This is a genomic window from Gilliamella sp. Pra-s60 (genome assembly GCF_009795755.1).
GTDB lineage: Bacteria > Pseudomonadota > Gammaproteobacteria > Enterobacterales > Orbaceae > Gilliamella.
This window is the reverse complement of the sequence record NZ_WTFA01000002.1, coordinates 57672-115342: the sequence shown is the minus strand read 5'-3', so window position 1 is coordinate 115342 and position 57671 is coordinate 57672. Positions and strand designations below refer to the sequence as shown.

Below are 57671 nucleotides of genomic sequence, written 5' to 3'. Positions count from 1 at the left end.
CTTGAACGCATTAAGCAATATACTATGCTTTTAAAGCGATTACAGCAAACCAATATAACAGGTTTTAGTTACTGGTATGAAAGTAGCTATAACTCCTTTATCTTTGCTTTAACACCGCTGTCTGTGGCTGATAAATTTACAGAATTACTTACTGAACGTAAAGGTAGTTGGATTTTTACGTCTGCAACGTTATCGGTTGATAATCAATTAGATTATTTTACTAAACGTTTAGGGCTAACTAATGCTGATTCGCTAATATTAGAAAGCCCATTTGATTATATTAATCAGACGATTTTGTGTGTTCCACGTTATATTCCATCACCAAACGAACAAGGCAACGCTGAAAAATTAGCCAATATTTTATTGCCCGTTATTGAAGCTAATAATGGACGTTGTTTCTTTTTGTGTACCTCATACGCAATGATGAATGCACTGGCTAAACAGTTTCGAGAATTAACCAAATTACCCGTACTCGTGCAAGGCGAAACCAGTAAAGTTAAATTGCTTGAACAGTTTATTCATACTGGCAATGCGTTACTTATTGCTACCAGCAGCTTTTGGGAAGGGATTGATGTTAGAGGTGATACACTCTCATGTGTTATTATAGATAAATTGCCGTTTACCTCGCCTGATGATCCGTTAATTAAAGCTCGTATGGAAGATTGTCAAATGCAGGGAGGGGATGCATTTAATGATGTACAATTGCCGGAAGCTGTTATCACCTTAAAACAAGGTGTAGGGCGATTGATTCGTCATCACAATGATCGTGGTGCAGTTATTATTTGTGATAATCGTTTAGTAATGCGACCCTATGGTGCAACATTTATTAATAGCTTACCGTCGTCACCAAGAACACGGGATATAAAGAAAGTTATAAGCTTTTTAACAACTAAAAGCTAAATGATAATAGATAAAATATTTTGGAAAAAACATGAGTACTATTTTAGCCATTGATACCTCAACAGAAGCTTGTTCGGCAGCTTTACTCTACCGTAACGAAATCACTCACGATTTTATTGTATCGGCACGTGATCATACGAAACAAATATTACCGATGGTTGACAGACTTCTTAAACAATCAGACTGTTCACTTACGCAAGTTGATGCAATCGCTTTTGGACAAGGTCCGGGTAGTTTTACAGGGGTTAGAATTGGTATTGGCGTGGCTCAAGGTTTAGCATTAGGTATTGATAAACCCATGATAGGTGTATCAACATTAATGACTTTGGCGCAGGGTGTTTATCGAACAACACAAGCAACAAGTGTTATTGCCACAATTGATGCTAGAATGAATGAGGTTTATTTAGGTCAATATCATTATGTTAACGAACAATGGCAAGCGGTTATTGCTGAGTGTGTTATTAGGCCTGAAAAAGTAATCGAAACGGTGAAGCATATTAGTCAAGATGATTATTGTGCAGGTACGGGTTGGCAAACTTATCCTGATATGATTAATGGAGTAAAACAAAGCGACATCTTATTACCTCATGCCCAAGATCTTGTTGTTCTTGCTAAGAATAAATGGCAAAAGAATGAACTTGTGAATGTTGAAGATGTTGAGCCAACTTATTTACGTAATGAAGTGACTTGGAAAAAGTTACCAGGAAGATAAAATAAAAAAGCCACTTAAAGGTGGCTTTTAGCAAAAAATTGCGTGTTATTTATTCTTTAAAAAGTCCTAAATGCGCTTTTGCATAGGCTTCAAAATCAGTACAGCCACCGATTGGCTTTTCATCAATAAAGATTTGTGGTACCGTCTCAACAGGTTTACCTACGCTTTTAGAAAGATCTTCTTTAGTAATACCTTCAGCATTTATATCCACATAACGATAAGAAAAATCATCACGCTCTTGAGATAGTTTTTCGGCTAACTCTTTAGCACGAACACAATAAGGACAACCTTGACGTCCAAAAATTACAGTATACATTTGTCACCTCGAATAAGTTATTTTTACTATATCATTACTATACGTTACTTTTAATTAAAAAAAAGTTGTTAAATATAGTTAATTAAATAGATTATATCTATTGATGATACACTTTAAAAGCTAATCAGGCTTTATATATCAAAACTTGCAATTGGTTGCTTATTTTTTCACAATTTAGATTGACTATTAAAAGCATCACACACCATAAAAGGCAACTTATTGATCCTTTTTAACTCAATAAAAGAGAATTTATTGGTATAAAAAATGTTCAGGAAAGGTGTTGATTTTATTGAAGTTTTTTTGATGGTTTTAGTAGGTATTTATAAAGCTTAATCGGTCTTTTACAAAGATTAAATAAATAGTATAGGTTAATTCTGATTTATGTATTTTTTCAATTAGAGCATACGTTCAACTTTATTATATTTATTTCCTGATAGACGTTATAATCATCATTAATTAAATAGCTGGATATGAATATGTTAAAAAGATTATTATTGATTACTTTATTACTGCCTATCATTGCATTTGCTGCAAAAAAAGAGTGTGCGGTTAAACCTAGCTATGATATTACCATCAATAAAGAAAGCGTGCATATTTTTAATAAAAAAGATGATTTAACTATCATGCAAAATGGTAATGTGGTTTTAAATAACAGATCAATTTCACCCAACCCATCATTACAAAAAAAACTAGTCTATTTTCAACAAGATTTACGCCAACAATTACCACTGTTAGAGCAGCAGTCGTTAAATTTATTGTTAGAAGTTAAAATAACTTTTGAACAGGCAATAAAAAATCACCTTAGCAATGATAGTGAACTAAAAAGTGAATTAAACAAATTATATAAACGTTTAGTTAAGTTGCTACATGGCTCAATTAGTACCGAAAATGGCAATACGCAGTTTTCTTACCAAAACTTCAATAATCTAAAAAAAGATGGAGAAGATATTGGTCAACACATTTTTTATAATGTCGTGGGTGGCAGTATTTTACATTTGAATTTTTTCAAAAATTTAAGCGCAATCAAGACTATTTCTAAAAATGAGTGGAAAGCGCAAAAACCGAAATTAAAGGCGTTTGATGCTCATATTTGTTCGGTTATTACCGATATCGATGGGCAATATGAGCAAATATTAACGCAACTTAAACAATCCATTCACAAGTAAATAGACATTAATAAAAACTTTTGCGAAAATGACGCCTTTACTATGATAGCTAAACGGAAACTTATGCTTATGAGTGCACAAATAATTGATGGTAAGGCGTTATCGCAACAAATTCGTAATGACATTGCCAGCAAAGTCAACAAGCGTGTTGAAAGTGGCTTATCTGTTCCTGGACTTGCTGTTATACAAGTAGGTTCAGATCCTGCATCAAAAATCTATGTCAAAAATAAGCAAAAGGCGTGCGACGATGTTGGTTTTGTTTCTTTTGCTTATGATTTCCCATCGGCTACTACCGATGAGTTGTTAGCATTAATTGATGAACTCAATCAACGTCCAGATGTGCATGGTATTTTAGTGCAACTCCCTTTGCCTGATAATATTGACAAAACCAAGGTTCTTGAACATATTGAACCAAGTAAAGACGTTGATGGTTTTCATCCTTACAATATTGGGCACTTATTACAACGTGACCCTATTTTGCGACCATGTACACCATATGGTGTAGTTAAAATGCTTGAATCAACAGGTATTAATCTATCAGGTTTAAATGCCACAGTGGTTGGGGCATCTAGCATTGTTGGTCGTCCTATGGCGTTAGAGCTATTATTATTAGGCTGCACAACCACCATTACTCATAGCCGTACGGTTGATTTAGCAAAACATGTTAGCAATGCCGATATTGTTGTTGCAGGAGTCGGTATTCCTAACTATGTTAAAGGGGAATGGATTAAACCTGGGGCAATTGTTATTGATGTTGGTATTAATCGCTTGCCTGATGGTAAACTTGTTGGTGATGTTGAGTTTGATGTTGCCGTTAATCGAGCTGGTTGGATAACCCCAGTTCCTGGTGGTGTTGGTCCTATGACTGTTGCTATGTTGATGAGTAACACGCTTGAAGCTTGTGAAAAGTTTAGCAAGTAACTAAAATTAATGTAGTTAAAATTAATGTAATCTCATTGTTTGGAATTTATCTATTTACGTTAAATTAAAGAAGAGAGTAAGGAATTTTTTATGATTATATTTCACACTAATCTAGGTGATATTAAAATCGAAACTTTTGATGACAAAGCGCCAGAAACAGTTAAAAATTTTGTTGAATATTGCAAAGACGGTTTTTATAACAATACTATCTTTCATCGTGTTATTAATAATTTCATGATTCAAGGCGGCGGTTTTGAACCCGGTATGAAGCAGAAAAAAACCAAATCTCCTATTAAAAATGAAGCTGATAACGGTTTAAAGAATGATCGCGGTACTTTAGCCATGGCTCGTACATCTGATCCACATTCTGCAACAGCTCAATTTTTTATCAATGTAGTAGATAATGATTATCTTAACTTCCGTTCTGCTGATGTTAATGGTTATGGCTATTGCGTTTTTGCACAAGTTGTAGACGGTCTTGATGTGGTTGATAAAATTAAAGCCGTTAAAACAGGACGCAGTGGTATGCATTCAGATGTCCCTATGGAAGATATTGTTATTACGAGTGTAACGGTTGAATAATCCTGTTCGTTATTTTATCGCTGATATTCATCTAGCCGATAATGAGCCTGCTTTTGGTTATAGTGATATAACCGCAGGCTTTTTGTCTTTTCTAAATGCACTACCTGACAATTGTGAGCTTTACATTTTAGGCGATCTATTTGATTACTGGGTTGGTGATGATATAAAAACAAATTTACATTACCAGGTTGCACAAGCGCTACAATCTTTATCAAAACGTAATATCAAAAAATATTTTGTTCATGGTAATCGTGATTTTTTGTTGAGCAAAAAGTATGCTCAGCAGTGTGATATGACCTTATTACCAGAGGTTAATTGTTTACCTAATCAAGAAACAAATGTTGTTTTTTTACATGGCGATTTACTGTGCACTGATGATCTTCAATATCAAAAATTCCGAAAAGTGATGCATAATAAATGGTTACAAAAACTATTTTTATTTTTGCCACTGTTTATTCGACTTAAAATTGCCACTAAGTTAAGGAAAAAAAGTAGTCAGCATAATCAAATTAAATCTGAATCTATTATGGATGTAAATCAACAAGCGGTAGTTGATATGTTGATGGCGCATAATGCCGATATTATGATTCATGGCCATACACACAAACCAGCAACTCACCACTTTCAAATAAATGGTCGCCCAGTAACTCGCCTAGTCCTTGGCGCATGGCATGATGGGGTGACATATGTTAAACAAGCGCAAAATAGCGATCTTTTCGAACTTTATAACCACTCTTTTAAATAATTACTTTGCAAAATTTGGCTGGTTTTACCAAACTCAATAGGCTTTCCTTGCTCTAAAATGACGACATTGTTAGCAATTTGTTTAACTTCATTAATATTATGCGTAACATAAATAATAGGTATATTTAATTCGTTAGCTAATTTATTAATATAGGTTAATAGTTCTTTCTTTCTTGGCATATCAAGTGCAGAAAGTGGTTCGTCCATCAATAGCAGTAAAGGATCTGTTAATAGTGCTCGACCAATTGCTACGCGATGTTTTTCACCACCTGATAGCATAGCTGGATAACGATTTAATAGTGGGCGAATATTAAGCACATTTACGATTTCGTCAAACCTTGACGATTCGATATTTTTAGCTCCATAAGTCAAATTTTTAGTCACTGTATAATGGGGAAAGAGTAATGCATCTTGAAAAACGGTACCAATTTGGCGGTTTTCTGGCGCAACAAAAAGGTGTTTATCACAATCAACTAGTGGCCTGTTATTTAGTTCGATATAACCGTGGTCTGGTTTAATTAATCCATTAATAAGATTGATTAGGGTTGATTTACCCGATCCCGAAACACCTAAAATAGCAGTAATACCTTGACAATCAATATTATGATTGAATTGGAACGAAAACGAAGCAAGCTGTTTGCTAACCTGTATCTTTAACATAATTTATTGTCCAGCAAGTTTATTTTTATGCCACCGATTTAATAATTCAGATAAAAATAGTGCAATTAGCGATAACATGATAGAAATAATACAAAGCCGTAATGCACCTTGTTCGCCATCGGGAATTTGTAACATTGTGTACATGGCAAGCGGTAGCGTACGGGTTTCACCTTGAATATTTGATACAAACGTAATTGTGGCACCAAATTCCCCTAAGCAACGAGCAAAACCTAGCACTATTCCCATTAAAACCCCCGGAAAGGCTAAGGGTAACGTGATTGTCATAAATACTCGCCATCGACAAGCACCAAGGGTTCTAGCCACATTTTCAAGACGTATATCAATTGACTCAATGGCTAAACGAATTGAGCGTACCGTGAGTGGAAAGGCGACCACAGCCGAAGCTAAAGCAGCACCTTGCCAATTAAAACCAAAGCTGATATTTAAGTAGTGATTTAACCACTCACCAATTACACCGTGTCGCCCCATGGTGATTAGTAATAAATAGCCTAAAACTACTGGTGGTAAAACAAGAGGAAGATGTACAATACTGTCAAATAGCGATTTACCCCAAAATTGACAGCGTGCTAATATCCAAGCTGTTAAAATACCAATGGGTAAACTAAACCCAATTGCAGCAAAGGCTATTTTTAAACTAAGTAGCAAGGTTTGCCATTCAAATTCGTTTAATAACATAATTGTTTTAATGACATAGTTGTATTGTATTATTTCACCAGCGTAAACTACTTAATTATAAAACCATATTTTTCAAAAATAGCTTTTGCTTGCGGTGAATTTAAATATTGATAAAAATCGTTCGCTTTTAAGTTTAATAACGTGATTGGGTATTCAATCGATTTGAATGTATTTGCAGGAAACGTTCCAACAATTTTTACTTTATCACTTACTTTGGCATCAGTACTGTAGACAATACCAAGCGCTGCTTCGTTACGTTCTACTAACATCAAAGCATCACGCACATTACTTGCTGGGGCAAATTGCGGTGATAATTTGTCGAATACGCCTAAGTTGGTGAGTGATTCTTTTGCATAGAGCCCAGCAGGCACATGATCAGGATCACCAATAGCAATCCTTTCACCTTTAGGTAGAATCGCCTGCCAATTGGTATTGCTATTAATTAAAACGTTACCTACTTGCGAATTTTTGGGTGCAATAAGAACTAATGCATTTTTCAATAGATCTTGTTTGTTTTTAACAATATTATGCTCAATTAAGTAAGTCATCCATTTTTGATCGGCTGACATAAAAATATCTACGGGGGCCCCTTGTTCAATTTGTTTAGCTAATATTGATGAGGATGCAAATGAAAACACAATGTCGGCATCTTTATGTTCCCTTTTATAACTTGTTGCGATATCTTGCATTGCATTTGTTAATGATGCGGCGGCAAATACTGTGATTTTTTCAACTGCCACTTTTTCAACTGCCGATGCTGAATATGTCATCGCCATTATGACGATAGTAGTGATAATTCCAATAATTTTTTTCATTCTTTTCCTCACAATCAAAAGTCGTTATTAATTTGAGTCGTCAATGATATTTATTTGTTTTTAAAAGTATATTTTTATTTTTTAGCAGAATGCTTAATTATCGTTATATAAAATAATACATATCGATGTTAGCAAAATTTATCCACAAAGTACAATTAAACTGATGAGGTAGAATGATCAATAAGATTTTTAACAAGTTTTGAAGAATGCTAAAAAGCGTCTACAATGATTAATCGTCTTTGTTCTAATTGGATAGTGGTCATTTGTGGTGCTAAATTATGTTTTCTCCTGAAATTTTATTAACGTTAAATATACATCAGCAGTTATTTACTGATCCAAGGCGCATTGCGTTGTTAAAAGCAATCGATCAAACAGGCTCATTAAGTCAGGCTGCTAAGCAAGTGGGTATTAGCTATAAAACGGCATGGGATGCTACCAATGAAATTAACAAACTAGCACCTAACCCTTTTTTAATTACCGAAATTGGCGGTAAAAAAGGAGGAGGGACTAAGTTAAGTGATTACGCCATTAGGTTTATACAACTTTATGAGTTATTAACTCAGTTACAACAACATGCTTTTAATATTCTTAGGGATGATAAAGTACCATTAGACGATATATTAAAAGCAACAGCTAAATTATCATTGCAAACCAGTGCTCGCAATCAATTATATGGTAGCGTTAAACAAATAGAAAGCAATGGTGTTGCAGGCTTTGTAACGGTTCAACTAGATGATAGCCAAACCCAATTAAAGGTCTATATTACTCAACCAAGTGTGCAACGATTAAAATTAAGCCCAGATAAAACTGTTATTTTATTAATCAAGGCACCATTGATTGAATTAAATGATACCCATGAAAATCGTTTATTGATGAAAGTTGAAAATATAACAACTGATGGTGATTGGAGTGATATTACCTTTTCATTACCTTCTGGAATCATGATTTACGCCAGCAGAGAAACTCGTGAAATTGAACAATGCGCATTAACCGAAGGTAAGCAAATTACACTTTCTATTGATCCGCAAAATATTATTATCGCTACTTTAGTTTAGTATTTTATTAAGATGAGGTATTCATGTTACAAATAGAAAATGCGGTTTATAAAATCAGTGACTATAAGGTTTTTAGTATTGAAAAACTAGAAGTTTATCAAGGTGGCAATTTAGCGTGCATTGGTCGCAATGGTAGCGGTAAATCTATGTTAGTTAAAGCATTATCTGGCGAGCTTACACTATTGTCAGGTAGGGTAGACAATCAATTTAAATCAACCGCTTATATTTCATTTGAGCAGTTACAGAAACTAATTGATGATGAGTGGAAGCGGAATAATACTGATATGCTAAGTGAAGGTGAAAATGATATAGGATTAACCACTGAGCAAATCATTCAAGAAAACAGTTTTAATCAAGTGCTTTGTCAACAATTAGCAAACCAATTTGGTATCGGTCATTTATTAACTAGACGATTTAAATATCTTTCAACAGGTGAAACACGCAAAACCTTAATCTGTCGAGTTTTGATGCAACAACCCGATTTGCTGATATTAGATGAGCCCTTTGATGGCTTAGATGTTGCATCGCGTGAAAATTTAGCCGAAGTTCTTGCTGATCTTGCTAAGCAAGATATCACGGTTATTCTTGTTTTAAATCGTTTTAATGAAATTCCTAGCTTTATCAAAAATATTGGTATATTAGCGGATTGTCAACTATTGAAAATTGATACAAAAGACACAATATTGAATGATATAACAGTCAAGCAATTGGTCAATTTGGAAAATATACCCAATACGCCATTACCTGAAGCCGATGAACCACCAATTCAATTAACTGATGAATTAGATCGTATCATATTAAATAATGGTTATGTTCATTACGATGATAAAGCCATTATTAATGGGTTAACTTGGCAAGTCAAAGCCAAGCAAAATTGGCAAATTGTCGGGCCTAATGGTGCAGGTAAATCGACGTTATTAAGTTTAATAACCGGTGATCATCCGCAAGGATATTGCAATGATCTTATTTTATTTGGTCGTAAACGTGGATCAGGTGAAACAATTTGGGATATTAAACGCCATATTGGTTATGTCAGTAGCAGTTTACATTTAGATTATCGCGTTAATGCGAGCGTTAAAACCGTGTTATTGTCTGGTTATTTTGATTCGATTGGTGTATATCAAACCACCAGCGATAAACAAACTAAATTGGCTGATGAATGGTTAAAGTTGTTAGGTTTACAAGCACAGGCTGATAAACCTTTTCAATCACTTTCTTGGGGACAACAACGTTTAGTATTGATAGCTAGAGCTTTGGTTAAACATCCAACATTGCTTATTTTAGATGAACCTTTACAAGGCCTCGATCATCTTAATCGGGAATTAGTAAAATGTTGGATAGATCGCTTAATTAGTGAAGGTCATACGCAGTTGTTATTTGTGTCTCATCATGCAGAAGATGCGCCAAAATGTATCACTCACCGATTAACTTTTGTTCTAGACTTTGATGATAGCTATCAATATCAATTTGAACAGTTAAGCTAAGCAATTAGTTATACCTATTGAAAGTGATATTAAAAATAGGAATAACAATCCAAAAAAAAGGGATTTTTTTTTGAAAATTTGTCTTGATAATTGAAAAAAGTTTATAAAAAAGGTACTTATGAAGTTATCCCCGTTGCCTGTGGATAACTCTGTTAATAGTTTATTGAAAAAAACGCTAACCTCAGTAACTATCAGGATTTTTCTTGATTTGATTGCAAGTTAACCGTTAAGTTATTTTTTATTTTTTATCAATGAGTTAGTATAAATCAAGTCATTGGTAAATTGTTTTTTTTATAAATAAAAAAGCAATTTGAATGAAAAATATAAAATATTAAAAGGTCAAGTCCTTTTGGGGATAATTTTTATTAATAGGTAAAATATTGGTTGCGATGTGATGAAAAAATTTAAATTATGTTCCGAATTCAAACCTGCTGGTGATCAGCCTGAAGCAATAAGAAAAATTAATCAAAATCTTCAAGACGGGATTGCACACCAAACATTATTGGGCGTAACAGGATCTGGTAAAACCTTTACCATGGCCAATGTCATTGCTGCGTATAATCGTCCAACAATTATTTTAGCTCACAATAAAACATTGGCAGCTCAATTATATGGTGAAATGAAAGCCTTTTTCCCAGAAAATGCGGTTGAGTATTTTGTATCTTATTACGATTACTATCAACCCGAATCTTATGTTCCTTCAACCGATACATTTATTGAAAAAGATGCATCAATTAATGAACATATAGAGCAGATGCGTCTTTCTGCCACTAAATCGCTATTAGAACGACGTGATGTTGTAATCGTTGCTTCGGTATCAGCAATTTATGGTTTAGGTGCGCCAGAAACCTATATGTCGATGATATTGCACTTAACGAAAGGTACCATAACTGATCAGCGTTCAATTTTGACTCGTTTGGCCGAATTGCAATACACTCGTAACGAAATAGGCTTTAGTCGTGGCACGTTTCGTGTTAGAGGCGATGTGATTGATATCTTTCCGGCTGATTCAGATGAACTTGCCGTGCGTGTAGAGTTATTTGATGATGAAGTCGATCGAATTGTTATGTTTGATCCGCTCACAGGTAATGGCATAAATGAAGTATCACGGATAACTATTTATCCCAAAACACACTATGTTACGCCAAGAAATATAATGGAAAACGCGATTGCCCAAATTAAGCAGGAACTTAAAGAACGTCAAAAAGTATTATTAGATAATAATCGTTTGTTAGAAGAACAACGCTTAACTCAACGAACACTATTTGATATTGAAATGATGACTGAGCTAGGTTACTGCTCAGGAATCGAAAACTATTCACGTTTTTTGGCACAGCGTAATCCAGGCGATCCGCCAGCCACATTATTTGATTATTTACCTGCTGATGGATTATTATTCATTGATGAATCACATGTGACAATTCCGCAACTTGGCGCAATGTATAACGGTGACCGTTCACGCAAGCTTAATCTTGTTGAATATGGCTTCCGTTTACCATCAGCATTAGATAATCGACCATTAAAATTTGCTGAATTTGAAAATATTATGCCACAAACCATTTACGTGTCAGCAACTCCTGCTAAATATGAAATTGAAAAATCGGGTGGCGAAATTATAGATCAAATAGTTAGGCCTACAGGGCTATTAGATCCTATTATTGAAGTACGACCTGTTGCGACTCAGGTTGATGATTTGTTATCCGAAATCAAAATTCGCACTAAGAATAATGAGCGCGTTTTAGTAACTACATTAACTAAACGTATGGCAGAAAACTTAACAGATTATTTGTCAGAACATGATGTCAATATCAAATATTTGCATTCAGATATTAATACGGTTGAACGAATGGAAATTATTCGAGATTTACGTTTAGGTAAAGTTGATGTGCTAGTAGGCATTAACTTATTGCGAGAAGGTCTTGATATACCTGAAGTGTCGTTAGTTGCTATATTGGATGCTGATCGTGAAGGTTTTTTACGCTCAGAGAGTGCACTTATTCAAACCGTTGGTCGTGCAGCTCGAAATGTGCATGGTAAAGCGATATTATATGCCGATAAAATTACGCCTGCTATGCAAAAAACGATTGATGAGACAGCTCGCCGTCGTCAAAAACAGGAAGATTTTAATACTGCACATGGCATTACACCAAAATCGGTACGCAAAGAAATCAAGGACATACTAGAGGCTGGTTTAAGTACTAGAAAATCAACGGCTAAAATACAAGCATTTGAACATGGTAAACAGTATCAGTATGTCTCAGCTAAAGAGGTTCAGGCAAAAGTGAAAGAACTTGAAGCAATGATGTATGAAGCAGCTCAGAATCTTGAATTTGAAAAAGCTGGTGTACTACGCGATGAAATAAAAAAATTGCGTGCTGATTTTATTAAAGTGTCTTAATTAACCATCTGATAAGGAAAATATGATGACAATAACACGAATTGATCCAGAAGAACGTTGGTCCGAAGCCGTAATTCATAATAACGTTATTTATTACACAAGTATTCCTACTAATCTTGAAAATGATGCTTATATCCAAACTAAAAGTGCTTTAGCCGAAATTGATAAAATGTTAGCTAGAGCTAACAGCGATAAATCACATATATTGGATGCAACATTATTTTTAGTTAATAAAAATGACTTTGTCGCAATGAATAAAGCATGGGACGAATGGGTAGCCAAGGGAAGCGCTCCTGTACGTTGCACTGTACAAGCGGGATTAATGAAAAAGGAATATTTAATCGAAATTAAAATTGTGGCAGCAGTAAAAAATTAATATTGTGATTACTGCCAATACTATTTGCTATTCGGTGGCATCAATTTAAGTTCTTGTAAACAAATGGGTGTATTTACCTATTCTTGAGCTAAAACATAAGGCGTTTTCCCTAAAATCGCTTTATGCACTTTAACGGTATTATAAAAGTGAGTAAATCGCTAGGTTTTAGTTGTCAGTCTTTTGCGTCACTAAATATTTGCTGATTCTACAACTTTCCATCTGCTAGTGATAGACATTGAGTATGTCATGCAGTTGTTGGTTAACATCAGTAAATATAATCTCTTGCTCTTTGGGTAAATGAAATTCGACATCGAACATTAATGGAGAGCGATAACATAAAGCAAGCTGCGTTGATAGTGGGACGAAAATTGAGTTAATTATACACAATAAGCATCGATACAGCTTATGTGCATTATGCCTATGTTTAAATGTAACCAGAAATCGTTTCTATTATCAACGGCAATTGACCTAGCAATAGCAAGATATTCAACTTAGTGAAATTGTGGGTGAAATTTTTAATAAAAATTATCGTGCTTATAGTACAAGGCGTCTGTAAGTAGAGCTTAGAAAATGAGCAATTACTGTATTTCGATACCGAATATGTCAAATAATGGTGACAATGGTCACTTATTGAATGCAAAAGAGATCGATGACCTTATCTTTGGGGAACTAAAAAGTGTGGACATACCAATTAATTATTAATTGATAAAACCATCACTATCCCCATTAATTAAATTTTAGTGTATACTTCGCATACATCTTATTTTAATTATTCATATATTTGCCATGCATACTCAACCTAGAATTGCCATTGTAATGGGCTCCAAAAGCGATTGGACTACTATGCAACACGCAGCCGATATCCTTGATGCGTTAACAATTCCTTATCATGTCGAAATCGTTTCAGCTCACCGTACTCCTGATAAATTATTTCGTTTTGCTGAAAATGCCGCTCAGCAAGGGTTTAATGTGATTATTGCTGGTGCTGGAGGTGCTGCTCATTTACCTGGTATGTTAGCCGCCAAAACGCTTGTTCCTGTGTTGGGTGTTCCGGTGCAAAGTGCCGCATTAAGTGGTGTTGATAGCCTTTATTCTATTGTTCAAATGCCTAAAGGTATTCCTGTTGGTACCTTAGCTATAGGTAAAGCTGGTGCGGCTAATGCGGCATTACTTGCTGCACAAATTCTTGCTTTACACGATAAAGATATTTATCAGCGTTTATCAATATGGCGATTAACTCAAACTGATGAAGTGTTAAATCACCCAGATCCAAGAGTGGATGCATAATATGAAAACTCAATCTGTTTGTGTATTAGGTAATGGTCAACTAGGGCGAATGCTTAAACAAGCGGGAGAACCACTAGGCATTAAAGTCTATCCTGTTGGCTTAGATGCTGATCCTGCTACTATTCCATATCAACAGTCAGTGATCACAGCGGAAATTGAACGATGGTCAGATACCCCTTTTACACAAGTTTTAGCTAAACATCCTCATTTTATTAATCGAGATGTCTTTCCAATTATTGCCGATCGTTTAACCCAAAAAGAGTTGCTTGACGAACTGGGTTTACCGACAGCGAAATGGTTTTCGCTTGATCACCCTCAAGATTGGTCAAGGTTATTTACTGAACTTGGCGATCGATTAATTGTTAAACGTCGAACTGGTGGTTATGATGGACGAGGGCAATGGCGTATAGCCATTAATGACCTAATTACTGTGCCAGATGATATTTATCAGAACGCTATTGTTGAGCAGGCTATCCCATTTGAAAAAGAAATGTCATTAGTGGGAGCGCGTAATGCAAAAGGTGAAACGGTATTTTACCCACTTACCAACAATTTGCACCAAGATGGCATTTTAAAAATGAGCGTTTCACTACCAAACGAATCACCTTTATTACAAGCAAAAGCTGAAAAAATGCTATCTTCCATTATGCATAAATTAAATTATATTGGTGTAATGGCGATGGAATGCTTTATTGTGGGGGATAAATTACTGATTAACGAACTGGCTCCGCGAGTACATAATAGCGGTCATTGGACACAAAATGGTGCTTCAATAAGCCAATTTGAGCTACATCTTCGTGCAATCCTTGGTTTACCACTTCCTAAGCCCGTTGTATTTGCACCGTCGGTTATGGTTAACCTGATTGGAACAGAATTAAATCTTAATTGGTTATCTATCGATTTGGTGCATCTACATTGGTATGAAAAAGAAGTAAGAGTAGGGCGTAAAGTAGGGCATTTAAACTTGACTCATAACCAATCTAGTAAATTATTAAAAGAATTAGACGCTCTAAAACCGCTATTACCTAATGATTATCAAAACAGCATTGAATGGGCGAAACAAAAATTATAACAATTTAGCGAGTTGAGCCAATCAGAGTGATAAAATTAGAGATAGGACCATGATCAACTTTAACCAAAAAATCAATTATCAACGCTATGCTAGCAAAAAACGTGAAGTACTGTCTGACGAGTACTCAATAGTACGTTGTTTTGAAAGTGATCGTGGACGTATCATAAATTCAGCTGCTATTCGTCGTCTACAACAAAAAACACAAGTCTTTCCATTAGAACGCAACTCAGTAGTCAGAACGCGACTTACTCACTCTATGGAAGTGCAGCAAGTAGGTCGTTACATTGTTAAAGAAATTGTTAACCGCCTTGGTAAAACAGGACAATTAAAAAAATACGGGCTTGATAATTGTGTAATGGCGATCGAAAGCCTTGTTGAAATGGCCTGTTTAATGCACGATATTGGTAATCCTCCATTTGGTCATTTTGGTGAAGCAGCTATTAATCAATGGTTTCATTTACGATTAGGGCTTGAAAATGACACCATTTATCCAGCATTAAAGGTGCATACTAATGATGATGATGAAATTAAAAAACTTAAAACCGAAATCCGCCAAGATCTCGCAAATTTTGAAGGTAATGCTCAAGCAATTCGTTTAGTTCATTCCATATTACGTCTTAATTTAACTTATTCACAAATTGCCTCAATTCTTAAATACTCTAAACCAGCTTATTGGTCTGATTCGATACCGCCTGAATTTTCTTATTTAATGAAAAAGCCAGGTTATTATTTATCAGAAGAACCATTTGTAAAAGCGTTATCTAAACAACTTGATATCAAACAGTTTCATCGTTATCCGTTAACCTATATTATGGAGGCGGCTGATGATATTTCATATTGTATTGCAGATCTTGAAGATGCCGTTGAAAAGAAAATTTTAACTGTAAAACAGCTTTACACCTATCTTGCTGAAGCATGGGGACCTTTTAAAAAAGGTGATTTGTTTGATCTAGTTGTCAATCGCCCTTACGAAAATTTAAAACAGAATGAATTTAATGCTATTGGCATTGATCAATTTTTTATGTACTTACGTGTCAATGCTATTAGTAAACTAGTACCACATGCCGCTGAACGTTTTATTGAAAATATAGACGCAATTTATCATGGTTCGTTTAACCATGCCTTACTTGAAGATCATAGTACAGAATATAAATTGCTTAATATTTTTAAAGCAGTCGGCTTTGAACATGTATTTAATCATGAATCGGTCGAAAATATTGAACTTCAAGGATATCGAATTATTAGCGGATTGCTTGATATTTATAGTCCGTTGCTTACTATGCCTACTGATGATTTTTTAAAATTAGTTGATAACGAATATCACAAGCATTATCCCATTGAAACGCGTTTATATCATAAATTATCTTCAAAACATTGTGCAGCTTATAAGCAAGCAATTAGTAAATTAAATTCAAATGAAGCCAATTTTGCTTGTATGGAATTTTATTATCGGTGTCGATTATTGCAAGATTATATTAGTGGCATGACAGACCATTTTGCCTATGATGAATATCGTAAATTAATGGTAACGTTCTAATCCTTATTATGTACTAATTACTCATAATTATTGGGCACCAATAATACACACATGGCACCATATAAGTGCATAGTAAAATAAAAATATATCAAAGTATATTTTGCTTATTTATACATTTAATTGCTTAAGCTAAGTCACTAAGCCTAAGTTTTTATAACGGCTATCTTTTCTATTTGTTATAAATTCCACTTAAATTACTCAATTTCATTCAAGCCATCTATTTTGGCACGTTCTTTGCATGATTAATTTTGTATCTCATATTTATTAGGAGCAATTAATGAAATTAGTCACTGTAGTTATAAAACCTTTCAAATTAGAAGAAGTTCGAGAGGCCTTATCTAATGTCGGCATTACAGGATTAACCGTTACTGAAGTTAAAGGGTTTGGTCGACAAAAAGGTCATGCCGAGTTATATCGTGGTGCTGAATATAATGTTAATTTTCTGCCTAAAGTTAAAATTGATTTGGCGATTAGTGATGAACAGCTTGATGAAGTCATTAATATCGTAACCAAAGCCGCATACACAGGTAAAATTGGTGATGGCAAAATTTTTGTTACTTCACTTGAGCATGTCGTGCGTATCCGTACTGGTGAAACCGACGAATCAGCGCTGTAATTTACTGTTAAGGATATCATTATGTTGAAAAAAATTATTTTTTCTTTAATTATTTTATTTTCAAGCTCTGTTTTTGCTGACGAAAGCGCCATCGTTGATAAAGCTGATAACGGATTTATGATGATTTGTACTGCTTTAGTCCTTTTCATGTCCGTTCCAGGAATTGCTTTGTTTTATGGCGGATTATTACGTTCTAAAAACGTGTTATCAATGTTATCTCAAGTACTTGTTATCTTTTCACTTATTGCTGTATTGTGGATTACATATGGTTATTCACTTTCTTTTGGTGAAGGGAACTGGTTTTATGGTAATTTTGACCATTTTCTATTAACCGGTATCAATATTACAGATGTGTCAGGCTCGATTTATGAATTTATTTGGGTTGCATTTCAAGGATCATTTGCTTGCATTACCTGCTGTTTAATTCCGGGTGCTTTTGCTGAGCGCATTCGGTTTTCTGCTGTATTAATTTTTATGGTGTTATGGTTTACGTTTTCATATATTCCTATGGCTCATATGGTATGGGGCGGGGGTATCTTAGGTGATGAGGGAGCGCTCGACTTTGCTGGTGGTACTGTTGTACATATTAATGCGGCGATTGCTGGAATAGTAGGTGCTTATTTAATAAAAAACCGTATTGGTTATAACCGTGAACCACTAAAACCATTTAACTTACCTTATGTTTATCTTGGTGCGGCAATCCTTTATATTGGTTGGTTTGGTTTTAATGCTGGCTCATCAACTCATGCTGACGAAATTGCAGGTTTGGCTTTTATTAACACAGTTGCTGCGACGGCTGCTGCAGTTTTGGCATGGACATTAGCTGAATGGCTTTTACGAGGCAAACCATCATGTCTTGGTTCAGTATCTGGAGTGATAGCAGGATTAGTTGGTGTCACACCAGCCGCTGGCCTTGTTGGCGTAGGTGGTGCTATGTTAATTGGCCTTATTTGTGGTTTTGCTGGTGTTTTTGGGGTATCAACACTCAAAAGAATTTTAAAAGTTGATGATACCTGTGATGTGTTTGGCGTACATGGCGTATGTGGTATTGTCGGCTGTATATTAACAGGTATCTTCGCTTCAGAATCTTTGGGGGGGATTGGTTATGCAGAAGGTATCACAATGATAAGCCAAGTTGGAATTCAAGTGATGAGTGTCATTACTTGCGTAATTTGGACAGCTGTGGTGGCTTTTATTGCTTATAAAATTGCAGATATCTGCGTTGGATTAAGGGTATCTGAAGAACATGAACGAGAAGGACTTGACATCAATAGCCATGGTGAAAGTGCTTTTAATAGTTAACTGTTAGGCAGGTATATCATTAATTATTCACACAGAATAAATATCTAGGAAAAATAATTTACAGGGAGTAATCCCTGTAAATTATGGCTTTTACTAATTATTGTTAAATAATGTTTTTTTAATCATCCCAAAGCATAATGGCATTATCTTCAGTTAAGATTAAAGGTGGAGCAAAAAGGTGTTCTTTTACTTTAGTTGGTAAAATGTGCATATCATTAAAATTAAATTGCAATTCAGGATAAACATTAGCAATTTCTTTTATCCGAGTATTTAATAATTCTTTTACTTTGTTTGACTCTTTAGCAATAGCAATATCATCTTTCAGCATACCAATTTGTTTTTTATGGTGTTCTGATTCAAAAACTTCACTGAAAACAAAAGAAAATCCTTTTTTATTGTTTTTGTTAATATCGTGATACTCTCTATATTCAGAGTGATGCAATTTAAGCTCTTTAACACGTAAGGCAATAATCTCATCGACATGATCCGTATAATAATTTAATGTCGGATCTAAATAAGCCAGTGTTCTGTGTTCAGGTATTGCATCATTGCTATGTACTAAGGTAAATAACGGTTTTTTATATGTATTCATTCTGCAACTTCCTTTTTAATTAGAATAAAAAAGTAACAAAATTTTCAATAATGAAAAATAAATGTCATTTTTTATGTAAAATGTTTTAGGTTAACATAATGCTTAAATATAAAAATAAACAAAAAATCAAATAGTTAATGATTTATCTATTAGATATTTAAATTGATGAATTTAAATTTTAAAACATAAAAATTTAAAAAATAAAACATCACGAGAACGGCTACTATCAGGAAAAACGGTTAGGCTTTAATATAAATAACATTATTTATACGCAAACCTGCTTTAAAGACTAACTACGGGACATTACTAATACTGTTTCACAATAACTACTTCTATAAGACATATCTAACTTTAGAAAGTTCAATAATATTGCTAGATTTACTCTTTTATTAAAATTTTTTTAAGGTCTTACAGATAAATATGTAATAAGGAAAGTAAACAAATATATCATAATAATTTTTAATTTGTTTGACTATTAAAGCTATTAAATTAAAAAGTAGGACTTTTGTCCTACTTTTTAATTTAAGGTTAATCTGTTTTTTTGATATGTTTTAAATTAGGTAAAGCGATAGCTAATAAAATAATACTTACTCCAACCCATTGATTAAAATGAACTGACTCTTGTAAATAAAAATACGAGCAAGTCACCGCAACAGGTAGCTCTGCTGCCGACAAAATTGCACTTAATGAAATACCTATTCTTGGAATTCCTATCGAAAACAAAAAAGGCGGTAATACGGTTCCGAGCAATGCTAATAAAAAACCTAATTGATAAAGTTTATCGCTAAAATCAAGTTTGAAGAAAAACAACGGTGGAAATATTAAAAAAGTAATAATACATGCGCCGGTTATCATCAAGGCACTTTTTTCGAGTTTAGGTAACTCATTTCCAATATTGCTACTAGTGCTGATAAAGAGTGAATACATTAATGCTGCTAAAAAACCAAAAAAACAACCGGTTAAATTTAAGCTAATATCTTGATTAAAAATACCTGCTGCCAAACTACTACCCAATATAATCACAATAACCACTGCTAATTGAATCATGCTAGGTTTATTTTTGAATATGACAAAATCAATAAAGACACTAATCCACAAATATTGCATTAATAAAATGATGGCAATTGATGCGGGAACCAACTGTACACATTGGTAATAACAAATACCTACCAAACCAGGAAAAAGGCCAACGGCGCAAACTTTCCATTTTTTTGTTAATTGAGTTTTTTTAGAGCTTGAAGTTGCCAATGATTTATCAGTCGATGTTGTTATTTTGGGTTTGTATACTGTTTTAACAATAAAGTGAATACTCCACAGCATTAACATTCCCAAAAAGCATTGAACACCAGTAACTTCACCCAGTGAATAGCCTGCTTTATAAGCTGTTTTCACGATAGAAGAGAGCACACCAAAACTACATGCCCCCAAAAAGACTAGAAAACCGCCTAAAAATTTATATTGCATATTTAAATCTCACCAAACTAAAAAAACATTGCTAAAAATTATGGATAGAAAAAACAATAAAAGCCCTCAGGGGTATTTTTCAACCCCTTATGGCTTTTTAATGAGTTAAATTAAAATAAAATGATAAATAATATTTTAAAATTCATTGAAATGAATAGATAAATGGTTATACATCAGATTGGTGTTTAGTATGCTCATAATTAAATGAATAATAAAAAACAACACCAAGTATAAGTGCATAAGATGCAAAAATTAGCCAAATTGTTTGCCAATCTTTAATGCCATCATGTGTACACATGTCAACTACAAAACCACTTAAAATCGAACCAAAATAAGCACCAATACCATTGACCATTGTCATAAATAGTCCTTGGGCACTGGCTCGAATATCTGAACTAACTTCTTTTTCAATAAAAATAGAGCCAGAAATATTAAAAAAGTCAAATGCACAGCCGTAAACGATCATCGAAAGCATTAGCAGTACAAAGCCAAAAGGCGTAGGATCGCCAAACGCAAATAAACCAAACCTTAGCGTCCAAGCAATTATACTTATCATTATGACTTTTTTGATACCAAATTTTTTGAGAAAAAATGGGATAGTCAAAATAAATGCGACTTCAGCCATTTGTGAAAATGACAATAAAATAGCTGGGTACTGAACAACTAGACTTTCTTTAAATTCTGGTATTTTATCAAAGTCATGTAAAAATGCTCCACCAAAGGTATTGGTGATTTGTAATATTGCCCCAAGTAACATAGCAAAAAGGAAAAATATTGCCATTACCGGTTTTTTGAATAACACAAAAGCATCTAATCCTAAATAAGAAACCCAAGACTGTTTTTGGCTTTTTGATACAGTAATATTAGGTAATGTTGTACTATAAATTACAAGTACAATAGAAGCTGCACTAGCAATATAGAGTTGAGCATTACTCAATTCGAATTTGCATAAACTCACTGTCCACATCGCAATGATAAAACCGATAGTCCCAAATACACGTATTTTGGGAAATAGAGTGACAGTATCTAAGTTATCTTTGTCTAAACAGTGATAACTAATTGAGTTTGATAATGCAATGGTTGGCATAAATGTTAACGCATTAACTAACATTACCCAAAACAAAATAGCTGAATTATTAATTGATGCAGCATAAAAAAGTGCAATGGCACAAACAGCGTGACAAAACATATAAAGATATTTAGCTTGCAAAAATTTATCAGCAATGATGCCAATAACAAATGGTGTAATTAAAGCGGCTAAACCTTTAGTACTAAAAATCATAGATACTTCAACACCAGAAAAGTGTAATGTATTAAATAGATAAGCCCCAAATGTGGTTAACCAACTTCCCCAAATAAAATATTGGAGAAACATCATCAATTCTAATCTATTTGCTATGTTCATTGTTTATTCCTAAAATAAAGTGGACTTTTCATAGAAAGTCATCAATAAAAAGCACTACTTAAAAACGTTCAATTGTTTTTGTAATAAGTTGTAAAAAGGTTGATTTAACACGTTCAGCTGTTTCAATCACTTCTTCGTGACCTAATGGTTGGTCTAAAATCCCGCAAGCCATATTAGTTAGACATGAAATTCCGATAGTTTTAATACCTGAGTGGTGAGCTATGATTGCTTCAGGTACGGTTGACATACCAACAGCATCAGCACCTAAAACGCGGATCATTCTAATTTCGGCGGGGGTTTCATATGTTGGACCTGTCCACCAAGCATAGACACCTTGTTGTAAAGTGATATTTAGTTCTTTTGCTACATCAACAACAATTGAGCGTAATTGTTTATTGTAAACTTCACTTACGTCTAAAAAACGAACTCCTAATTCTGGATTATTTGGTCCTATTAATGGATTGTTAGCGGTTAAATTAATGTGATCGGTAATTATCATTAAATCACCTGGTTTGAATCCAGTATTTACTGCACCACAGGCATTAGTAATAATCAGTTTTTCAACGCCAAGCATTTTCATCACACGTACCGGAAAGGTAACTTGATCTAAAGTAAATCCTTCGTAGTAGTGAAAACGTCCTTTCATTGCAACTACGGTTTTATCGCCACTTTTTCCTATTACTAATTCATTAGCATGCCCCACTGCTGCTGATTTAGCAAAATGAGGAATATTGTCATAATGGATATGAACAGCATCTTCAAGAGTGTCAGCAAAAGGACCTAAACCTGAACCCAAAATAATCCCAATTGTTGGTTTCTTGTCTGTTTGTTGTTGAATATAGTTAACAGCTTGTTGAATGTCTGAAGTTTGATGCATGATGGTATCCTTTCAAAAATTAAATACTAGAGTAAAACAGGGTAAATAAAATTAACGGTAATAGACTATTACTGGTTTTATTAATAATACGTTTACAAAATAATTAAAAAACAAAGTAATCCCTGTTTTGCGCATATATTATGATGATCTTTGCTCAATAAGAAAAGATGTGAATTGCGATATCTTAGAATTAATCAGATGAATAAATTTTTTTATTTTATTAATCAAATAATTAAATTCAATGTTAATTTAAGTATCAAAATAGTTAATACTAAAATAATTATTAAATTAAACGATCTTCTCCAGAATAAACTACGCCGTTCCTTCCTCTAAAGAATCCAAGTAAAGTTAAATTACACTGTTTAGCCAAATCAACAGCTAATGAAGTCGCCGCTGAAACAGCTAACAAAAATTCTATACCACAATTCGCTGTTTTTTGCACCATCTCGTAGCTAGCACGGCTTGATACTAACACTACACCATGTTGATATTTAGGATCATTAGGTAATTGCATTGCTCTAAAGCCCAATAATTTATCTAAAGCTACATGTCGACCAATATCTTCAAATCCAGCTATAAATTGTCCTTGTAAATCCAACCATACCGCGGCATGAGTGCAACCAGTTTGATTACCAACATGTTGGACTTGCGATAAATAATTTAGACTATTGCTAAAATCAGCTAAACTAATCTGGTTCATTAGCGGCAAACTAGAAATAGTTTGGCAAACTTGATCTATCTGCTCACTGCCACAAATACCACAGCCCGTACGCCCAGTTAAATTACGGCGCTTTTCTTTTAGTTCACTAAAACGTCGTGACGAAAGTTCAATTTGTACTTCTATGCCTTTTGGGGTCTCAATAATATCAATACCGTAAATATCATTAACTGACTGAATAATATTTTCAGTTAACGAAAACCCAACTGCAAAATAATGTAAATCTTTGGGGGTTGCCATCATCACAACATGTGAAATCCCGTTATAAATTAAAGCAACAGGCTTTTCGACAGCTAATTTATCAAGTTGGGGGGCTTTAAATTCGCTATTTTTAAACTTCCGTACTAGGATTGATTCAATACCAATTGTCATGATTTGTCTCTTATTAATTGGAGTATTTCGATTAGGACTACTATCAACATAATCTTAAGCGTTAATAAAACTAAAAGAATGTTAACGTCTTGTAATGTTCTATCAATAAGTAAAGTATCAAGTCCTAAGTGACTAGTATTATGGTAAAATAGCACACCATAATCAATTGATAATTTACACACATAAACTTATGTCGCTACACGAAATCACAATAGCAATTATGCAATTTATTGAGCATCATCAAGTTTGGGCTTTACCAATTATATTTTTATTGGCATTTGGCGAATCTTTAGCAATTATCTCGCTTTTGGTCCCTGCAACGGCAATTTTATTCGGTGTAGGCGCTTTGATAGGTAGCGGGGCGATATCATTTGTACCAGTATTAATTACCGCTTCGATAGGTGCTATTTTAGGCGACTTAGTATCTTATTGGTTAGGTAAACACTATCACCAACAAGTTATTACATCATGGCCTCTTAATAAACATCCCAAATTAATTTATCGTGCTGAGCAATTTTTTCAGCGTTATGGAACGTTAGGGGTATTTATTGGACGATTTTTTGGGCCATTACGGGCAATAGTGCCATTAATAGCAGGCACAATGCACATGCCTGCAACGAAATTTAATGTGGCCAATATTGCTTCGGCGCCCGTTTGGGCATTTGTATTGCTTGCGCCGGGCGCTTTTGGTGTTCCATGGCTAGCAACGCTATTTGGTTAAACAGTCCCAACTGTATAGCCACGACGTCCACTTTTGCGACCTAAAGCTTCTAAATTGGTCTGCAATGGTGGAAATGGTAATGTCAAATGATGCTTGCGGTAAGCTTCAAGTATTAGCTTATGTATAGCGCTCCGTAGCAACATTCGGTGCCCCATTTCAGCAGCAAAAACACGTAATTCAAATAGCTGAATCCCTTCTTGAATATCCACTAAAAATACTTGAGGCTCGGGATCTTTAAGTACATATTCGCATTCATCTGATGCTTGTTGTAAAAGCTTAATAACCAGATCACTATCAGCATCAATAGTTGCAGGAATGGTTAATACAATTCGAGTGATCGAATCAGATAACGACCAATTTACCAATTGTTCAGTAATAAAAGCCTTATTAGGCATCACAATTTCTTTACGGTCCCAATCAACGATGGTAATTGCACGAGTATTGATTTTAGTGATGTTACCAGTCAAATCACGAATTGTCACCGTATCACCAATCCGCACTGGTCTTTCAAATAAAATAATTAAACCAGAAATAAAATTCGCAAAAATTTCTTGCAGGCCAAACCCTAATCCCACACCTAGTGCAGCAATTAGCCATTGAATTTTGGACCAATCTATACCAATAAACGAAAATGCAATCATACAACCAATCATCAAAATAATGTATTTTGAAACCGTTGAAATTGCATAACCTGTTCCTGGGGCTAAATCTAAATGTTGTAAAATGCCTAATTCTAATAAAGCGGGTAAGTTTTTAACCAACTGAACGGTAATTGTCATCACTAAAATAGCGATACATACTGCACCAAGAGTAATATATTGCTCAATTTCAGTACCATTGACAATAACACTGGTTCCCCATAATTTGATGTTATTCATAAAAGCAAAAGCTGAATGTAGCTCAGACCACAGCAAAATCATACTAATGAGTGCAATCATCATAATTATTGATCTGACTAAATGTAAAGATTGAGCGCTGATGGCATCTAAATCGATCACAGGTTCATCGACATTTTCATTAAGTGAATTAGAATCGTCTTCATGCGATTTGGCGCGTTGCATACGCTCTAAACGGCGTTGTTTTGTGCGTTCAAATTCAATACGACGTTTTTGGATCCACATCCAACGGCGAATCATAAAATAAACCACTAACAGTGCAAACCAAATAATAACCGACGCTTCAAGTCGCCCTAATAGTACTTGAGCTGTTGATAAATAACCTAAACAAGCAGCAATAATGGCAAGCCATGGTGCACTTAATAAGATAAACCACAAGATATGACTTAATAAATTATCGCCAGATCCTTTTTTATCGATATAAAGCGGAACGCCAGCACGATGGAGCGAATTAGTCATAAACACTAAAGCAAAGCAAAGAAAAATAAACGCTGTACGACCAATGGTTGCAGCAAATTGGCGATTATTATATTGGTCAAAACTCATCACTATCACGACCAACGGAATTACAAGCCAAATTGAAAGTTGGTAATATTTCATTGCTGATCGTACACTACGTTCAGACCAACCAAAATGACTAATAAAAAGTCCATTAGATGATGCAAAATGTGCTGAGATAATAAACACCCATAAAATAGGCGCAGCGGCATTCACACCATAACCTAAAGCAAACGCGACAGGATAATCGGAATTAATCTGTAAAGCATAGCCAAACACTGCCCACAAAATAGGAACAGGTAATGCCATGATTAAGGAAAATATAATGACTTTTAAGGTTAAAGAATAACTATCTTGTGTTACTTTACCTACACGTCCTGCTGATTTATTTAAAAAAGTATTATATTTTGCACGCATCTTAAAGTGTGCAAAGACAAACATTAACGATAAAACAATTAAAAATAGTGGCTTGGGAGCGCTTAGTACTTCAGCACTAGCATTATAAAGCTGTGAAAGCATATCGATCGAAAAAACCACATAAACAACATCTTTAGCTAAATCGATAGGATAACTCAACGATATAGGATTTACATTTGCCACCCAAAAGAAATATCGATGAGCAGCATCGTTCACTTCGTCGATGGCATTGGTTAACTGTTTATTGGCAATTTTTAGTTTGGTTAGTTCTAAAATAGTGGTATCAGTTCCTGAAATAAGCGTTTTAAGCAATTCAGTCTGTTCACGAAGCAAACGACGATATTGTATTGCCTCTTTAACACTATTAAGTGGACTGGTTAATGTTGGATAATTATCTAAAGAAGTTAAAGTATCACTATAGTTAAGTTGTTGAGCTTTTGCTTCGGCAATTTCAGCATCTAAAGCTTGCGATTTAGGTTTTTCGGGTAAGCGCAATAACTGCTGACGCAAAGTTTCACCCAAAGAGGTTGAAAAACTCAACCACTCGCCTTGTTCAGCGAGAGTGGTTAATGTATTTTGCACATGAGAAATCTGGGCGGTGATGTTGTTTTGCTCATTAACAATATTAGTTAAATGATTCTTTTGGAACTCCATATTTTGACGTAGCTCATCATTTTTATCACTTAACTGATGAACAACTTGAGAAAGATCATCCTCATTATTAATGATTGGCGTAGACTCTTCGGCGAAAGTCAGTGAAGAAAACAACACAGCAACAAAGCAAAAAACACCACGCATCCACATAATGTTATATCCTATCTGCTAATTTTTGACCTACACGAGCAACACTACCCACTTTAAGGTGACTATCAAACTCAATTGCATTTGACGCAAACAAGGTAATTACGGTCGAACCTAATTTAAAACACCCCATATCTTGCCCTTTGGTTAATTTTATTTCGTCACTATAAGTCCAACGTTTCATAATACCTTCACGCGGTGGAGTGATGATGCCTTCCCATGGAACTTCAATACTCCCAACAATGGTTGCTCCCACTAAAATTTGTGCCATTGGACCTAATTCAGTTTCAAATAAACAAATTACTCGCTCATTACGAGCAAAAATATTAGGTATGCTTTCGGTTGTGGCTTTATTGACTGAAAATAGCGAACCAGGCACATAAATCATCTCACGTAAAACACCATCACAAGGCATATGAAAACGGTGATAATTTTTAGGAGACAAGTAAGTGGTTGCATATAATCCATTTTTAAAAAACTTGATCATCTCAGAATTACAAGCAAGTAATGATTCTAAAGAATAAAAATGCCCTTTAGCTTGTAGCAACTGTGTATCTTGAATAGAACCAAACTGACTAATGATTCCATCTGCGGGCATAACAACAGCGTTATCAGCAACATCAATTGGACGGGCATCTTCATTCAATTCGCGAGCAAAAAAATCGTTAAATGTTTTAAATTTGCTAACATCATTAATTTTTGCCTCGCTCAAATCCACCTTATACACTTTACAAAAAAGCATAATCATCCATGTTGTAACTTTACCTAACTGTTTCTTTGCCAGCCAACCAAAGATCACGGTTAATAACTGTTTAGGAAGAAGATACTGAATAATTGCTTTTAATTGATTTAACATATATCACTCTCAAAATTATGGTACAAACGTTGCATTATACCAAGTTTTATATACAAAGTGTAAAACTCATAACAACAATAACATTTATAACAATATGCACTAAAACAATACAAAAAACACCAAATTATCGATAATAAACACAGGAATCAAAATGCCTATTGACCACTTCATATAACCAAAAAAACTCGGCATATTAATTTTGTTTTGTGTGGCAATGCTTTTGACCATAAAATTAGGCGCATTACCAATGTAGCTTAGTGCGCCCATAAAAACAGCGCCCATTGAAATAGCAAGCAGGGTTCTTTCTAACGTGGTCATTAAAGTGATAGCATCGCCAGAAGCGAGATTAAAAAAGACCAAATAGGTGGGGGCATTATCTAAAAAACCAGAAAGCAAACCTGACAACCAAAAGTACATGCTGTTGATTGGTTCGCCTTGCTCATTTGTCACCAGTGAAACTATTGGGGCTAATGCCCCATGACTACCTGCTCGTAAAATAGCAAGTACAGGAACAATAGTAATAAAAATCCCGATAAACAGCTTAGCAACTTCAATGATAGGTTCCCAATTAAATTCGTTACCGGCACGGACTTGTTTGGGGGTGATTAATATTGAAATAAAGGTGATCACAACAAACATAATATCGCGGACTAAATTAGATAAAGTAATAGGTAACCCTAAAACCATAACCTCAACAGACGATCGCCAAATGCCTGACATAAGTACACAGGCAATAATAGCCACCAATAAAAAAATATTGCTTACACCATAAACCTTAATAGTGTTAGTTTTTGAAGTCGAAGTTAACGCAAGGGAATGACCATATTGGCTACGAAAGTAGTGGCAATCAATCTTATAATAAATTGCTAATAACAACATTGAACTAAGCAAAACGGGCAACAACATATGTTTAACAGTCCACCCAAAATTCACACCTTTTAAAAAACCAATAAATAAAGGTGGATCCCCAAGTGGTGTCAAGCCACCGCCAATGTTCGCTACTAAAAAGATAAAAAAGATAATGGTATGTACGGCATAATTTCGTTGACGATTAGCTCTAATTACAGGTCGAATCATCAACATTGCCGCACCTGTTGTTCCCATAATTGATGCTAACAAAGTTCCTATTGCTAGCAAACCAACGTTTAGTTTGGGCGTACTAAGCACATCGCTCTTAATTAAAATCCCGCCCGAAACAGTAAACAAGGCTAGTAGTAATAAAATAAAAGGAATGTATTCAGCTATTACTGCATGGGCAGTAAGATGAATTGTTGATTGCAAACCAAACGAATACAAAGCAAACAGCAAAAAAAACATCGTCCAGCACATCGTTATTTTACCGTAGTGATGGTGCCATAATCGTGGCAAAAATAACGGCAACAATGCAATAGAAAGCAACATCCCCACAAAAGGGATCCCCCAATAAATCGATAAATCATCACCGCTAAAATCAGCAGCAAAAAGATCAAAAGGTATTAGTATTAAAACGATAAAGGAATAGAGGGCTTTCATTAATTTTTGAATTTTGATTTTTAAAGAGGTCAAATTATAACAAAGTTTTTAGGTTTATCGAATTTTAAGATTATTAATAAGGATAAGGCAATAATATTGTGATGGGGACTTAATAATATAAAACCACCACCCCACCCACCATCTAACAAATCTTTACAATAAATTAACAAAAAAAGTGGCAGATTATGCACCATCAAGTTATAATTTTAAGGCTTATTCAAGCAGGGAATCGCTCAAAAATAAAGCGAACGGATAGAAAAATCGAGAAAAAAACAATAAATTACTTGACAGGGAATAAAAAATGCATTACCATGGTTGGCATCTGGCATCTGGCATCTGGCCTGCCAAACCTATGCCCTAAATCTTATTGATTCGCACGGTGGTCAAAATAGAGCGCCACAGTTATTTTCATCACCGAAGTCATTTCGCGTAGCGAAATCGACGCCGTCATCGCGGTCTTTATTGGCGATGTCTTCGGCAGGTTCTTCAGCAGCATCTTCGGAAACATTTTCAGGAACCTCTTCGGTCAGGTCATCAATCACATCTTCGGCAAAATTATCACCGATACCCAAGTGGTTACTCAAACCGCCATTACTATTTAAATCACCATTATTATCTAAATCGGCATTATTCTTAGCGCCATTGTTGTTATTGTCGTATACGCAGGATACAGAGGCGTTAACGGCTTATACTTCAAGGGCTATCGAGGGGAGTGCGCCGTATTTAACGTTTGATGGTGGGGTAACAAAATTAACGAATACAGACCGTTTATTGTCAATAAAGTTGCAGGATGGCACGGTATACACAAGGTCAACCAATCCATCAACACCAAGCAATCCAATCAGGTTGCCATATGTGGGGAGTAACTTAAGTCATATAGAGACGATAGTACCTGCATCAAGGAGTTCAATCACGATGAATGATTTGGTGAGTCAGGGATATTGGCGAGATGATGATGGAGACGGACAGGGAGTAGGTGGAGTAACGGCATCGGGGAGTATATCGGTAACGTTTAAGGATAAAAACGGTAATACGGTTAATCGTAGCGATGTATTAAGTATATGTAGTGCACCTTATAAGGTAACTTTAACAAGTACAGGTGGCATATTAAGTACGCAGTATGGGGTCCCAAGGAGTAGTAGTTTTAGTGGCGCTACGGTGGATTATTATATTAATCCATATGATAATGCAGGTATTTGTTCGGTCAGGCCGAATTTGTTGTTTGGTGGAACAACTGGCATTGATTCTGACGACAACCGCCGCTATGCAGGTCCATCTAACATATGGAATCCTAGTAAGGGCTTTTTAGTTCAGTCAACGAGTCCATCATCTTACGACAGGAACTTTCCAACAACGGGTTCAGATGGGTTGTATTTTGATTTGGATATAGGGGGTATTGACGGAAGTCAGTTAAGTTGGACAGTTAACACAAGTGGTAGTCTAAGCGCAACGGTGAGTTGGACAAGGCCGCATACAGATTCACACCGAGACCCATGGAATGGAACTACCATACAACACGATAATTGGATTACTGATAAATCCAAGAATGTAACGCGGGTAACGTTGCATGGTCCTAAAGCTGATAGTACTCAAATAAGTTCAAGTAATCCAAGTTCATTAGCACGTCCATCTTTGCCACAGACATTTGAGTTGGTCGGTAGGGATAGTAGTGGTAATGAGGTTCGTTATGGATTTGTGTTAAAGCAGTGGTTCGTCCATCGGGATAATCAAAGGAAACCTTATAGTGACCAATTAGCATGGTGTAGAAGTTTGGGTTATCGTATAGTACGGGTAAGGGATTTAACCAATTCAAACTATAGCCATTTAGGCACCTCACCTCGTTCATCAGGTAATTATTACGAGCGTCACATAGGTGCAGGATTTTTCACGGAGTGGGGCTCCATGCACAACTACGCTGATGCGGGCTTCGTCTACAACTCCTACGGCTACTGGACGAGCGACGCAACGAGTCGCAACCAGTTCCTTGTCAGCTCGGGCACCGGCCACGTCCACAGCGACAATGCCATCTACTCCAACTATGGCCTTTGCACCGCACCTTAGCTTTTAGCGTTTAGTTCTTAATCCTTAGGGCGCGGGGGGCGATTATGGTGCCTGAGAGGACAATATAAAAAAGAATCAAGCCCCCGCGGCAGTTGGGGCTTTGAGCAGGCAAAGCCTGCGGACTCAGCGGTTTCATGACTGAAGGTCAAAAAACCGCAGTCCGACCGAAGGCGCCGAAGGCGTGGTTGGCGGCCCCCAAGGCAATAATTGGAGCAAATAATAAGGTGTCATACAATGAAAATTGAGGAAAAACTGGCATTAAGTGAAACCCCGATTAGTCTTTTGAAGGAAGGTCTTTTTTTAAAGGCCTATAACCAATCATTTTATGTGCTGAATCAGCTATTGGGGTTTAACCTAAAACCGTTAATCGATCACGTAAAAAAGCTCGACCGAGTGATTATACATGGAGGATTTCCAGTAAGTGTCATCAATAAACGGGTTCCTAACGCAGTACCGACTGTTTATGGATATAAGTTGCTTGGCGACTACGATTTAAGTGGCTATCAAGCTTGGTATCAACAGCAGTGCCACTTATACCAAAAAAGAAAAGCTCAACAAAACCCACCACAGCAAACCACCACTCATGCAAACGAAGTGACTGCACCGAAATCATCGATTTTCACAGACTCCGAACCAATAGCCGAAACCGCACTGAGCAACATAAATAAAACATTAACATTACAACATTTGCTGTTTTTATCATCATGGCAACCTAACAAATATCCCCCGATTGTGGATAGTGCATTTATTCAAGAGTTAAAAAACTATTTCAGCCAATAGCAGCGCACACGGTGCCCGATGGGGCTATTGTTTTGGGTGTGTTTTTGCTAAAAACACATCAAGAAAAAACTTCAATAAAATCAATACCTTTCCTGACCGATTTTTTAGCGAAAAATCAAGCCTTTTTTGTTTTTGTGAATAGAGTGGATTGAGTGCAGAGGTTTCGGACGTTCTGACCTTTGGTGAACAAAATAGCTACAGTGACAACGTCCGAGCAAAGGGAATTAAAGCGAATTCCCTTTGCAAACCCTCGCTTTGGCTACAGAATGTGGCCTTCGGCATTACTCGTATCATCCTGATACTCGCCTCTACGAGGCCACCTTCGCTGTGCTCAGGTGTTCAAATTTGTTCCAGACAAATTTGTCCGACGCCGTAATAAGACAGACAGCATAACCTTGAGTGGCTTTTATAAGTCACTTTTTTATAAAAAACAACGCAAAAACCCTCCAAAAAGTGGTCAGGAAAGGTATTGATTTTATTGAAGTTTTTATTTAACTCTTTTTAAGCAAAATCAACCACTTGCATAATTAGCATTAAACACCAACAACTAACAAACCCGCAAAACCAATAAAAGTACATTCTGGATAACTGCATTTAATCGCAAAAAATCAGTCAGGAAAGGTACTGATTTTATTGAAGTTTTTATTTGACTCTTTTCAAGCAAAATCAACCAATTGCATAATTAGCATTAAACACCAACAACTAACAAACCCGCAAAACCAATAAAAGTACACTCTGGATAACAACACTTAACCGCAAAAAAGTGGTCAGGAAAGGTATTGATTTTATTAAAGTTTTTATTTTGCTGTTTTTTTTAAAAAACAGCAAATCCCATCAAACTCTCTTTGCCAAAAACCTTATGTCAGTGCATAATATATGGTCAATAACGAATGCGAATAATCAACAATAACAATTATTATAGATGAGAGGTAAGGATAAAATGGGATTAGTAAAACCTGTAGCGGTGTTGAGTATGCTGTTAGCGTTAGCAGGCTGTGATAATAAAGATGTTAAGCAAAATGCAAATACTGAACAATTAACAACGTCATCAGCATTACAATCTCTTGATGATACCCCTACAGCGGATACCAATGAGAATACGGAAATCGATAACCAATCCAAACCTGTTTTTAAGCCTACCCCTGAATTAGTCGAAAAATACCATAATAAAGCGTTAACGGTTATTGATAGTTCAGAAGTTATTCTTGATGGTTCAAGTACGCTAGTTATTACTTTTTCGGTGCCTTTAAATCCCAATCTTAAGTTTTCTAATTTACTCCGTTTGGTTGATCGTCAATCGGGTAACGTTGATGGAGCTTGGGAGTTGTCTGACAATGGGTTGGAATTACGGCATCGTTACCTTGAACCAAACCGTGATTTGGAACTTACAATCGATAAAATGTTAGCAGGCATTAATGGCAGTAATTTAGCTTCGGTCTATCAAACTCATATTAAAACTCAAGATCGTAAGCCAATGGTTGGGTTTGCTAGTAGTGGCTATTTGTTGCCAAGCAAATCAATGAGCGGTTTGCCTGTGGTTACGCTTAACGTTGATAAGGTTGATGTTAACTTTTTTAGAATTAAGCCTGAAAAACTATCCGATTTTATCGCTGATTATGGTTTTGCTAAGCAATTGTCAAGTTGGGAGTCTAAGAATTTTCAACAGGTTGCTGATTTAGTTTATACGTCTCGATTTGATTTAAATCCAAAACGTAATTCGCAAGAAACAGTATTACTTAATTTATCGTCCATTTCACCATTGCAACAAGAGGGTGCTTATTTTGCGGTGATGAGTAAAGCGGGTAGCTATGATTATTCAAATCCTGCGTCTCTATTTTTTGTCAGTAATATTGGTGTTTCGGTACGTGATTATAATGACGGTTATTTGACGATCATGACGCATGCTTTAGATGATGGTAAACCGCTTTCAGGCATTGATGTATCGGTATTATGTGACAAAGGCGTTCGCGATAGCAATAAGGGTTGTAGAACGATTTCAACAAAAACCGATGAAAATGGTTATGCCGATGTAATGTTGCCAGATGATATGAAATATGTCTTGCTGACAGCAAGCGATGGCAAGCAAATGTCTTTGGTTGATTTGGAACATGGTGCGTTGAATTTAAGCGAATATAATTTAACGGGATCGCCTTTTTATCAAAAACAATTATTTGCTTTTGGTTCTCGTGATTTATATCGTCCAAAAGAGACCGTCTATTTTAATGCACTTTTGCGTGATGCCAATGGTAAGCCATTGCCTGCTCAACCGATTGTGGTTGATGTTATGTCGCCCGATAATTTAGTGGTTGACAATTTTACGGTTAAAGAAAATGCGGATTCGAGTGGTTTGTATCAATGGAAATATGTAATTCCGGCAAGTGCGGCAACGGGTAAATGGGCATTTCGTTTTAATTTAGGCGATGTTAGTTACCGTTATGCTTATTTTAATGTGGAAGAGTTTTTGCCTGAACGCATGGGGATGGAAATTACAACCGTATCAAATAATCCGATTCAGTTTGATAAACGCATCAACTTTGACGTTAAAGGTTGGTATCTTTATGGTGCTCCAGCATCTGGAAATAGTTTAGAAGGTAATATTTATCTTAGAAAAATGGATTCAATTCCTGAACTTGCTGATTATAAAATTGGTGATGTAACTGACAAAAATATTGCTAGACAACTTGATAATGTTGAGACGACTTTAGATAAAAACGGAAGTGTGCAAGTCGCAGTTGATACTAGCAATTGGGGTAAGTTGAGTTCTCCAGTTAATGTGGTTTTACAAGCAAGTTTGCTTGATTCTGGTGGTCGCCCTGTGACACGTTATGCAAGCCAAGCGATTTGGCCAAGCGTTCAAATGCCAGCTGTGCGGGCGTTGTTTTCTCAATCACCTTATTATGATTGGTCAACAGATCGATATGAAAAAAGCCCAACGGTTGATAAAGGCGATAATGCTGAGTTTGAAGTCGCTTATGTTGATGTTGAGGGTAATAAATTAGCAACAAAGGATTTAAAGGCAAGGATTGTTCGTGAGCGTCGTAATTACTATTGGAGCTGGTCTAGCGATTCAGGATGGTCTCAAGAGTACAATTCGAGTGAATTTGTTGTGCAAGAGCAACCGCTTTCTATTGCTGAAAATGGTACTGCTAAAGTTTCTTATCAAACCAATGATTATGGTTTTTATCGTATTGAGGTGGTTGATACTAAAAGTAGTGTGATAAGTAGCATGCGTTTTCGAAGTGGTTATAATTGGGAAGATAATACCAACGGTACCAATTCTGTTCGTCCTGATCAGGTTAAATTAAGTCTTGATAAGACGGCTTATGCAGTCGGTGATACCGCAAAAATTCATGTTCAAGCTCCTGTTGCAGGTTCTGGTTATATTTCGCTTGAAACTAATGACGGTATATTGTGGAAGAAAGATATTACCGTTGATGATAATGGTCTTGATGTTGATATTCCTATTGAAGATTGGGAACGTCATGATGTTTATATTAATGCGATGATTATTCGTCCATCAACCGATGCTGCTGTGCAGACAATTAAACGAGCTATTGGTTTACTTTATTTACCAATTGATACTTCTGATCGTCAATTAAATGTCAATATCGAAGCACCGAAAAAGACAGAGCCTGAAAAAACCATTCCAATAAAAATTAAATTGGATAAAAAATCAATCCAGCAAGATCGTAAGGTAACGGTGTTGGTTTCGGCTGTGGATTCTGGCGTGTTGAATATTACCAATTTTGTTACCCCCGATCCTTATAGTGCGTTTTTAGGGCGTAAACGTTATAACATCGATATTTATGATGTTTATGGTAAGTTGATTGAAGGTAAAGGCCGTAATGTTAATATGAGCTTTGGTGGTGATGCAATGCTTGAGGCTAGCGCCGGCGGTAAAAAACCATCAAATGATGTCAATATTGTGGCTCAGCAATTGCAAACCATTAAGTTAAATGATGATGGCGAGGGCGTTGTTGATCTTGCTTTGCCTGATTTTAATGGTGAATTGCGCATAATGGCACAAGCGTGGGATGATACACGTTTTGGTAAGGCTGAACAAACGATGCTAGTTGCATCACCAGTTGTTGTTGAACTATCAACACCGCGTTTTTTATCGGGTGGAGATCAGGCTGACTTGGCATTGGATTTGAATAATTTAACCGAAAAAACACAAACGATGCAGATCGATGTGTCTACTGATGGTTTAGTTCATCAAGATTCAGCTAAGGCGACAACCTTAACGATAGATAGTAAGCAAAGACAAATTATTCAAGTACCGATTATGGCCGATTATGGCTATGGGCAAGGTTCAGTCACCATTAATGTTAAAGGTATTTTGTTAGAAGATGGTTCTGAGTATCAAATCAAACGATCTTGGAATATTGGCGTTAGGCCGGCTTATGCTGCAACCACACGGTATTATGCTGTAGCAATCAATGGCGGTGAAAGTTGGTCATTACCAGAGGGTAGTCTTGTTGACATGATTGATAATACCGTTGATGGTAAATTAATTGTATCGAATCAGCCTCCACTTAATATTGCTCAGTATATTAAAGAGTTATTTGCTTATCCATATGGGTGTTTAGAACAAACTGTTAGTGGTTTAATGCCATCGTTATATGCAAACCAAGAGCAGCTTTCTGCATTGGGAATTAAAACTGAATCGGATGCCAAACGACGTGAAAAAGTGCAATTAGGTATTTCACGCATTTTATCAATGCAACGTAATAATGGTAGTTTTGGTTTGTGGAGTAACGATAGTGCTGAAGAGTATTGGTTAACTGTGTATGCAACTGACTTTTTATTGCAAGCCAAAGAGCGTGGTTATAATGTGAATAATGGCGCACTTGATGCGGCAATTTCGCGTATTAATCAATATGTTTACGATGCTAATGCGTTTAATAGTTTGCAAAATTATTATGATAATTCACAAGTAAGTGATTATACGAAATTTGCAACTAAAGCTTATGCGTTAGTTGTGCTAGCAAAACAAAATAAAATCACGGTATCTGTGCGTAATGAAATTAATCGCATGTATCAACAGATCACCGAGGGTAATATTAAGGTGTTTTCACCATTGCCAGTTGCTCAGTTAGCGTTATCAGCTAAATTGGCTGGTTTTGATAATATCTATGACAGCTTAATGCCACAGGTATTTACCACAAGTTATGACAAACGATATTCTTGGTTGGGCGAATATGGTAGTGCTATTCGTGATAATGCATTGGTTCTATCATTATTAATTGAAAATGGATTAAATGCTGATAAACAAGCGGATTATTTAATTCACTTATCTGATTTACTCAATGATACGCGTTATTTTTCAACGCAGGAGCTCAATGCTTTATTTATGGCGGGTTGGTCGTTAGATCAACATAAATCTTCACAAAAATTTGATGTTGTGATTAATCAACAAGCAAATAATGTCAATTCAGCATTATCGCGCTCTTTGATTTTTGACGATTTGGCTCATGGCTTGACTATTTCAAATCCAGAAAACGCACAGCCGATTTATGTTAAATTTACGGTTTCAGGTTATGGTAAAAGGTCTCCTGCGCCAACAAGTGATAATAATGAATTAACCATTAAACGTACTTACTACGATTTGAAAGGTAATAAAATCCAACCAAATCATATGAAAGTAGGAGATTTGATGGTGGTTTTATTAGAAGTTAATGCGCATAAAGAAACTGTTCACGATGCATTAATTGTTGACTTTTTACCAGCTGGTCTTGAGTTAGAAAATCAAAATCTAACTAATAGTAGCGTGAGTTTGCAGGCAATTCCTGAATTAGCGAATTTGTTGAAAGATGAAGACAGCAATGATGTTAAATATCAAGAGTTTCGTGATGATCGATATGTTGCTGCTGTTGATATTAATCACTATGTAAGCAATGGTACTTATCGTACTCGTGTTGCTTATTTAGCTAGAGCGGTAACGGCAGGGAATTATATGATTCCATATCCTTATGTTGAATCAATGTATCGTCCTGATCGATTTGCTATTGGTCAATCCATTGATGTTATGTCGGTTGAGCGTAATGGCAAATCAAATACTCCAGATACGGCCAATACATCAAATCAGCAACAATAGATCTTAATTGGGGTTGTTGGTTAAAAATATAAGTAAATAGCTACCGCTAATGTTTGTTAGTGGTAGCTGTTTTGTAATCAACTATTTGAATTTTAATAAAATGAAAAAGTGCCTGCGTAATATTCTGGCTTTCTTGTTTTTTTGCATCCTTTTATTATTAGGTGGCTTTTTTGTTGCCGATCATTTTTTTCCGCTTTCTATTACAAACACTAAAACCACTCAAACCATTCTTGCCGAAGATGGTACACCTCTTTGGCGTTTTGCTGATGAAAATGGTGTTTGGCGGTATCCTATCAAATTAGATGAAGTTCCTAATGATTATCTTGATGTGTTGTTAAATTATGAAGACCGTCATTTTTATGAGCACTTTGGTATTAATCCAGCTTCTTTATTGAGAGCCGCTTGGCAAAATATTACCAATAGGCGGATTATTTCGGGAGGGAGCACTATTTCGATGCAAGTTGCAAGGTTGCTCTATCCGCATGATCGTACGGTAATAGGTAAGTTAAAGCAGATATTTCGAACGTTGCAACTTGAGTTGCATTTTACGAAAGATGAAATTTTAACTTTATATATTAATCGTGCCCCATTCGGTGGCACTATCGAGGGCTTAGGTGCGGCGAGTTGGTCGTATTTTGGTAAAGAACCAAAAGCATTAACGCGTAGCGAGGCTGTGTTATTGGCTGTATTGCCACAAGCACCAAGCCGTTTGCGTCCAGATAGATATCCTCAACGAGCTAAACAGGCTCGAGATAAGGTTTTAGCAAGGTTAGCTCAATATCAAGTTTGGTCACCCGATATTATAGAGCAAGTTCAAAAAGAAGATGTTTGGGTTTATCCTCGTAAAAAGCCACAACTTGCTCCATTGTTAGCTCGACGTTTAAGTCAGCAATACCCAAATGAAGATATTATTCATTCAAATATCGATCTGTCTTTGCAATATAGTCTTGAAGATATTGCTAGTAATCGTAAAAATCAGTTACCACCCAAAACGTCATTGGCTATTTTGGTTGTGGATCATACCGATATGTCGGTAAAAGGGTATGTTGGTTCGGTTGATTTTAATAATAAGGAGCGATTTGGTCAGGTTGATATGATAAGCGCACTGCGATCGCCTGGGTCAACGTTAAAGCCTTTTATGTATGCACTTGCGATTGATGAAGGTATGATTCATTCTGAGTCGTTATTGCAAGATACGCCACGAATTAGTTCTGATTATCGACCTACAAATTTTGATGAAGATTTTTATGGACCAATCAGTGCTTCAGAGGCATTAAAAAACTCATTAAATTTACCCGCAGTTCAGTTAATTGAACTTTATGGCCCTAAACGATTTGCCGGCAAACTTGCCGGCATTGGTTTACCGCTTGAGTCTAACGGTAATACACCTAATATATCGTATATATTAGGCGGTGCATCGTTGAGAATGGATAACTTGGTTAGTGCCTATAGTGCTTTTGCTCGCCATGGGCAAGTTAGTCCTTTACGTTTTGTACAAAACGAACCTCTGTTAAGTAAACCATTTATTAGTGATGGTAGTGCATGGATCACAAGACAGATGCTTGTTAATAGTCATCAACTTGTTTATAAAACAGGAACTAGCTATGGTTATCGTGATGCTTGGGCGGTTGGCATGAACCCTCGTTATTTAATTGGTGTTTGGGTGGGACGTCCAGATGGCACACCTGTTGTTGGTCAATATGGCAGTATTACCGCCGTGCCAATTTTGCAACAAGTTAGTTCGTTATTATTAAATAAAGAGCGACGAATGAACCGCCCATTACCTGTTATAACTAAACCTGCTAGTGTTACTTTACAAAAAATCTGTTGGCCATCAGGACAAATTCTGCCAGCAAATGATGAAAACTGTCACCGCCAGAAAAATGCTTGGATATTTAATAAAATGGTTCCCCCTACGCTTGATACACTTACAGCGCTTAATAACAATGTCTATCGGTCAGGGTGGATCACTATTTGGGTTAATGATGCAGGAAAACGTGTATCGGCTGATTGTAATAATGCGCATAAAAAACAGATTGCACTGTGGCCCATCGCGTTAGAAAATTGGTTGTTACCAAAAGAGCGCAGGCAATCTTTACTTCCTGAGGTTGATAAGTATTGCCCTGTTTTTGGTAAAGATGCTTTTTCGCCACTCGATATTATTGGTTTGCGAGATAAACAATGGGTAAAACGATTATCCGGGCAACAAGATGTTACTATTGATTTAACCCCACAAGGGGGAATAGGTGAAAAATGGTGGTTTTTAGATGGTAAGCTTTTTGAGCACAGCGATGGTGATCAAAAAGTTGCCCTAACAGTAAGCCAAAAGGGTATACATCATTTATTGTTATTAGATCAAAGTGGGCAAATTTTACGAATGACATTTACCCTTGATTAGTTAGGAGCAAGTATATGGCTATTGAACGAACATTATCTATCATCAAACCCAATGCGGTTAAGAAGCAGTTGATTGGTGAAATAATCATGCGTATCAAACAAGCAAAACTTAATATTGTTGCGCTAAAAATGCTTACATTAACGCCAAAACAAGCAGGAGGCTTTTATGCCGAGCATCAAGAAAAACCGTTTTTTGAAAAATTGGTTAATTTTATGATATCTGGTCCTATTGTTGTTTTGGTTCTTGAAGGTGACAATGCTGTTAAGCGTTATCGGGAGCTAATGGGGTCTTCTGATTTGTCTAAAGCCACTGTTGGCACTTTGCGGGCTGATTTTGCAGATAACGCAACCGAAAATTCCGTACATGGTTCAGACTCTCTACAATCAGCAGAAAGGGAAATCGCTTACTTTTTTGTAGATAGTGAGATAACGGAATAATCTATATAACTTTAAGTTATAAGTATGTGAGTATTTGTTATTTATTCATTTGATTCTTTGTTGTTAGACTTTAACTGAAAATAACATAACCTTTATTAGGGAGAATCAGGATGAAATTGTTGACTAAATCACTAACAGTGGTCGCATTAATAAGTAGTTTGTTAGGTGTAAATTCTGCTTATGCAGATCGCCTTGATGACATTGAAAAACGAGGCGAAATCAAAATAGCCGTGTTTGATAGTAACCCACCATTTGGTTATGTTGACGAAAAAACCAATAAAGTTGTTGGTCTTGATGTCGATTATGCAAATGAAATCGGCAAAGCCCTCAACGTTAAAGTTGACTTAGTTCCAACCAATCCAGCCAATCGAATCCCATTATTAACATCTCAAAAAGCCGATTTAATTGTCGCCAATTTTACTGTTACAGATGAAAGAGCAAAAACCGTTGATTTTAGTTTGCCTTATTTTGCAACTGGTCAAAAATTTATCGCAAAAAAAGGTGTTTTAAAATCACCGGATGATTTAAAAAAACTCCGTATAGGTGCTGACAAAGGTACGGTTATGGAAATTACACTACGTGAAAAATACCCAACAGCAAAAGTGATTTCTTATGATGATACACCATTTGCCTTTGCAGCATTACGTAATGGTGTTGTGCAAGCAATTACTCAAGATGATGCTAAATTAATTGGTTTATTGGCTAATGTGCCAGAAGAACAACGTGCCGCATTTGAAATTTCGCCATTTAGTATTACCCAAGAATATCAAGCCGTGGGTATCCCAAAAGGGGAGGCTCGCTTAAAAGAAAAGGTGAATCAGATTTTATTAACGCTTGAAGAAAAGGGTGATGCATTAACCATTTATAACCGTTGGTTTGGGCCTGATACTACATCGGCAATGCCTCGTGGTGATTTTAAAATAGGTAAAGGTCAGTAAGCGTTATGTACGAGCAATTACTTGAGCCCCGTTACCTGTGGTGGTTATGGGATGGTTTTTTAGTTACGTTAGCTATCTCATTACTTACTATTATTTTTTCAACATTATTGGGGTTTTTACTGGTTATTGCTCAACAAAGTAAAATTAAAATTATTCAAATCATCGTAATGGGGTATAACGCAATTTTCCGTTATTCTCCATTATTGCCACAGCTCTTTTTTTGGTATTTTGGCGTGGGTAATTTATTACCTGTTGAATTTAAATTATGGTTATTCGATGAACCGCAAATTTGGTTGTTCTTTTTTTCACTGAAAATGCCATCGTTTGAGTTTATTATTGGTTTAGTTGGATTGACGTGTTATTCAAGTGCGTTTATTGCTGAAGAGTTTAAAGCTGGCATTGCTGGCGTTAGGCGAGGGCAAGAACATGCATCATTAGCTTTAGGTTTAACTTGGTGGCAAAGTATGCGATTTGTTATTTTACCGCAAAGCTTTCGTATTGCCTTTCCGCCTTTAATTGGTCAGTACATGAATATCATCAAAAATTCGTCATTAACAATGGCTATTGGTGTGTTAGAGCTTTCTTATGTATCGCGTCAAGTTGAAACCGAATCATTAAAAACTTTTCAAGACTTTGCCATTGCTACTTTATTGTATATTTTAGCCATTATTATTGTTGGTACTTTAGGTAATATTTATCAAGCAAAACGATTACAAATAGGTAAGGTGTAACCACTTATGGAGCTTAAAGGGTTAGAAGTTATTTATAATAATTTAAGTTATATGATGTGGGGTAACTTTCCGGGTGGCATGTTTTTAACATTGTTAATGAGTCTTATTGCTATTCTATTTTCAACCTTTTTAGGTATTTTAGCCGGAGTGGGGCTAACGGTTTTTAAAGGGGGAATGCATCATTTGTTAGTAGCTGTGCTTGGTTTTTTAAGAGCAATTCCCGTTGTTATGCTTATTTTTTGGACCTATTTTCTTTTGCCTGTATTACTCAATATTGATGTCCCCGCTATTGCAACTGTAGTTTTTGCTTTATCACTTATTGGTGCTGCTTATATTGGTCATTCAGTTCATGCTGGCATGATTGCTGTGGCTAAAGGACAGTGGCAAGCAGCGTTTTCATTGGGGTTGACTAAAAAACAAGTTATTTTATTTATCATTTTACCTCAAGCTCTTAAAATGATGTTGCCTTCTTTTGTTAATCAATGGGTTTCAATCATTAAAGATACGTCGTTAGCCTATATTGTTGGAGTGGCAGAATTTACTTTTATTGCAACACAAATTAATAATCGTAGTATGGTTTATCCAACGGAGATATTTTTGTTTGTTATTGTTGTTTATTTTATTATCTGTGCATCACTTGATTTTGCGGTTTCGATTTTACCAAAATTAAAGTTATTTCATTTTAAATAACCTATACAAAAATGTCTTATTAGTTTTTAATAGATCATTTTAATCATTGACGGATAAGCAATTCACTGCTTTTCTACACTTTAGATATATAAAGTATATAATAGGTAACGAAAGTTTTAACATCCACATTAGGGTGACTGAACAATGAAGATATTAATTGTCGAAGATGATAGCTTGCTACAAAAAGGGTTGTATGATGGTATCACATCAAGCGGTTATGTCTGTGAAGTTGCTTCAAATGGCAAGCAGGCTGAAGAATATATTCAATTTGGGAAATTTAGTTTAATTATTTTAGATTTAGGTTTACCAGATTGTGATGGACTGGAACTGTTAATCCGCTGGCGAAAAAATAACATATCAACTCCTGTACTGGTTTTAACTGCTCGCGATACGATTGAAGATAGAGTAGATGGTTTAGATAATGGTGCCGATGATTATTTAATTAAACCTTTTGTTTTAGCCGAATTATTAGCTAGAGTAAGAGCATTAATTCGTCGAGATCAAGGTACTGCTGATAATCTTATTAGCTATGGCCCGATTACTATTGACATTAAACATCAAAACGTAATGCTTAATAATCAAAAAGTAGTATTGACTCCCAAAGAGTTTATTGTATTGTCTCGATTAATGCTAAAAGCTGGCGAAAAGGTACACCGAGATTTATTACAAAATGATCTTTATGATTGGCAAAGTGATCCAAGTTCGAATGTTTTAGAAGTTTATATTCATGGATTACGTAATAAATTAGGTAAAAATTTTATTCGTACAGTACGAGGATATGGTTATCAACTTAGTGATGGATGTTGATAAGCCGATTAATTTAAAATTCGTTTAAATTAGACAATTAGATTATGATTTCAAAATCACTCAATAATATACGCCATAGCATTCGTTGGAACCTCTTTTTTACTTTAGGTTTTATTATGTTGGTTTGTCAGATTATTACTGTTTTTTGGCTATGGCATGAAAGTAAAGAACAAATTGATGCATTGGTTAATTTAACTCTAAGTCAAAATAAAATTGATGAAGTTGTTGAACAAGAAGAGCTAGAAGCCATTTTTGTTTTATTTTGCTCTGCGTTTTCAATGATGTTAGTAACACTCTTTTTAGCATACCAAGCCATCAAACGAATAACAAAACCTCTCGAAATTTTAGAAAAAGATCTTAATCAGCGTACCGAACAAAACCTAAACCCCATTGCACCAATTAGTGATATGCGTGAGATTAAATCGATTACGTCAGTATTAAATAACCTTTTTGTTAGATTGAATAATACATTATCTCAAGAACGTCTTTTTACCGCTGATGTGGCTCACGAAATGCGAACACCTTTAGCGGGTATCCGTTTGCATTTAGAATTATTAGAAAATAAACATAATATTGATTGTTGTGAATTAATTAGTCGTATAGATCGTTTAGTTAATACTGTCGAACAACTATTAATGCTTGCACGAGCTAGTCAAAAATTTACAATAGGACAATATCAACATATTAATTTTTATAATGATATTATGATTCCGTTATCCGACGAGCTAACAGAATTAACCTCAAAAAAACAGCAACGCCTTGAATGGTATATGGTTAATAAAAATCTTGTTTTTAATGGTGATGTGACTTTGATAAGGCTATTAGTGCGTAATTTAGTCGAAAATAGTTATCGTTACAGTCCAGATAACACCAAAATTATGGTAAGTTGTTATCAAGACAAAAAAGACATTGTTATTACGGTCGAAGATGATGGTAAAGGGATCGATGAATCTAAAAGCGAACAATTGACCCAAGCCTTCTTTCGGATGGATCGTAAGCATAATGGTATTGGGCTTGGCTTAAGTATTGTTAATCGTATTGCCAAATTGCACCATGGCCTATTTACCTTAAAAAATAGGCCTGATAAAGCGAACGGTGTTATTGCACAATTTCGAATTATTGATTCAGATCGTCAACTAAACGTGTGATCAATTGGTTGTCGCTATTTTCTTTAATTATTGATATTAAAAAACGTTGCCAAGTTCGTTCAATTTTAGCTTTAGCAAAAAATGGAATGTAATTGGCAATCGGAATTAAGGTTGAGTTACCAATATTATCAATAATAACTAAGCGGCTTTTTTCAGTACTTAAGTGTTGAAATAAAATATTTTTGCTTTTTATTGTCATTGTAATAATGCGGTCTTTTAATAAAGCTGATTTTAGCGTTTTTAAAGCAAGCACTAAACCATCATAATATTGCATAGTTAATTTTTCATCAGCGAGGTATCTTTCAAGCGGTATAGCTATTTCACCATTATAATCCCGAATAAGTTCAAAAGCATGACCTTTACCATAACTCGTTGAAACTGGGCCGTAATATTTTGCTAGCGCATCAAATGAAACGTTGCGTCTAATTAGGTGTTTATAATAGGAAATTTCTCGATTTGTTTCCTCTTCGGCACCAACATTATAATTTACTTTGATACACTTACTTGGATCATTCGGATAATGATAACATTTTCGATGCAATCCTCTGCTAATATAATCTTCTTCTGAAAGTTGAATTGTATTGTTCATTTATTAAAATATTCTGTCATTCAATATTATTTTTTAGTTTATCAGCAAGCGTCCCTTCTCGCTATGATTTTTTCTTTTTTACTCTAGCGCTTTTATATTATTTCTGTATAATATCGCAACCCACGTTACGACAATGTTTTTCCCAACGTTGTTTGCGGTTGTCGATATTAATATAACCACTCGAAGGGGTGAGTTGGTTAATAGATACAATCAAAAAGTGTAAATAAATCAAAATGATTTATTAACGTGAGATTAATTTAAAATTGGATAATTACGAATGAGTACTTTTTCAGCTAAACCAGAAACAGTTAAACGCGACTGGTATGTTGTTGATGCAGCAGGTAAAACGTTAGGTCGTTTAGCTACTGAAATCGCAAGCCGTTTGCGTGGTAAACACAAAGCAGAATATACACCACATGTTGATACAGGTGATTATATTATCGTTATCAATGCAGAAAAAGTTGCTGTAACAGGCAAAAAACGCACTGATAAAATTTATTATCGTCATACTGGTTACATCGGTGGACTTAAAGAAGCGACTTTTAAAGAAATGATTGAACGTCATCCTGAACAAGTCATCGAAATTGCTGTAAAAGGCATGTTACCGAAAGGTCCTCTTGGTCGTGCAATGTACCGTAAACTAAAAGTTTATGCTGGTAATGAGCACAATCATGCGGCACAACAACCGCAAGTATTAGATATTTAAGGGGATAGAAGATGGCTGATAATCAATATTACGGTACAGGTCGCCGCAAAAGTTCCGCTGCTCGTGTATTTATCAAACCAGGTAGTGGTAACATCGTTATTAACAAACGTTCATTAGAGCAATACTTTGGTCGTGATACTGCTCGTATGGTTGTTATGCAACCATTAGAGTTAGTAGAAATGACTGACAAACTTGATCTTTACATCACTGTTAAAGGTGGTGGTATTTCAGGTCAAGCTGGTGCTATTCGTCACGGTATTACTCGTGCGTTAATGGAATATGACGAAACCTTACGCTCAGCATTGCGTCAGGCAGGCTTCGTTACTCGTGATGCACGTCAAGTTGAACGTAAAAAAGTGGGTCTACGAAAAGCTCGTCGTCGTCCACAATTCAGCAAACGCTAATTGTAAAATTACAAAAAAGTTACAATTGTCTTTTAATAAAACCCAGCATCAGCTGGGTTTTTTTATGTTAATTTTTAGAGAAAAAAGTAATTTATGAGCTAGTTGAATTAACTAAAATGATAAATAGGCATCTATAAAAGTTAATAAAATTATTTAACTTAATGATATAAAATAGATTAACAATTGTTATATTGAATTGTATTTTTTTCTAAAACTTTTTGTTGTCATTACAAATTGATGAAAAAGAATAGAATAAAATTAAATTTTTTTAACAAATTTGTTATCTAATTTGTTAGAATAGCAATCAAATAGACTTATTTTAATTTTTACAAATTTGGAGTGGATATGGTTGTTGCTGTTAATAAACGTTCTGTAATGACATTATTTTGTGATACAACAGATATTTACGGGCATCAGATCCGTTTTGTTTTAGCAGAAAAAGGGGTAACTGCCGAAATCGAGTTTGTAACGGCAGATAATTTACCGCAGGAATTATTGGATCTTAATCCTTATGCTTCAATTCCAACATTAATTGACCGCGATCTTACGTTATACGAACCTCACATTGCTTTAGAGTATCTTGATGAACGTTTCCCTCATCCACCATTAATGCCTGTTTATCCAATTGTTCGCGCTAATTCACGATTAACAATGTATCGTATTAAAAAAGAATGGTATAGCGCTTACGAAACAATTATTGCCGATCCTAATAGCGATGCTGCTAAAATAGCACGGAAGAATCTTATTGATGATCTTGTTTCAATTTCGGTTATGTTTAAAGAAAAAGACTATTTTATGAGTGATGATTTCACATTATGTGATTGTTATTTTGCTCCATTGCTTTGGCGCTTACCATTACTTGGTATTGAATTACCCAAAGTAGCTGAAAAGAATTACCTAGCTTATATGGCACGAATTTTTGAACGTCCAGCTTTTGTTAATTCATTAACTGAAGAAGAAAAAAGAATAAGATCATAATCAATTAAATTTATTTTTTTATAATAACCTTAAACAAGGTAACCTTAATGGAACTTGAACAAATGTCTCCACGTCGCCCTTATATATTTAGGGCTTTTTATGATTGGATTTTAGATAATGAATTGACACCTTATATTGTGGTTAATACATCAGTACATGGTGTATTAGTGCCACAAGAATTTATCCAAAACAATCAGATAGTATTAAATATTGCGCCACAATCAGTTGGGCAATATTTAGCAACTAATGAGCAAATTGAGTTTAATGCTCGCTTTTCAGGTGTCCCGCAACACATTGTAGTTCCAATGGCGGCCATCGAAGCAATTTATGCTCGTGAAAATGGTGTAGGAATGGGATTTGAAGATGAACCTCAATATAAATCAAATCAAAAAACACCATTACAACAAGAAGCAGTTACTAAAAAAGCAAATCCATTCCGTGTTGTTAAATAGCTATTTTTTATTATTTAATAAGATGCTTTTTAATTAACTAATCTAAACTATAAATATTACTATTGCCCGCAAATAAGAGGGCAATAATAGCGTTACTTTATAAACAAAATTATAAATATATTTTTTATCAAATTTAGTTTGATAAAAGAGAATAACAAGTAACAAATATTGTCTTGAAATATAAAGAATAAATCATTTTAAATTAATATGTTATGTATTGATTTATCTTTTAAAAAATTATTCATAATTTTCTTTTTAATTTGTATCTAAAAAACAGACAAATTAGTTGCTTTTTTATTAACTTAGCTCGTTATTGTAGTGAACATATATAGTGTTAATTATATTACTTCCACTTAAAGGATTAATTATGATAAATTTAAATAAAATCACATTGTTAGTTAGAGGGGCATTAGGTGCGCTGCCTATGATTCCTATGTTGGCTAACGCCACAGTGAATATTGATGATACTAATATTGGTAGTTACAGAACTACAGGGATTAGCACTATTAATACCTCTGATGATATTTTGATAGACACCACCTCTTCGACTGGCCCTCATATAGATATGAGTAGCGGAGCCGGACTTATAGTACAGGCAAGTAAAATAATCACTATTGGACAACCAAGTAGTACCGAGAAATTTATCATTAGAAGCAATGCCGTTGGTAACCAGAATGCTTTTTATGGTGCTAATTTAAGATTTTCAGGAAAAATAGTAGCTAATAGTGAACTTGAATTCAATATGGTTGATGGCACAGGTATTTATATTACTAGTGGCTCGGAAGGATTATTCCAAAAAAAGGTCAGTATTATAAGTACAGGAACAGGTAGATTTTATGGTATACGGGGACACAATGCATCATTAACAGCCGAATCTAAAGGTGAGTTTAATGATAAAGTGTATATCACTTCTTCAGGCCAATATAGTTCAGGTATTATTTCTGTTAAGTCTAATAACCCTAACGCATTAGCTTCTCATTTAACTTTTAATGATAATGTGACTATTCGCATGACGGGACCAAATGGTATTGGTGTTCAAACGGGAGTTGAAAGCGGAAACGTAAATCCTAATGTAAGCTCTACTATTAACTTTAATAATGGATTAGATGTTATTACTGATCAAGCCACAACAATTTATGCCAATCAATTGAATGGTAAAGTAAACATCAGAAGTGGTTCAAATATCAACAATATTATTTCTCGTGCTAATCAGCAATATAATGCAATACAAGCGGATATTGGCGAAATAAATATCGATGGTAAAACAAATATTGAAGGTGATATTTATGCAATAGCCGATTCAGTTGGTAGGGGGATTATTAATCTTAACCTGACCGATGGTTCAACGCTATTAACTGCGATGGAAAACAATGTATTAACACCGGCAAGTAAAGGTGATATTAATTTATCTCTTCTAGGCAATCAGAGCAGATGGAAGATGACTAATAATTCATTCCTTGATTCATTAACATTAGGTAATGATGCTAAAATTAGCTTTGGTTATAGCTATGCAACACCAAGTTCAGTTGACGTTCTTAATAGTACTAATGCGATGACTTTAGCGACAAATTCATTATCTGGTAATGGTACATTTGAAATGCGAACAGGTATTGGACAAGGGATTGCTAATGATTTGCTTAAAGTAATCGGTTCTGGTTTAGCAACGGGTAATCATAACATTACGCTTATTGATAGCAAAACCGGTGCAAATTCCGTAACTGGAAATGAAAGAATAACACTTGTTGAAACCGAAGGAGGCAGTGCTGTTTTTGGGCTGTCATCACAATCTTTTGATGTTGGTCCTTATCAGTTTAATACCTTAACTAAAGTTAATGGTGCTCGTGGTGCGGGTACTGAAGATTGGGTTTTATCTGGAACACCAATTTCTCAAAATGGAAACAATAACAATAATAATAACAACAATAATAATGTTGGTGGTAATGGAATAGGTAATGGTAACACCCCAAACAAACCAAGAACTCAAAAGCCACTATTAACACATACCGCACAAAATGCCGCCAATATCCTAAATTCAAGCTATTTAATGAATTATGTTGAAACCCAAACATTATTGCAACGAATGGGGCAACTTAATAGGAAAGATGACGATAACGGTGATGCATGGGGGCGAATTTATACAGGTAAACTAAGCTCTTTTGATGATAGTCGTCTGTCTAATTTTGATATGAATTATTATGGTTTACAACTAGGTGTTGATCGAAAACTTGATAATGATAACTACGATATCTATTACGGTATTATGGGTGGTTTTAGTCGAGGAAACATTGATCACAATGTGGGTGATGGCAATACAAAAAGTTATTCTGCTGCATTATATTCTACATTACAAACACATGATGGTTTATACCTTGATAGTTTAGTGAAATATATGCGAATGGCGAATAAATTTAACAGCCGTACTGGTGGTGGTTATAATGTTAAAGGTGATGGCGATACAGACGGTTTTTCAGCTGGAGCCGAAATCGGTCAACGTTTTTATTTGTCGCAATGGTATATAGAACCACAAGCACAGTTAACATACTCTCATCAAAATAGTGCAACAATCAAAGCAACAAATGGATTAAGAACCAAACTAAGTAGCTATAATTCATTAATTGGTCGAACTAGTGTTATTTTAGGTTATGAAATACAAGACGATGATAACCCAACAAATATCTACTTCAAAACTGGTTATCTAAAAGAGTTTGATGGTGAAACCGCTTACACCTTTAACCATATTGCTAAAGAAAAATATGATTTTGGTGGTAACTGGTGGGATAACGGTATTGGTATCAATATGCAATTTAACAAAAATCACCAAATTTATGGTGATATAGTCTATTCACTTGGTAATAAGTTTGATCAAAAACAAGCAAATATTGGTTACCGTTATAGCTTTTAAATAAATGAACATAACTTTATTTTGTGTAACAAAATAAAACGTATATAAAAATCCCCCCCTATTGGTCATCTAGATTAATGGGGGGATATTTAAAAAACACAAAGTTTACTTAAAAATTTGTCAGGAAAGGTATTGATTTTATTTGATTTTTTTGTGTTGCCAAAAGCAGTTATCACTAACCACCACCTAAGAACTGTTCACCCAAGAACTATTCAACCAAAAACTACCCACCCAAGCTAAACTAAACAAACTGTACTTTCACTCCTAACAAATGATGGAATAACTGCCTCTATGGTACCGTCACCCGTTTTAGGTATGACGCGAGTCACGTTAACCGGTCCTAGGGCAAGTGATAGTCAAATAAAAGCCAGAAACCCTAGTCCACTTAGTGTCCCAAATTTGCCACAAACATTCGAGCTCAAGGGCAGGGATAGTAGTGGTGCAGTGGTCGCCAAATATGGATTTAAGTTAAAGCAATGGTTTGTAAACCGGGGGGATCGAGTTACAGGTGTTAATGGCCACACAGCTTGGTGTAATGGTTTAGGGTATCGTCTTGTGCAAGTTAGTGATTTAACTAACGCAGTACGTAAAAGCTCTCCTTCCATTTCTGGCGCTATGCCTTCTTCAGATGGCAATAATTATCAGCGTCAAATTGGTGCGGGTTTTTTCACTGAGTGGGGATATATGCAAGATTATATTGACGCCGACTTTCGCTACGATTTCTACGTGACGAGTGTTCCTAAAGGCAGCAGTCAGTTTAATGTCGGTGCATCTCGCGGTTACATACACAGTGTGAGTTCAGGTGGTTCCGACAGAGGTGGGCTTTGTGTTACTCCTTAAACCTTAGTGTTTGTTTCTCTATTCTTAATATATAGAGGTTTAGAAGGTTAGAGTGGAGCACTTATCAAAGAATAAATCCTAGTATTAGACAGGGATATAAGTAGTTTAATAACGTTTGCCAAGCGGTTTTGCGATTTGATAGCAAAACCGCTTTTTTAATCTACACAACAAAATACTTACTCAATATTGGCAAATTTATGACTTTGTACACTAAGTAGCCATTTATTATCCAAGCGATCTTTGTTGATTTTCCCCAATAGCTCAATGGTTTCAAACATATTAAACGCGCCATCTTTTTCGCACGGCGACAGGTAATAGCGTTTGGCGTGGATTTGGGTTTCGATATATTGGCAAAAATCGATAAAATCGGGGTGATTTTCAGCAACAATACGCACCTCGTTAGCGGTGGATTGAACTATTTTTTGGTAACGTGCTTGGTAGCAAAACTTAGGGCTAAGTGCAATGTAATCAACGAGTGGATCGACCTTACCAAGCCCATTGCTTTCAATAGCAATAAAATAGCCGGCCTCTTTTAATGGCAGTAACAGTTCTGGTAGTGCCTTGACCATTGTCGGCTCGCCGCCGGTAATGATAACGTTTTTGCTGTTGTATCCGCTCACTTTGGCAAGCAGTGCGTCTAATGTAAAACGGGTAAACTGACGAAAATTAGTATCGCACCAAGTACAATTTAAATTGCACCCAGCAAAACGGATAAAAACCGCAGGCATGCCAGTATTATAACCCTCGCCCTGTAAGGATTCGAAGATTTCAACAATACGAAACTCAATCATATTAACTCCGACGGTATTCGCAATACGAAGTGGGTGTTTCCCATAATTTGATCATCGAAACAGGCAAATATTGCGACAGATGATCAAAAATAAACTGACTCATTCCCTCGGCCGTTGTTCGGCAAGGAAAGGCAAATATTTTACGATCCATCTCTTGCAGTAAGGATGCAATACGGCACTCATTAGGATTATTTTGATTGTAAAGGTAAGCGTGATCGAGTGGATCAACAATATGCTGTTTAACGATTTGCTTTAAATCGGCATAATCCATGACCATATCTTGGCTTGAACCGCTATCAATAAGATCACCGCTGACTTCGACTAATAAACGGTAAGTATGACCGTGCAGATTATGACATTTTTTATTATGCCCATCTAACATATGACAGGCATCAAATTGAAATTCTTTGGCTATTTTGAACATGTTGTATTCCTAGTTTTTTTGCGTGGGATGGGTTACGAACCACGGTTAGATAAGCTAACAAAATAAAAGGCGGCTACTATAATCGATAAACAGCAATTTGTCATCTTTGATATGTTATTGAGTGTGATATTTATTGGCAATTATTGGGTATTGAGGCTCTTTATTTTGGCTTTTTTTAGGCATAAACTAGCAAAGATCGTGTTGTACAAAATGTGTAAAAAATATTCTTAATTTGCTCTTGAAAATTATTCTTCCACACTCATTTAGTGATCAATGCAAATGGTATAAATGTGTTAAGCATTTTAACCAAATCTATTGCTCAGGAGATAAACTATGAGGTTAGATAAACTTACTAACAAATTTCAACAAGCTTTAGCTGATGCGCAATCGCTAGCATTAGGTAAAGACAATCAATACATTGAGCCTGTACATGTCCTATCAGCCATGCTCAACCAAGATGGCAGTAGCGTTGCGCCATTATTGAATGCAGCGGGTGCTAATGTAGCTATTTTACAGCAAGAATTAACGCAAGCGATTGACCGACTCCCACAAGTACAAGGTGTTGGGGGCGAAGTGTTGCCATCACAAGAATTTATTCGAGTCTTGAATTTGTGCGACAAATTATCCCAAAAAAATGGCGATAGCTATATCTCGTCAGAACTCTTTATACTCGCCGCTTTAGAAGACAAAGGCAGCTTAGGGGATATCCTAAAAAAATCGGGCGTCAATAAAGACAAATTTAGCCAAGCAGTCAACCAAGTAAGGGGAAGCGATAACGTGAACGATCCTAATGCCGAAGATCAACGAGGGGCACTTAAAAAATACACCATCGATTTAACGCAGCGTGCAGAGCAAGGCAAGTTAGATCCTGTAATTGGTCGTGATGAAGAAATTCGCCGTACTATTCAAGTATTACAACGCCGTACCAAAAATAACCCAGTACTTATTGGTGAACCGGGTGTAGGTAAAACCGCCATTGTTGAGGGGCTTGCACAACGTATAGTTAACCGCGAAGTGCCTGAAGGTTTGCGTAACAAACGTGTCTTATCATTAGATATGGGCGCATTAATTGCGGGCGCAAAATACCGTGGTGAATTTGAAGAACGCTTAAAAGCGGTACTTAAAGACTTAGCCAAAGAAGAAGGGCGCATCATTTTATTTATTGACGAAATTCACACCATGGTCGGTGCAGGTAAAAGCGACGGTGCAATGGATGCAGGTAACATGTTAAAACCAGCGTTAGCGCGTGGTGAATTACATTGCGTTGGGGCAACTACACTTGACGAATATCGCCAATATATTGAAAAAGATCCTGCTTTAGAGCGTCGCTTCCAAAAAGTCTACGTTGCTGAACCAACAGTAGAAGATACGATTGCTATTTTGCGCGGATTAAAAGAACGCTACGAATTGCATCATCATGTGCAAATTACCGATCCTGCGATCGTGGCGGCGGCAACTTTGTCGCATCGTTATATCTCAGATCGTATGCTACCAGACAAAGCGATAGACCTTATTGACGAAGCCGCATCAAGCATTCGTATGCAAATGGACTCTAAACCGGAGTCTTTAGATCGCCTTGAAAGACGTATCATCCAACTTAAATTGGAACAACAAGCGCTTAAAAAAGAGTCTGACGATGCCAGTAAAAAACGTCTTGAAATGCTAAATGAAGAACTGACTGAAAAAGAAAAGGAATACGCATCGTTAGAAGAAGAATGGAAATCTGAAAAGGCCGCTGTTTCGGGCACGCAAAATATTAAAGCCGAGTTAGAAAAGGCACGCACCGAAATAGAACAAGCACGCCGAGCAGGCGATCTCAGTAAAATGTCCGAATTACAATACGGCAAAATACCAGAGCTTGAAAAGAAACTCGCCTCGGCAACGCAGTTAGAAGGCAAAACCATGAAGTTATTGCGTAACAAAGTCACCGATAACGAAATTGCCGAAGTGCTATCAAAAGCAACAGGCATTCCTGTTTCAAGAATGCTCGAAAGCGAAAAAGACAAGCTATTACATATGGAAGATGCGCTACACAAACGTGTTATTGGGCAACAAGAAGCCGTTGTTGCTGTTGCTAACGCAATTCGACGTAGTCGTGCTGGGTTATCAGACCCGAACAAACCAATTGGATCATTCCTATTTTTAGGACCAACGGGTGTTGGTAAAACCGAACTATGCAAATCGCTTGCTAACTTTATGTTTGACAGCGAAGATGCTATGGTGCGAATTGATATGTCCGAATTTATGGAAAAGCACTCAGTCGCACGTTTAATTGGTGCACCTCCGGGTTATGTGGGTTATGAAGAAGGAGGGTATTTAACTGAGGCGGTAAGACGTCGCCCTTATTCGGTCGTTTTACTTGACGAAGTTGAAAAAGCGCCCCCAGATGTGTTTAATATCTTACTACAGGTGTTAGACGATGGACGCTTAACCGATGGGCAAGGTCGTACCGTTGATTTCCGTAACACGGTTATCATCATGACATCAAACTTAGGTTCTGATTTAATTCAAGGTCAAGCAGATCTAAGCTACGACGAAATGAAAGCGCTGGTTATGACTGTTGTCACTAAACACTTTAGGCCTGAATTTATCAATCGAATTGATGAAACCGTCGTGTTCCATCCACTTGGACAAGAAAACATCAAAGCGATTGCCAAAATTCAATTAGCACACGTTGAAAAACGTTTAGATGAACGTGGTTACCAAATGGATATTTCTGACGCGGCATTAGAACATCTTGCCAAAGTGGGCTTTGACCCAATTTATGGTGCAAGACCACTAAAACGCGCAATACAACAAGAGATCGAAAATCCATTAGCGCAACAAATATTGTCAGGCAAATTAGTTCCGGGTAAAACCATCCATCTGGATTTAGTTGGCGATAATATCGAAGCGAAACAGCAATAACACATCAAACAACAAACCGACCTAAGCGGTCGGTTTTTTATGCACTAAAAAAACACCATAACAACCGCCAACAAAAATAAATCACCTCAAATTTTATATAAAAAACAATTGTTTTAATTTATAATTAAAAAATCAAAAGAACAAAAACCATCGTCAAGCGCTAAAATCAAAAATGACCTCCTAGCCTTTCAACAGTTTATTGATGTTTTTTATAAAAAAGTCATTGATAAGGACTTCGACTTAATCGCAAGGGAATTTGACGATCCTGTTTCAAGTTAAGAAAAAAGATGTATACAAGAAAGTAACAGATTATTACGCCAAAAAACGGTCAGGAAAGGTATTGATTTTATTAAAGTTTTTTCAAGGCATTTTTATCAAACAAAACCACCCCCAAAAAAATCCAAAGCAACGCACTCAACCTTCTAACAAATCTTTACAATAAATTAACAAAAAAAGTGGCAGATTATGCACCATCAAGTTATAATTTTTAGGCTTATTCAAGCAGGGAATCGCTCAAAAATAAAGCGAACGGATAGAAAAATATATAAAAAACAATAAATTACTTGACAAGGGAATAAAAATGCATTACCATGGTTGGCATCTGGCATCTGGCATCTGGCCTGCCAAACCTATGCCCTAAATCTTATTGATTCGCACGGTGGTCAAAAACAAGCGCCACAGTTATTTTCATCACCGAAGTCATTTCGCGTAGCGAAATCGACGCCGTCGTCGTGGTCTTTATTGGCGATGTCTTCGGCAGGTTCTTCAGCAGCATCTTCGGAAACATTTTCAGGAACCTCTTCGGTCAGGTCATCAATCACAT

The 57671-nt window shown here is 35.7% G+C and carries 48 protein-coding genes, 1 pseudogene and 1 riboswitch (2 of these 50 cut by a window edge); of the genes and pseudogenes, 34 read left to right on the top strand and 15 right to left on the bottom strand.

Features of this window, described 5'->3' with window-relative positions; genetic code table 11:
* Both GQ596_RS11225 and tsaB read left to right on the top strand, forming a co-directional pair.
* A protein-coding gene (locus tag GQ596_RS11225; RefSeq protein WP_160400044.1) for an ATP-dependent DNA helicase crosses the window boundary here: on the top strand, window positions 1-900 show its 3' end. It extends 1005 nt beyond the left edge of the window; 900 of the gene's 1905 nt are visible here — the last part of the coding sequence; its start codon lies off the left edge, out of view; its stop codon occupies window positions 898-900.
* A gap of 31 nt (window positions 901-931) precedes the next feature.
* A complete protein-coding gene (gene tsaB, locus GQ596_RS02160; protein WP_160400043.1) occupies window positions 932-1612 on the top strand; it encodes a tRNA (adenosine(37)-N6)-threonylcarbamoyltransferase complex dimerization subunit type 1 TsaB in 681 nt (226 codons plus the stop codon).
* Window positions 1613-1661: 49 nt separating this feature from the next.
* Here the strand turns inward: tsaB and GQ596_RS02155 are convergent, their stop codons facing one another.
* Window positions 1662-1928 carry a GrxA family glutaredoxin gene (locus GQ596_RS02155; protein WP_091119919.1) on the bottom strand — a complete coding sequence of 89 codons (267 nt, stop codon included), beginning with the start codon at window positions 1926-1928 and terminating at the stop codon, window positions 1662-1664.
* A 476-nt stretch (window positions 1929-2404) separates the two neighbouring features.
* Between GQ596_RS02155 and GQ596_RS02150 the strand changes: the two genes are divergently transcribed.
* The 4 genes from GQ596_RS02150 to GQ596_RS02135 all read left to right on the top strand — a co-directional run bounded on the left by GQ596_RS02150 (window position 2405) and on the right by GQ596_RS02135 (window position 5342).
* Window positions 2405-3094 carry a DUF2884 family protein gene (locus tag GQ596_RS02150; protein WP_160400042.1) on the top strand — a complete coding sequence of 230 codons (690 nt, stop codon included), beginning with the start codon at window positions 2405-2407 and terminating at the stop codon, window positions 3092-3094.
* A gap of 69 nt (window positions 3095-3163) precedes the next feature.
* The gene (gene folD / locus GQ596_RS02145) at window positions 3164-4015 is read left to right on the top strand and encodes a bifunctional methylenetetrahydrofolate dehydrogenase/methenyltetrahydrofolate cyclohydrolase FolD (protein ID WP_160400041.1); all 852 of its coding nucleotides are present in this window, start codon (window positions 3164-3166) and stop codon (window positions 4013-4015) included.
* Between the two features lie 90 nt (window positions 4016-4105).
* Window positions 4106-4597, top strand: a complete 492-nt coding sequence (gene ppiB / locus GQ596_RS02140; protein WP_160400040.1) for a peptidylprolyl isomerase B — start codon at window positions 4106-4108, stop codon at window positions 4595-4597.
* Window positions 4590-5342 carry a UDP-2,3-diacylglucosamine diphosphatase gene (locus GQ596_RS02135; RefSeq protein ID WP_160400039.1) on the top strand — a complete coding sequence of 251 codons (753 nt, stop codon included), beginning with the start codon at window positions 4590-4592 and terminating at the stop codon, window positions 5340-5342. Before ppiB ends, GQ596_RS02135 begins: the two co-directional genes overlap by 8 nt.
* On the opposite strand, the gene modC is transcribed toward GQ596_RS02135, so the two are convergent.
* The 3 genes from modC to modA are packed head-to-tail and all read right to left on the bottom strand — an operon-like array spanning window position 5321 to window position 7512.
* Window positions 5321-6001, bottom strand: a complete 681-nt coding sequence (modC, locus tag GQ596_RS02130) for a molybdenum ABC transporter ATP-binding protein (RefSeq protein WP_160400038.1) — start codon at window positions 5999-6001, stop codon at window positions 5321-5323. The genes GQ596_RS02135 and modC overlap by 22 nt on opposite strands.
* Window positions 6002-6004: 3 nt before the next feature.
* The gene (modB, locus tag GQ596_RS02125; RefSeq protein ID WP_160400037.1) at window positions 6005-6697 is read right to left on the bottom strand and encodes a molybdate ABC transporter permease subunit; all 693 of its coding nucleotides are present in this window, start codon (window positions 6695-6697) and stop codon (window positions 6005-6007) included.
* Between the two features lie 47 nt (window positions 6698-6744).
* Entirely contained in the window at window positions 6745-7512 is a 768-nt protein-coding gene (gene modA, locus GQ596_RS02120) for a molybdate ABC transporter substrate-binding protein (RefSeq protein WP_160400036.1), read from the bottom strand.
* 278 nt (window positions 7513-7790) lie between these two features.
* On the opposite strand from modA, the gene GQ596_RS02115 reads away from it, so the two are divergent.
* The 9 genes from GQ596_RS02115 (at window position 7791) to amtB (ending at window position 18639) form a co-directional block, all read left to right on the top strand.
* Window positions 7791-8567, top strand: a complete 777-nt coding sequence (locus GQ596_RS02115; RefSeq protein WP_160400035.1) for a TOBE domain-containing protein — start codon at window positions 7791-7793, stop codon at window positions 8565-8567.
* A gap of 23 nt (window positions 8568-8590) precedes the next feature.
* On the top strand, window positions 8591-10051 hold the full coding sequence (gene modF / locus GQ596_RS02110) for a molybdate ABC transporter ATP-binding protein ModF (protein WP_160400034.1): 1461 nt from the start codon (window positions 8591-8593) through the stop codon (window positions 10049-10051).
* Between the two features lie 391 nt (window positions 10052-10442).
* The gene (gene uvrB / locus GQ596_RS02105) at window positions 10443-12449 is read left to right on the top strand and encodes an excinuclease ABC subunit UvrB (protein ID WP_160400033.1); all 2007 of its coding nucleotides are present in this window, start codon (window positions 10443-10445) and stop codon (window positions 12447-12449) included.
* Between the two features lie 25 nt (window positions 12450-12474).
* Complete coding sequence (locus tag GQ596_RS02100; protein ID WP_160400221.1) at window positions 12475-12825, top strand: RidA family protein; 351 nt, start codon at window positions 12475-12477, stop codon at window positions 12823-12825.
* A gap of 786 nt (window positions 12826-13611) precedes the next feature.
* Complete coding sequence (gene purE / locus GQ596_RS02095; RefSeq protein WP_160400032.1) at window positions 13612-14112, top strand: 5-(carboxyamino)imidazole ribonucleotide mutase; 501 nt, start codon at window positions 13612-13614, stop codon at window positions 14110-14112.
* A 1-nt stretch (window position 14113) separates the two neighbouring features.
* The gene (gene purK, locus GQ596_RS02090; RefSeq protein ID WP_160400031.1) at window positions 14114-15184 is read left to right on the top strand and encodes a 5-(carboxyamino)imidazole ribonucleotide synthase; all 1071 of its coding nucleotides are present in this window, start codon (window positions 14114-14116) and stop codon (window positions 15182-15184) included.
* A 49-nt stretch (window positions 15185-15233) separates the two neighbouring features.
* Window positions 15234-16721, top strand: coding sequence for a dGTPase (gene dgt, locus GQ596_RS02085; protein ID WP_160400030.1), 1488 nt, complete (start codon window positions 15234-15236; stop codon window positions 16719-16721).
* A gap of 277 nt (window positions 16722-16998) precedes the next feature.
* Window positions 16999-17337, top strand: a complete 339-nt coding sequence (gene glnK / locus GQ596_RS02080) for a P-II family nitrogen regulator (protein ID WP_160400029.1) — start codon at window positions 16999-17001, stop codon at window positions 17335-17337.
* A gap of 21 nt (window positions 17338-17358) precedes the next feature.
* A complete protein-coding gene (gene amtB / locus GQ596_RS02075) occupies window positions 17359-18639 on the top strand; it encodes an ammonium transporter AmtB (protein ID WP_160400028.1) in 1281 nt (426 codons plus the stop codon).
* A 118-nt stretch (window positions 18640-18757) separates the two neighbouring features.
* Here amtB and GQ596_RS02070 read toward each other — a convergent pair whose 3' ends face one another.
* From GQ596_RS02070 to fdhD, 5 genes are all read right to left on the bottom strand, one after another.
* The gene (locus tag GQ596_RS02070) at window positions 18758-19231 is read right to left on the bottom strand and encodes a hypothetical protein (protein ID WP_160400027.1); all 474 of its coding nucleotides are present in this window, start codon (window positions 19229-19231) and stop codon (window positions 18758-18760) included.
* Between the two features lie 528 nt (window positions 19232-19759).
* Complete coding sequence (locus GQ596_RS02065; protein WP_160400026.1) at window positions 19760-20695, bottom strand: DMT family transporter; 936 nt, start codon at window positions 20693-20695, stop codon at window positions 19760-19762.
* A gap of 166 nt (window positions 20696-20861) precedes the next feature.
* Window positions 20862-22100, bottom strand: a complete 1239-nt coding sequence (locus tag GQ596_RS02060; protein ID WP_160400025.1) for a nucleoside permease — start codon at window positions 22098-22100, stop codon at window positions 20862-20864.
* Between the two features lie 58 nt (window positions 22101-22158).
* Window positions 22159-22977, bottom strand: coding sequence for a purine-nucleoside phosphorylase (locus GQ596_RS02055; protein WP_160400024.1), 819 nt, complete (start codon window positions 22975-22977; stop codon window positions 22159-22161).
* Window positions 22978-23260: 283 nt separating this feature from the next.
* Complete coding sequence (gene fdhD / locus GQ596_RS02050) at window positions 23261-24067, bottom strand: formate dehydrogenase accessory sulfurtransferase FdhD (RefSeq protein ID WP_160400023.1); 807 nt, start codon at window positions 24065-24067, stop codon at window positions 23261-23263.
* A gap of 190 nt (window positions 24068-24257) precedes the next feature.
* On the opposite strand from fdhD, the gene GQ596_RS02045 reads away from it, so the two are divergent.
* On the top strand, window positions 24258-24788 hold the full coding sequence (locus GQ596_RS02045) for a DedA family protein (protein ID WP_160400022.1): 531 nt from the start codon (window positions 24258-24260) through the stop codon (window positions 24786-24788).
* Here GQ596_RS02045 and mscM read toward each other — a convergent pair.
* From mscM to GQ596_RS02030, 3 genes and pseudogenes are all read right to left on the bottom strand, one after another.
* Window positions 24785-27403: a miniconductance mechanosensitive channel MscM gene (gene mscM, locus GQ596_RS02040; protein ID WP_160400021.1), complete on the bottom strand. Its 2619-nt coding sequence runs from the start codon at window positions 27401-27403 to the stop codon at window positions 24785-24787. The two genes, GQ596_RS02045 and mscM, sit on opposite strands and share 4 nt — an antisense overlap.
* A gap of 7 nt (window positions 27404-27410) precedes the next feature.
* Window positions 27411-28256: pseudogene (gene asd / locus GQ596_RS02035) on the bottom strand (archaetidylserine decarboxylase); the annotation flags it as partial.
* A 99-nt stretch (window positions 28257-28355) separates the two neighbouring features.
* A complete protein-coding gene (locus GQ596_RS02030; protein WP_160400019.1) occupies window positions 28356-29768 on the bottom strand; it encodes a sodium:proton antiporter in 1413 nt (470 codons plus the stop codon).
* 315 nt (window positions 29769-30083) lie between these two features.
* On the opposite strand from GQ596_RS02030, the gene GQ596_RS02025 reads away from it, so the two are divergent.
* The 10 genes from GQ596_RS02025 to pmrB all read left to right on the top strand — a co-directional run bounded on the left by GQ596_RS02025 (window position 30084) and on the right by pmrB (window position 45855).
* The gene (locus GQ596_RS02025; protein WP_160400018.1) at window positions 30084-31829 is read left to right on the top strand and encodes a hypothetical protein; all 1746 of its coding nucleotides are present in this window, start codon (window positions 30084-30086) and stop codon (window positions 31827-31829) included.
* 234 nt (window positions 31830-32063) lie between these two features.
* Window positions 32064-32609 carry a hypothetical protein gene (locus GQ596_RS02020; RefSeq protein WP_160400017.1) on the top strand — a complete coding sequence of 182 codons (546 nt, stop codon included), beginning with the start codon at window positions 32064-32066 and terminating at the stop codon, window positions 32607-32609.
* A 940-nt stretch (window positions 32610-33549) separates the two neighbouring features.
* A complete protein-coding gene (locus GQ596_RS02015) occupies window positions 33550-38706 on the top strand; it encodes an alpha-2-macroglobulin (protein ID WP_160400016.1) in 5157 nt (1718 codons plus the stop codon).
* Window positions 38707-38806: 100 nt separating this feature from the next.
* The gene (gene pbpC / locus GQ596_RS02010; RefSeq protein WP_160400015.1) at window positions 38807-41104 is read left to right on the top strand and encodes a penicillin-binding protein 1C; all 2298 of its coding nucleotides are present in this window, start codon (window positions 38807-38809) and stop codon (window positions 41102-41104) included.
* A gap of 14 nt (window positions 41105-41118) precedes the next feature.
* The gene (gene ndk, locus GQ596_RS02005) at window positions 41119-41541 is read left to right on the top strand and encodes a nucleoside-diphosphate kinase (protein WP_160400014.1); all 423 of its coding nucleotides are present in this window, start codon (window positions 41119-41121) and stop codon (window positions 41539-41541) included.
* Window positions 41542-41645: 104 nt separating this feature from the next.
* Window positions 41646-42479 carry an ABC transporter substrate-binding protein gene (locus tag GQ596_RS02000; RefSeq protein WP_370516475.1) on the top strand — a complete coding sequence of 278 codons (834 nt, stop codon included), beginning with the start codon at window positions 41646-41648 and terminating at the stop codon, window positions 42477-42479.
* A gap of 5 nt (window positions 42480-42484) precedes the next feature.
* On the top strand, window positions 42485-43210 hold the full coding sequence (locus tag GQ596_RS01995) for an amino acid ABC transporter permease (protein ID WP_160400012.1): 726 nt from the start codon (window positions 42485-42487) through the stop codon (window positions 43208-43210).
* A 6-nt stretch (window positions 43211-43216) separates the two neighbouring features.
* The gene (locus tag GQ596_RS01990) at window positions 43217-43900 is read left to right on the top strand and encodes an amino acid ABC transporter permease (protein ID WP_160400011.1); all 684 of its coding nucleotides are present in this window, start codon (window positions 43217-43219) and stop codon (window positions 43898-43900) included.
* Between the two features lie 144 nt (window positions 43901-44044).
* The gene (gene pmrA / locus GQ596_RS01985; protein WP_160400010.1) at window positions 44045-44707 is read left to right on the top strand and encodes a two-component system response regulator PmrA; all 663 of its coding nucleotides are present in this window, start codon (window positions 44045-44047) and stop codon (window positions 44705-44707) included.
* Between the two features lie 44 nt (window positions 44708-44751).
* Complete coding sequence (gene pmrB / locus GQ596_RS01980; RefSeq protein ID WP_160400009.1) at window positions 44752-45855, top strand: two-component system sensor histidine kinase PmrB; 1104 nt, start codon at window positions 44752-44754, stop codon at window positions 45853-45855.
* On the opposite strand, the gene GQ596_RS01975 is transcribed toward pmrB, so the two are convergent.
* Entirely contained in the window at window positions 45824-46444 is a 621-nt protein-coding gene (locus tag GQ596_RS01975) for a YrbL family protein (protein WP_160400008.1), read from the bottom strand. The two genes, pmrB and GQ596_RS01975, sit on opposite strands and share 32 nt — an antisense overlap.
* 277 nt (window positions 46445-46721) lie before the next feature.
* On the opposite strand from GQ596_RS01975, the gene rplM reads away from it, so the two are divergent.
* The 6 genes from rplM to GQ596_RS01945 all read left to right on the top strand — a co-directional run bounded on the left by rplM (window position 46722) and on the right by GQ596_RS01945 (window position 52726).
* Complete coding sequence (rplM, locus tag GQ596_RS01970) at window positions 46722-47150, top strand: 50S ribosomal protein L13 (RefSeq protein WP_065566227.1); 429 nt, start codon at window positions 46722-46724, stop codon at window positions 47148-47150.
* Window positions 47151-47161: 11 nt separating this feature from the next.
* Window positions 47162-47554, top strand: a complete 393-nt coding sequence (gene rpsI, locus GQ596_RS01965) for a 30S ribosomal protein S9 (RefSeq protein WP_034915459.1) — start codon at window positions 47162-47164, stop codon at window positions 47552-47554.
* Between the two features lie 345 nt (window positions 47555-47899).
* Entirely contained in the window at window positions 47900-48532 is a 633-nt protein-coding gene (locus tag GQ596_RS01960) for a glutathione S-transferase N-terminal domain-containing protein (RefSeq protein ID WP_160400007.1), read from the top strand.
* Window positions 48533-48579: 47 nt separating this feature from the next.
* Window positions 48580-48984, top strand: a complete 405-nt coding sequence (locus tag GQ596_RS01955; protein ID WP_160400006.1) for a ClpXP protease specificity-enhancing factor — start codon at window positions 48580-48582, stop codon at window positions 48982-48984.
* A 367-nt stretch (window positions 48985-49351) separates the two neighbouring features.
* On the top strand, window positions 49352-51886 hold the full coding sequence (locus GQ596_RS01950) for an autotransporter outer membrane beta-barrel domain-containing protein (protein WP_160400005.1): 2535 nt from the start codon (window positions 49352-49354) through the stop codon (window positions 51884-51886).
* A 291-nt stretch (window positions 51887-52177) separates the two neighbouring features.
* Window positions 52178-52726, top strand: a complete 549-nt coding sequence (locus GQ596_RS01945; RefSeq protein ID WP_160400004.1) for a hypothetical protein — start codon at window positions 52178-52180, stop codon at window positions 52724-52726.
* Between the two features lie 176 nt (window positions 52727-52902).
* Here GQ596_RS01945 and GQ596_RS01940 read toward each other — a convergent pair whose 3' ends face one another.
* Together GQ596_RS01940 and queD are read right to left on the bottom strand one after the other, a co-directional pair.
* Window positions 52903-53517 carry a 7-carboxy-7-deazaguanine synthase QueE gene (locus GQ596_RS01940; RefSeq protein ID WP_160400003.1) on the bottom strand — a complete coding sequence of 205 codons (615 nt, stop codon included), beginning with the start codon at window positions 53515-53517 and terminating at the stop codon, window positions 52903-52905.
* A 1-nt stretch (window position 53518) separates the two neighbouring features.
* The gene (gene queD, locus GQ596_RS01935) at window positions 53519-53941 is read right to left on the bottom strand and encodes a 6-carboxytetrahydropterin synthase QueD (protein ID WP_160400002.1); all 423 of its coding nucleotides are present in this window, start codon (window positions 53939-53941) and stop codon (window positions 53519-53521) included.
* Window positions 53942-53944: 3 nt separating this feature from the next.
* Window positions 53945-53990, bottom strand: a riboswitch (PreQ1 riboswitch).
* A 284-nt stretch (window positions 53991-54274) separates the two neighbouring features.
* Between queD and clpB the strand changes: the two genes are divergently transcribed.
* Together clpB and GQ596_RS01925 are read left to right on the top strand one after the other, a co-directional pair.
* Complete coding sequence (gene clpB / locus GQ596_RS01930; protein WP_160400001.1) at window positions 54275-56848, top strand: ATP-dependent chaperone ClpB; 2574 nt, start codon at window positions 54275-54277, stop codon at window positions 56846-56848.
* 594 nt (window positions 56849-57442) lie between these two features.
* Window positions 57443-57671, top strand: partial view of a hypothetical protein gene (locus tag GQ596_RS01925; RefSeq protein WP_160400000.1) — the start only. Its footprint extends 1529 nt past the window's final position; 229 of the gene's 1758 nt are visible here — the first part of the coding sequence; it begins with the start codon at window positions 57443-57445; its stop codon lies off the right edge, out of view.

Coding starts and splice junctions, on each gene's coding strand:
- pbpC (WP_160400015.1), top strand. CDS start 38,807: ATGAAAAAGTGCCTGCGTAATATTCTGGCTTTCTTGTTTTTTTGCATC.
- modB (WP_160400037.1), bottom strand. CDS start 6,697: ATGTTATTAAACGAATTTGAATGGCAAACCTTGCTACTTAGTTTAAAA.
- rplM (WP_065566227.1), top strand. CDS start 46,722: ATGAGTACTTTTTCAGCTAAACCAGAAACAGTTAAACGCGACTGGTAT.
- fdhD (WP_160400023.1), bottom strand. CDS start 24,067: ATGACAATTGGTATTGAATCAATCCTAGTACGGAAGTTTAAAAATAGC.
- GQ596_RS02045 (WP_160400022.1), top strand. CDS start 24,258: ATGTCGCTACACGAAATCACAATAGCAATTATGCAATTTATTGAGCAT.
- amtB (WP_160400028.1), top strand. CDS start 17,359: ATGTTGAAAAAAATTATTTTTTCTTTAATTATTTTATTTTCAAGCTCT.
- queD (WP_160400002.1), bottom strand. CDS start 53,941: ATGTTCAAAATAGCCAAAGAATTTCAATTTGATGCCTGTCATATGTTA.
- purK (WP_160400031.1), top strand. CDS start 14,114: ATGAAAACTCAATCTGTTTGTGTATTAGGTAATGGTCAACTAGGGCGA.
- GQ596_RS02015 (WP_160400016.1), top strand. CDS start 33,550: ATGGGATTAGTAAAACCTGTAGCGGTGTTGAGTATGCTGTTAGCGTTA.
- rpsI (WP_034915459.1), top strand. CDS start 47,162: ATGGCTGATAATCAATATTACGGTACAGGTCGCCGCAAAAGTTCCGCT.
- mscM (WP_160400021.1), bottom strand. CDS start 27,403: ATGTGGATGCGTGGTGTTTTTTGCTTTGTTGCTGTGTTGTTTTCTTCA.
- GQ596_RS02060 (WP_160400025.1), bottom strand. CDS start 22,100: ATGAACATAGCAAATAGATTAGAATTGATGATGTTTCTCCAATATTTT.
- purE (WP_160400032.1), top strand. CDS start 13,612: ATGCATACTCAACCTAGAATTGCCATTGTAATGGGCTCCAAAAGCGAT.
- pmrB (WP_160400009.1), top strand. CDS start 44,752: ATGATTTCAAAATCACTCAATAATATACGCCATAGCATTCGTTGGAAC.
- GQ596_RS02065 (WP_160400026.1), bottom strand. CDS start 20,695: ATGCAATATAAATTTTTAGGCGGTTTTCTAGTCTTTTTGGGGGCATGT.
- modC (WP_160400038.1), bottom strand. CDS start 6,001: ATGTTAAAGATACAGGTTAGCAAACAGCTTGCTTCGTTTTCGTTCCAA.
- clpB (WP_160400001.1), top strand. CDS start 54,275: ATGAGGTTAGATAAACTTACTAACAAATTTCAACAAGCTTTAGCTGAT.
- tsaB (WP_160400043.1), top strand. CDS start 932: ATGAGTACTATTTTAGCCATTGATACCTCAACAGAAGCTTGTTCGGCA.
- glnK (WP_160400029.1), top strand. CDS start 16,999: ATGAAATTAGTCACTGTAGTTATAAAACCTTTCAAATTAGAAGAAGTT.
- ndk (WP_160400014.1), top strand. CDS start 41,119: ATGGCTATTGAACGAACATTATCTATCATCAAACCCAATGCGGTTAAG.
- GQ596_RS01995 (WP_160400012.1), top strand. CDS start 42,485: ATGTACGAGCAATTACTTGAGCCCCGTTACCTGTGGTGGTTATGGGAT.
- GQ596_RS01940 (WP_160400003.1), bottom strand. CDS start 53,517: ATGATTGAGTTTCGTATTGTTGAAATCTTCGAATCCTTACAGGGCGAG.
- ppiB (WP_160400040.1), top strand. CDS start 4,106: ATGATTATATTTCACACTAATCTAGGTGATATTAAAATCGAAACTTTT.
- GQ596_RS01950 (WP_160400005.1), top strand. CDS start 49,352: ATGATAAATTTAAATAAAATCACATTGTTAGTTAGAGGGGCATTAGGT.
- GQ596_RS02020 (WP_160400017.1), top strand. CDS start 32,064: ATGAAAATTGAGGAAAAACTGGCATTAAGTGAAACCCCGATTAGTCTT.
- GQ596_RS02030 (WP_160400019.1), bottom strand. CDS start 29,768: ATGAAAGCCCTCTATTCCTTTATCGTTTTAATACTAATACCTTTTGAT.
- modA (WP_160400036.1), bottom strand. CDS start 7,512: ATGAAAAAAATTATTGGAATTATCACTACTATCGTCATAATGGCGATG.
- GQ596_RS02115 (WP_160400035.1), top strand. CDS start 7,791: ATGTTTTCTCCTGAAATTTTATTAACGTTAAATATACATCAGCAGTTA.
- GQ596_RS01960 (WP_160400007.1), top strand. CDS start 47,900: ATGGTTGTTGCTGTTAATAAACGTTCTGTAATGACATTATTTTGTGAT.
- pmrA (WP_160400010.1), top strand. CDS start 44,045: ATGAAGATATTAATTGTCGAAGATGATAGCTTGCTACAAAAAGGGTTG.
- dgt (WP_160400030.1), top strand. CDS start 15,234: ATGATCAACTTTAACCAAAAAATCAATTATCAACGCTATGCTAGCAAA.
- GQ596_RS02155 (WP_091119919.1), bottom strand. CDS start 1,928: ATGTATACTGTAATTTTTGGACGTCAAGGTTGTCCTTATTGTGTTCGT.
- GQ596_RS01945 (WP_160400004.1), top strand. CDS start 52,178: ATGGTACCGTCACCCGTTTTAGGTATGACGCGAGTCACGTTAACCGGT.
- GQ596_RS02150 (WP_160400042.1), top strand. CDS start 2,405: ATGTTAAAAAGATTATTATTGATTACTTTATTACTGCCTATCATTGCA.
- GQ596_RS02055 (WP_160400024.1), bottom strand. CDS start 22,977: ATGCATCAAACTTCAGACATTCAACAAGCTGTTAACTATATTCAACAA.
- GQ596_RS01990 (WP_160400011.1), top strand. CDS start 43,217: ATGGAGCTTAAAGGGTTAGAAGTTATTTATAATAATTTAAGTTATATG.
- modF (WP_160400034.1), top strand. CDS start 8,591: ATGTTACAAATAGAAAATGCGGTTTATAAAATCAGTGACTATAAGGTT.
- GQ596_RS02070 (WP_160400027.1), bottom strand. CDS start 19,231: ATGAATACATATAAAAAACCGTTATTTACCTTAGTACATAGCAATGAT.
- GQ596_RS01955 (WP_160400006.1), top strand. CDS start 48,580: ATGGAACTTGAACAAATGTCTCCACGTCGCCCTTATATATTTAGGGCT.
- folD (WP_160400041.1), top strand. CDS start 3,164: ATGAGTGCACAAATAATTGATGGTAAGGCGTTATCGCAACAAATTCGT.
- GQ596_RS01975 (WP_160400008.1), bottom strand. CDS start 46,444: ATGAACAATACAATTCAACTTTCAGAAGAAGATTATATTAGCAGAGGA.
- GQ596_RS02100 (WP_160400221.1), top strand. CDS start 12,475: ATGACAATAACACGAATTGATCCAGAAGAACGTTGGTCCGAAGCCGTA.